This window comes from Azospirillum sp. UFLA03-27 (assembly GCF_059803775.1).
Window position 1 is genome coordinate 1 of sequence record NZ_JAUQTX010000022.1, and the last position, 41,168, is coordinate 41,168.

The 41,168-nt window shown below is 69.7% G+C and carries 37 protein-coding genes and 1 pseudogene; 20 read left to right on the top strand and 18 right to left on the bottom strand.

Annotation, left to right across the window (positions count from 1 at the left end; all coding sequences use genetic code 11):
- Window positions 1-78: 78 nt before the first annotated feature.
- Window positions 79-1,230, bottom strand: coding sequence for a cobalt-precorrin-5B (C(1))-methyltransferase (locus Q4I23_RS05470; protein ID WP_498525530.1), 1,152 nt, complete (start codon window positions 1,228-1,230; stop codon window positions 79-81).
- Here Q4I23_RS05470 and cobA point away from each other — a divergent pair.
- The 3 genes from cobA to bluB are packed head-to-tail and all read left to right on the top strand — an operon-like array spanning window position 1,229 to window position 4,030.
- Entirely contained in the window at window positions 1,229-2,035 is an 807-nt protein-coding gene (cobA, locus tag Q4I23_RS05475) for a uroporphyrinogen-III C-methyltransferase (RefSeq protein WP_454017569.1), read from the top strand. The genes Q4I23_RS05470 and cobA overlap by 2 nt on opposite strands.
- Window positions 2,028-3,374, top strand: coding sequence for a cobyrinic acid a,c-diamide synthase CobB (locus tag Q4I23_RS05480; RefSeq protein WP_498525531.1), 1,347 nt, complete (start codon window positions 2,028-2,030; stop codon window positions 3,372-3,374). Before cobA ends, Q4I23_RS05480 begins: the two co-directional genes overlap by 8 nt.
- Window positions 3,371-4,030 carry a 5,6-dimethylbenzimidazole synthase gene (bluB, locus tag Q4I23_RS05485; protein WP_498525532.1) on the top strand — a complete coding sequence of 220 codons (660 nt, stop codon included), beginning with the start codon at window positions 3,371-3,373 and terminating at the stop codon, window positions 4,028-4,030. The genes Q4I23_RS05480 and bluB overlap by 4 nt, the downstream gene beginning before the upstream one ends.
- Before the next feature lie 10 nt (window positions 4,031-4,040).
- Here the strand turns inward: bluB and bdcA are convergent, their stop codons facing one another.
- Entirely contained in the window at window positions 4,041-4,754 is a 714-nt protein-coding gene (bdcA, locus tag Q4I23_RS05490; protein ID WP_498525533.1) for an SDR family oxidoreductase, read from the bottom strand.
- Between the two features lie 73 nt (window positions 4,755-4,827).
- On the opposite strand from bdcA, the gene Q4I23_RS05495 reads away from it, so the two are divergent.
- Together Q4I23_RS05495 and Q4I23_RS05500 are read left to right on the top strand one after the other, a co-directional pair.
- Complete coding sequence (locus Q4I23_RS05495; protein WP_498525534.1) at window positions 4,828-5,427, top strand: TetR/AcrR family transcriptional regulator; 600 nt, start codon at window positions 4,828-4,830, stop codon at window positions 5,425-5,427.
- A 126-nt stretch (window positions 5,428-5,553) separates the two neighbouring features.
- The gene (locus tag Q4I23_RS05500) at window positions 5,554-6,003 is read left to right on the top strand and encodes a carboxymuconolactone decarboxylase family protein (RefSeq protein ID WP_498525535.1); all 450 of its coding nucleotides are present in this window, start codon (window positions 5,554-5,556) and stop codon (window positions 6,001-6,003) included.
- 16 nt (window positions 6,004-6,019) lie between these two features.
- Here the strand turns inward: Q4I23_RS05500 and pdxR are convergent, their stop codons facing one another.
- On the bottom strand, window positions 6,020-7,465 hold the full coding sequence (pdxR, locus tag Q4I23_RS05505; protein WP_498525536.1) for a MocR-like pyridoxine biosynthesis transcription factor PdxR: 1,446 nt from the start codon (window positions 7,463-7,465) through the stop codon (window positions 6,020-6,022).
- Between the two features lie 444 nt (window positions 7,466-7,909).
- Here pdxR and Q4I23_RS05510 point away from each other — a divergent pair, with 444 nt between their 5' ends.
- Both Q4I23_RS05510 and Q4I23_RS05515 read left to right on the top strand, forming a co-directional pair.
- Complete coding sequence (locus Q4I23_RS05510; protein ID WP_498525537.1) at window positions 7,910-9,445, top strand: bifunctional metallophosphatase/5'-nucleotidase; 1,536 nt, start codon at window positions 7,910-7,912, stop codon at window positions 9,443-9,445.
- Between the two features lie 7 nt (window positions 9,446-9,452).
- Window positions 9,453-11,924, top strand: coding sequence for an ATP-binding protein (locus Q4I23_RS05515; RefSeq protein ID WP_498525538.1), 2,472 nt, complete (start codon window positions 9,453-9,455; stop codon window positions 11,922-11,924).
- 25 nt (window positions 11,925-11,949) lie between these two features.
- Here Q4I23_RS05515 and Q4I23_RS05520 read toward each other — a convergent pair whose 3' ends face one another.
- Window positions 11,950-12,282, bottom strand: coding sequence for a DUF1491 family protein (locus tag Q4I23_RS05520; RefSeq protein WP_014197577.1), 333 nt, complete (start codon window positions 12,280-12,282; stop codon window positions 11,950-11,952).
- Window positions 12,283-12,348: 66 nt separating this feature from the next.
- Between Q4I23_RS05520 and Q4I23_RS05525 the strand changes: the two genes are divergently transcribed.
- Window positions 12,349-13,803: a tetratricopeptide repeat protein gene (locus tag Q4I23_RS05525; RefSeq protein ID WP_498525539.1), complete on the top strand. Its 1,455-nt coding sequence runs from the start codon at window positions 12,349-12,351 to the stop codon at window positions 13,801-13,803.
- Here Q4I23_RS05525 and Q4I23_RS05530 read toward each other — a convergent pair.
- Window positions 13,776-14,006 carry a hypothetical protein gene (locus Q4I23_RS05530; protein WP_454017921.1) on the bottom strand — a complete coding sequence of 77 codons (231 nt, stop codon included), beginning with the start codon at window positions 14,004-14,006 and terminating at the stop codon, window positions 13,776-13,778. The genes Q4I23_RS05525 and Q4I23_RS05530 overlap by 28 nt on opposite strands.
- A 313-nt stretch (window positions 14,007-14,319) precedes the next feature.
- Between Q4I23_RS05530 and Q4I23_RS05535 the strand changes: the two genes are divergently transcribed.
- The 3 genes from Q4I23_RS05535 to Q4I23_RS05545 all read left to right on the top strand — a co-directional run bounded on the left by Q4I23_RS05535 (window position 14,320) and on the right by Q4I23_RS05545 (window position 21,298).
- Window positions 14,320-17,736 carry a flagellar hook-basal body complex protein gene (locus tag Q4I23_RS05535; protein ID WP_498525540.1) on the top strand — a complete coding sequence of 1,139 codons (3,417 nt, stop codon included), beginning with the start codon at window positions 14,320-14,322 and terminating at the stop codon, window positions 17,734-17,736.
- Between the two features lie 92 nt (window positions 17,737-17,828).
- Window positions 17,829-19,235, top strand: a complete 1,407-nt coding sequence (gene flgK / locus Q4I23_RS05540) for a flagellar hook-associated protein FlgK (RefSeq protein WP_498525541.1) — start codon at window positions 17,829-17,831, stop codon at window positions 19,233-19,235.
- Entirely contained in the window at window positions 19,232-21,298 is a 2,067-nt protein-coding gene (locus Q4I23_RS05545; RefSeq protein ID WP_498525542.1) for a flagellin N-terminal helical domain-containing protein, read from the top strand. Before flgK ends, Q4I23_RS05545 begins: the two co-directional genes overlap by 4 nt.
- Window positions 21,299-21,403: 105 nt before the next feature.
- Here Q4I23_RS05545 and Q4I23_RS05550 read toward each other — a convergent pair whose 3' ends face one another.
- From Q4I23_RS05550 to Q4I23_RS05585, 8 genes are all read right to left on the bottom strand, one after another.
- Window positions 21,404-21,883: a flagellar biosynthesis regulator FlaF gene (locus tag Q4I23_RS05550; protein ID WP_498525543.1), complete on the bottom strand. Its 480-nt coding sequence runs from the start codon at window positions 21,881-21,883 to the stop codon at window positions 21,404-21,406.
- A gap of 92 nt (window positions 21,884-21,975) precedes the next feature.
- Entirely contained in the window at window positions 21,976-23,004 is a 1,029-nt protein-coding gene (locus tag Q4I23_RS05555; protein ID WP_498525544.1) for a glycosyltransferase family 9 protein, read from the bottom strand.
- 16 nt (window positions 23,005-23,020) lie between these two features.
- On the bottom strand, window positions 23,021-24,142 hold the full coding sequence (gene lptF / locus Q4I23_RS05560) for an LPS export ABC transporter permease LptF (protein WP_454017555.1): 1,122 nt from the start codon (window positions 24,140-24,142) through the stop codon (window positions 23,021-23,023).
- Between the two features lie 121 nt (window positions 24,143-24,263).
- The gene (locus Q4I23_RS05565; protein WP_454017554.1) at window positions 24,264-25,976 is read right to left on the bottom strand and encodes a methyl-accepting chemotaxis protein; all 1,713 of its coding nucleotides are present in this window, start codon (window positions 25,974-25,976) and stop codon (window positions 24,264-24,266) included.
- 152 nt (window positions 25,977-26,128) lie between these two features.
- Window positions 26,129-26,854, bottom strand: a complete 726-nt coding sequence (locus Q4I23_RS05570; RefSeq protein ID WP_454017553.1) for an ABC transporter ATP-binding protein — start codon at window positions 26,852-26,854, stop codon at window positions 26,129-26,131.
- A complete protein-coding gene (locus Q4I23_RS05575) occupies window positions 26,854-27,843 on the bottom strand; it encodes a branched-chain amino acid ABC transporter permease (RefSeq protein WP_498525545.1) in 990 nt (329 codons plus the stop codon). The genes Q4I23_RS05570 and Q4I23_RS05575 overlap by 1 nt, the downstream gene beginning before the upstream one ends.
- The gene (locus Q4I23_RS05580; RefSeq protein WP_498525546.1) at window positions 27,840-28,709 is read right to left on the bottom strand and encodes a branched-chain amino acid ABC transporter permease; all 870 of its coding nucleotides are present in this window, start codon (window positions 28,707-28,709) and stop codon (window positions 27,840-27,842) included. The genes Q4I23_RS05575 and Q4I23_RS05580 overlap by 4 nt, the downstream gene beginning before the upstream one ends.
- A gap of 98 nt (window positions 28,710-28,807) precedes the next feature.
- Complete coding sequence (locus tag Q4I23_RS05585; protein WP_498525547.1) at window positions 28,808-29,740, bottom strand: L,D-transpeptidase family protein; 933 nt, start codon at window positions 29,738-29,740, stop codon at window positions 28,808-28,810.
- Window positions 29,741-29,835: 95 nt separating this feature from the next.
- Here Q4I23_RS05585 and Q4I23_RS05590 point away from each other — a divergent pair, with 95 nt between their 5' ends.
- On the top strand, window positions 29,836-31,641 hold the full coding sequence (locus tag Q4I23_RS05590; RefSeq protein WP_454017549.1) for a tetratricopeptide repeat protein: 1,806 nt from the start codon (window positions 29,836-29,838) through the stop codon (window positions 31,639-31,641).
- Window positions 31,642-31,703: 62 nt separating this feature from the next.
- On the opposite strand, the gene Q4I23_RS05595 is transcribed toward Q4I23_RS05590, so the two are convergent.
- Window positions 31,704-32,978 (bottom strand): ABC transporter substrate-binding protein, encoded by a 1,275-nt coding sequence (locus Q4I23_RS05595; protein WP_498525548.1) that lies wholly within the window; start codon window positions 32,976-32,978, stop codon window positions 31,704-31,706.
- 114 nt (window positions 32,979-33,092) lie between these two features.
- Between Q4I23_RS05595 and Q4I23_RS05600 the strand changes: the two genes are divergently transcribed.
- Window positions 33,093-34,499: a tetratricopeptide repeat protein gene (locus Q4I23_RS05600; protein WP_498525549.1), complete on the top strand. Its 1,407-nt coding sequence runs from the start codon at window positions 33,093-33,095 to the stop codon at window positions 34,497-34,499.
- A 12-nt stretch (window positions 34,500-34,511) separates the two neighbouring features.
- Here the strand turns inward: Q4I23_RS05600 and Q4I23_RS05605 are convergent, their stop codons facing one another.
- On the bottom strand, window positions 34,512-34,865 hold the full coding sequence (locus Q4I23_RS05605; RefSeq protein ID WP_498525550.1) for a carboxymuconolactone decarboxylase family protein: 354 nt from the start codon (window positions 34,863-34,865) through the stop codon (window positions 34,512-34,514).
- A 133-nt stretch (window positions 34,866-34,998) separates the two neighbouring features.
- Between Q4I23_RS05605 and Q4I23_RS05610 the strand changes: the two genes are divergently transcribed.
- The 3 genes from Q4I23_RS05610 (at window position 34,999) to Q4I23_RS05620 (ending at window position 36,644) form a co-directional block, all read left to right on the top strand.
- Window positions 34,999-35,691 carry an endonuclease III domain-containing protein gene (locus tag Q4I23_RS05610; protein WP_454017545.1) on the top strand — a complete coding sequence of 231 codons (693 nt, stop codon included), beginning with the start codon at window positions 34,999-35,001 and terminating at the stop codon, window positions 35,689-35,691.
- A gap of 142 nt (window positions 35,692-35,833) precedes the next feature.
- The gene (locus Q4I23_RS05615; RefSeq protein WP_454017544.1) at window positions 35,834-36,289 is read left to right on the top strand and encodes a cupin domain-containing protein; all 456 of its coding nucleotides are present in this window, start codon (window positions 35,834-35,836) and stop codon (window positions 36,287-36,289) included.
- Window positions 36,290-36,356: 67 nt separating this feature from the next.
- A complete protein-coding gene (locus Q4I23_RS05620) occupies window positions 36,357-36,644 on the top strand; it encodes a DUF1178 family protein (RefSeq protein WP_498525551.1) in 288 nt (95 codons plus the stop codon).
- Window positions 36,645-36,656: 12 nt separating this feature from the next.
- On the opposite strand, the gene Q4I23_RS05625 is transcribed toward Q4I23_RS05620, so the two are convergent.
- Window positions 36,657-37,556: a peptidoglycan-binding domain-containing protein gene (locus Q4I23_RS05625; protein ID WP_498525552.1), complete on the bottom strand. Its 900-nt coding sequence runs from the start codon at window positions 37,554-37,556 to the stop codon at window positions 36,657-36,659.
- Window positions 37,557-37,809: 253 nt separating this feature from the next.
- On the opposite strand from Q4I23_RS05625, the gene Q4I23_RS05630 reads away from it, so the two are divergent.
- On the top strand, window positions 37,810-38,070 hold the full coding sequence (locus tag Q4I23_RS05630) for a hypothetical protein (RefSeq protein ID WP_035677208.1): 261 nt from the start codon (window positions 37,810-37,812) through the stop codon (window positions 38,068-38,070).
- A 7-nt stretch (window positions 38,071-38,077) separates the two neighbouring features.
- Here Q4I23_RS05630 and Q4I23_RS05635 read toward each other — a convergent pair whose 3' ends face one another.
- Both Q4I23_RS05635 and Q4I23_RS05640 read right to left on the bottom strand, forming a co-directional pair.
- Window positions 38,078-38,515, bottom strand: coding sequence for a hypothetical protein (locus tag Q4I23_RS05635; RefSeq protein WP_454017541.1), 438 nt, complete (start codon window positions 38,513-38,515; stop codon window positions 38,078-38,080).
- A 46-nt stretch (window positions 38,516-38,561) separates the two neighbouring features.
- Complete coding sequence (locus tag Q4I23_RS05640; protein ID WP_498525553.1) at window positions 38,562-40,010, bottom strand: GH1 family beta-glucosidase; 1,449 nt, start codon at window positions 40,008-40,010, stop codon at window positions 38,562-38,564.
- A 143-nt stretch (window positions 40,011-40,153) separates the two neighbouring features.
- Here Q4I23_RS05640 and Q4I23_RS05645 point away from each other — a divergent pair, with 143 nt between their 5' ends.
- The 3 genes and pseudogenes from Q4I23_RS05645 to Q4I23_RS05655 form a co-directional block, all read left to right on the top strand.
- Complete coding sequence (locus Q4I23_RS05645; protein WP_014197605.1) at window positions 40,154-40,348, top strand: twin transmembrane helix small protein; 195 nt, start codon at window positions 40,154-40,156, stop codon at window positions 40,346-40,348.
- 21 nt (window positions 40,349-40,369) lie between these two features.
- Window positions 40,370-40,939, top strand: a complete 570-nt coding sequence (locus tag Q4I23_RS05650; RefSeq protein WP_498525554.1) for a cob(I)yrinic acid a,c-diamide adenosyltransferase — start codon at window positions 40,370-40,372, stop codon at window positions 40,937-40,939.
- A 145-nt stretch (window positions 40,940-41,084) separates the two neighbouring features.
- A pseudogene (locus Q4I23_RS05655) lies at window positions 41,085-41,168 on the top strand (electron transfer flavoprotein subunit beta/FixA family protein); the annotation flags it as partial.

Genomic DNA, 41,168 nt, shown 5'->3' on the forward strand with positions numbered 1-41,168 from the left:
GCGTATAATCGTCGGCAGCGTCAGATGTGTATAAGAGACAGCCCTCACCCTAACCCTCTCCCCAGAGGGGAGAGGGAACTAGGGGGTGCTCCAGCCGGAACCGCCGACGATGTTGCCCTGGCGGTCGGTGACCAGCACCTCGACCGCCACGGGGGCGCCGTCGAGCGTGTCCAGCGCCGTGCGCTGGGCCAGCGCTGCCACGCGGTCGGCCAGCGGCAGGCCGGTCTCCCTGGCGATGCTCAGGACCTGCGCGGCGGTGTTGGCGGCGCGGGCCTCGGCCACGGTGTTGGGGGCAGCGCCCAGCTCGACCATGCGGTCGGCCAGCCAGTCGAGATCGACGCTGCCGCGCTTGGAATGCAGGTCGAGCAGGCCGCGCGCCAGCTTGCCGAACTTGGCGAAGCCGCCGCACAGGGTCAGGCGCGGGATCGGGTGACGCCGCAGGTACTTCAGCGTGCCGCCCGCGAAATCCCCCATGTCGAGCAGCGCGTGCTCGGGCAGGCCGTAGCGCGCGACGACCGCCTTTTCCGAGGTGTCGCCGGTGCAGGCCGCGACGTGGCTCAGCCCCGCCGCCCGCGCCACGTCGACGCCGCGCTGGATCGAGGCGATCCAGGCCGCGCAGGAATAGGGCACGACGATCCCCGTCGTCCCCAGGATCGACAGGCCGCCGAGGATGCCCAGACGCGGGTTCATGGTGCGGCGGGCCAGCGCCTCCCCGTTCTCGACGGAGACTTCGACGACGACGTCGGGAGCCTCGCCGGCCAGCGCCGCGGCCTCCGCGACCGCTTGGCGGATCATCGCGCGGGGCACCGGGTTGATGGCCGGCTCGCCGACGGGGACCGGCAGGCCGGGACGGGTCACCGTGCCCACCCCTTCGCCTGCGCGGAAGACGACGCCCTGGCCCGGTTCGGCGCGGCTGACGCGGGCGCGGATCAACGCGCCGTGGGTGACGTCCGGGTCGTCGCCGGCGTCCTTCACCACCCCCGCCGCCGCCCAGCCGTCGCCGCGCTCCGTCCAGGCAAGCGCGAAGGCTGGCGTCTGGCCGCCGGGCAGGGTTACCGTCACCGGATCGGGGAAGTCGCCGGAGAACAGCGCCCCGCAGGCCGCCCGCGCGGCGGCGGTGGCGCAGGCGCCCGTCGTCCAGCCCCGCCGCAGCGCCTTGCCGTCGCCGCCTCCGTCGCCGTTCCTCTCTCCGCCGTCCACACCGTTTTCCGTCGCTGAGTGCTCGTCCATGACCGCAGAGCCGTCGCCCGACTCCCTTTCTCTTCCTCTGGAACTGGCCGACTTCCGGCCCGGCAGCGTGTGGCTGGCGGGGGCCGGTCCCGGCGATCCCGGCCTGCTGACCCTGCTGGCCCTGCAAGGTCTAAGGCAAGCCGACGTGATCGTCCATGACGCGCTGGTCGGCGAACGGATCATGGCGCTGGCGGCGCCCTCGGCAAGGCTGGAGTTCGCCGGGAAGCGCGGCGGCAAGCCCTCCGCCCACCAGGACGACATCACCAACCGCCTGATCGAGCTGGCGCGCGAGGGTCACCGCGTGCTCCGGCTGAAGGGCGGCGACCCCTTCGTCTTCGGGCGCGGCGGGGAGGAGGCGCAGGCCCTGGCCGAGCGGGGCATCCCCTTCCGCATCATCCCCGGCATCACGGCGGGCCTCGCCGGCCCGGCCTACGCCGGCATCCCGGCCACCCACCGCACGGCCAACCAGGCGGTGATCCTGGCGACCGGCCATTCCTGCGCCGGCGGGCCGGACTGGAAGGCCCTGGCCGCGACGGGCGCGCCGCTGATCCTCTACATGGCCTGGAAGGGCCTGCCCGGCATCGCCGCGGCGCTGATGGAGGGCGGGCGGCCCGCCGACACGCCGGTCGGCGTGGTGACCGACGCGACGACCGAGCGGCAGCGCGTGCTGGTCACCTCGCTCGGCGCCTGCGTCGCCGACCTGGAGGCGAGCGGGATGGAGCCGCCGGCCATCATCGTGATCGGCGAAGTGGTGCGGCTGCGCCCCGTGCTCGACTGGCTGCCCAAGGAGGCTCCCCATGGCTGAGGCCCCCATGTCTGAGGCTGCACCGCGCGGGCTGATCGTCGGGGCGCCGGCCTCGGGCACCGGCAAGACCACCGTCACGCTGGGACTGCTGGTCGCGCTGAAGGCGCGCGGCCTGCGCGTCGGTGCGGTGAAGGCGGGGCCGGACTACATCGACCCGGCCTTCCATCAGGCGGCGACCGGGCGGCCCAGCGTCAACCTCGACAACTGGGCGATGGGGGCGGACCTGCTGGATTCCCTGGCCCGCCGCGCCGGGGACGGCACCGACCTGCTGGTCTGCGAGGCGCTGATGGGCCTGTTCGACGGGGTGGCGGGCGTCGGGGCGACCGGCACCGGCGCCACCTCCGAACTGGCGGCGCGCACCGGCTGGCCGGTGATCCTGGTGGTCAACGCCAAGGGCCAGTCGCAATCCGCCGCCGCCCTGGTCAAGGGCTTCGCCACCTACCGCGACGATGTGCGGATCGGCGGGGTGATCCTGAACAACATCGCCAGCCCGCGCCACCTCGCCTTGGCCGGCGGCGCCATCGAGGCGCTGGGCATCCCCGTCCTCGGCTCCCTGCCCCGCACCCCCGACGTGATCCTGCCCGAACGCCATCTCGGCTTGATCCAGGCGGAGGAGACGGCAGACCTTCAGGAGCGTCTGGCGGCGCTCGGCCGCTTCATCGCGCAGCATGTCGATCTCGACCGGGTGGCCGCTCTGGCGGCCCCTTCCCACGCGCCGGAAGGACGTTATGCGCCTGCCCTGCCACCGCTGGGCCAGCGCATCGCCATCGCGCGGGACGCCGCCTTCACCTTCGTCTACCCGCATCTGCTGGAGGGCTGGCGCGCAGCGGGCGCCGAGGTGACGCATTTCTCTCCGCTGGCCGACGAGGCACCACCCGACGACGCAGACGCCGTCTATCTGCCCGGCGGCTATCCCGAACTGCACGCCGGACAACTCGCCGCCGCCGGACGCTTCCGCGACGGCATGCACCGCGTCGCCGCCCTCGGGCGCCCGGTCTACGGCGAGTGCGGCGGCTACATGACGCTGGGCGAATCGCTGGAGGACGCGGCGGGCACCACCCACCCGATGCTTGGACTGCTCGGTGTGCGGACCTCCTTCGCCAAGCGCAAGCTGCATCTGGGATACCGGCGCGCCGTCCTGCTCGGCGACACGCCGCTGGGCCGGGCGGGCACCTCGCTGCGCGGGCACGAGTTCCACTACGCCTCGATCCTCGACCGCGGAGCCGACGAACCGCTGGTCACCGCCACGGCGGCGGACGGGTCGGACCTCGGGTCGCTCGGCGGACGGCGCGGCAGCGTCTTCGCCTCGTTCTTCCACGTCATCGCGGCAGACCAATGAGCGATCACGCCTTCGCACCGGAGGAGCGGGACGCGCTCTACAAGGCGATCTTCTCGCGCCGCGACGTGCGCGGGCAGTTCGCCCCCGACCCGGTGCCGGAGGAGGTGCTGACCCGCGTGCTGACCGCCGCGCACCACGCGCCGTCGGTCGGCTTCATGCAGCCGTGGAACTTCATCGTCGTCCAGGATCCGGCGGTGAAGGCGCAGATCCACGCCGACTTCTCCCAGGCCAACGAGGAGGCCGCCGCCCTCTTCACCGGAGAGCGCAAGGCGCTCTACAGCCGCCTGAAGCTGGAAGGCATCCGCGAGGCTCCGGTCAACCTGTGCATCACCTGCGACCGCGAACGCTCCGGCCCGGTGGTGCTGGGGCGCACGCACATCCCGACCATGGACCTCTACTCCTGCGTCTGCGCGGTGCAAAATCTCTGGCTGGCCGCGCGGGCGGAAGGGCTGGGCGTCGGCTGGGTCAGCATCCTGCACGAGGACAAGCTGCGCGAGGCGCTGGGCATCCCGGAGCGGATCGTCCCGGTGGCCTATCTCTGCCTCGGCTACGTCTCCCATTTCCACGATACGCCGGAACTGGAGAAAGCCGGCTGGCGCAGCCGGCTTCCCCTTGAGGACCTCGTCTTCCGCGACCGCTGGGGCGGGACGACGTGACCGGCGGCCGTCAGGCCCCGAAGCCGCCGTCGATGGTCTGGAACGAGCCGGTGATCATGGCGCCGTGCGGGCCGGCGACGAAAGCGGTCAGTTCGGCGACCTCGCTGGCGTGGGCGTGGCGCTTGATCGCCATGAAGCCGTGCATGGCGGCGGCCATCGGGCCGTCGGCCGGATTCATGTCGCTGTGGGTCGGCCCCGGCTGGATGGCGTTGACGGTGATCCCGCGGTCCCCGAAGTCGCGCGCCAGACCGCGCACCATGCCTTGGACCGCCGCCTTGGTGAGCGCGTAGGCGGCACCACCCGCGAAGGGCATGCGGTCGCCGTTCACCGACCCGATGACGATGATGCGCCCCGGCCCGGTCATGTGGCGCGCCGCCTCGACCGCGGCGTGGTAGGGGCCGCGCACGTTGATGTCGATCATGCGGTCCACCTCGTCGGGGTCGAAGGTCAGCGGATCGCCGATCATGGCGACCCCGGCGTTGACGACCAGCACGTCCAGCGCGCCCCGCCCGGCCACCGTGGCGATCACCGCGTCGCGGTCGGCGCTGTCGGTGCGGATCGCCTCGGACCCGGTCTCGGTGGCCAGCGCCGCGGCGGCGTCCGCCGAGCCGGCGTAGGTGAAGGCGACCTGCCCGCCGCCCGCCGCGAAACGCTGGACGATGGCCTTGCCGATGCCCCGGCTGCCGCCCAGCACCAGGATGTTCTTGCCCGCGAAGTCGCTCATGATCGGTTCCTTGAATTAATGTAGTGACCGCTATATAAAATCACCAAAGGGCATCGCGCAAGGATTTTTTATAGTGGTCGCTACAAAAAAATCGGAGCCGCGCGGACGGCGGCGTTCCTTCGACGTGGACGAGGCGGTGGAAACGGCGATGCGGCTGTTCCACGCCCGCGGTTACGACGCGGTCGGTGTGGCCGAGTTGGGCGCCGAGCTGGGCATCAAGCCGCCGAGCTTCTACGCCGCCTTCGGCAGCAAGGCCGGGCTGTTCGAGCGGGCGCTGCGGCGCTACGCGGCGGGCGAGGCGAACATCTTTGCGCGGGCTCTGGCGGCGGGTGGCGACGTGGCGACGGTGATCGGGCGGACGCTGGCGCTCGCCGCGCAGCTGTATCCCGGCCAGGGTGGGACGGCGGGGTGCCTCGTGCTCGACGGGGCGCGCAACAGCGCCGACCCGGAGGCTCAGGCCCTGGCCGACGCGGCCAAGCGGGAAGGCCGCGCCGCAGTCCGCGACTTCATCGCCACCGAAGCGCCGGACCGCGCCGACGCGCTGGCCGATCTGGTGGTGGTCGCGATGATGGGGATGTCGGCCGCCGCCCGCGACGGCGCGGACCGGGAAAGGCTGGAGCGGGTGGCCGCCATGATGGACCGCGCCTTCCGCCGGGAGCTGTCGGGCGCCTGACGGGTCCTCCCTGCGGAGGATGGTACAGGATTTCCGTCACGTCTTGGTCCTTACGACTGACCGGCGGGCGGTGCAGGATCAGCGGCAGCCGGGAACCTCCCGCATCCCCACTGAGGACCAACCGCCATGTCCCCGCGTCTCGACTACCACGCAACCGCCCCTGCCGGCATGAAGGCCCTCGCCGGCGCGCATGGCTACATCGCCCAGTGCGGGCTTCCGGTCACGCTGATCGATCTCGTGTACCTGCGTGTGTCGCAAATCAACGGCTGCGCCTATTGCATCGACCTGCACAGCCGCGATCTGCTGAAGAACGGCGTCACCATGGACAAGCTGGTGCTGGTGCCGGTCTGGCATGAGGCCGAAACGCTGTTCACCGACCGCGAGCGCGCCGCGCTGCGCTGGGCGGAGACGGTGACGCGGGTGGCCGACACCGCCGTCCCGGATGCGGAGTTCCAGGCGGTGTCGGCCCAGTTCTCCGAGAAGGAGGTGGCCGACCTGACGATCGCCATCGGCCTGATGAACCTCTACAACCGCCTCGCCATCAGCTTCCGCACGGTTCCCGCCGCCGCCCGTTGAGCGCGTTCTTGCAGAGTCAGCCGTGCCGCTTCACCAAGTCGATCAACCGGCGGCAGTCGTCGGACAGGCGCCGTTCCTGCAGATTGGTGATGCCCAGCAGCAGGCCCCGGGGGCGAGCGGCCTCCGGGCCATCGGCGTACCAGGGCGACAGCGGCACCGGAGCGAGGCCGTCCGCCTGCGCCGCCGCGGCGATGGCGATGTCGCGGCTGCCCGGTGGCAAGACCAGCCGGACCGACAGGCTTCCCGACGCCTCCACCGCCATCGGTGACTCCGCCCCCGCGGCGTCGCCCATGGCCGCCAGAAGTGCCTGCTGGCGGACGGCGTAGAGCCGCTTCATCCGGCGCAGATGCCGGAAATAATGCCCGCTCGCCATGAAGTCGGCCACCGCCCGCTGCATCGCCGCCGCCGGGGCCGGGGACAGGCAGGCGGCGGCCTCGCCGAAGAGACCGGCCAGCCCCGGCGGCACCATCAGGAAGCCGAGCCGCAGCGCCGGGCTGATCGTCTTGCTGAAGGTGCCGGCGTGCAGCACCCGCCCATCCCGGTCGAGGGAGGCCAGCGCCGGAGCGGCCCGTCCCTTCAACTGCAGTTCGCTGAGATAGTCGTCCTCGACGATCCATGCCCCGGCTCGCGAGGCCCATTCCAGCAGGGCGAGGCGGCGCTGCAACGTCATGGTCACGCCGAGCGGCGCCTGCTGGCCGGGCGTCACCACGGCCAAGCCCGCCGTCGGCGCTCGTGCGAGTCCCGCATCCACGTCGATCCCGGCGGCGTCCGTCGGCACGGGCACCACGGTCATGCCGGCGAGGTGAAGGGCGCGGCGGGTCAGGGGAAAGCCGGGCTCCTCCATCCAGACGGTGCCGCCGTCCAGCCGCAAGGCCCGAATCACCAGGCCGAGCGCGCCGGAATAGCCCGCCGTGATGCAAATTTGCTCCGGCGTGCAGCGGATGCCGCGGGCGATGGCCAGCACGGCGGCGATCTCGCGCCGCAGATCCGGATGGCCGCGCGGATCGGGATAGCTGACCGGGGTCGCCGCCGCGGCCCGCGCCGCCCGCCCGACGATCCGGGACCACAGCGTGAAGGGAAAGGCGTCCTGCGCCGGCACACCCATCTGGAAGGGCAGCGGCGCCCGCTCGAAATTGGAAAACAGCTCCGGGAAGGACGGGTCCTGGACCGGCCCGCCGGGGGACGGCCCCGCCATGGCCCCCTCGGCCACCCGCGTCCCCGCGGCGCCCAAACCGACCGCAAGCTGTTCGTCGATCAGCCGCTCATAGGCGTCGCGCACCGTCCCACGGGACACCCCGAGCTGCACCGCCAGATCCCGCCAGGACGGCAACCGCGCCCCTCCGGCCAGCCGGCCATTGCGGATGGCGTCGCGCAAGGCGGCGTGGATTTGAGCGGACAGCGGAACCTTCGCGGTTCGGCTGAGGGCGATATCCAGAGTTTCCGGCGGCGGCAGGGCGGGCATGGGCCGCAGGATAGCGCAAGCTTGCCCATCCGCAATCCACCGCAAGCTTCCTGAATTGCCCGCCGGCAGGCACCCGGGTGTCCGGCGCGTCGTGGACAAAAAAAGGCCGGAGCAAGCGCTCCGGCCTTGAGTCTAGGGAGGAAACGCCCCGAGAATGGGCTGGCGGAGAATAGGGGCACCCCTTTCAAACTGGTATTACCAATCCGGAATGGGTGCGGTGCAGCATCCGCATAGGCCAATAATTCCCTGTGAATAGTATGGTTTTTTTTGGCCTTTCCGCTTTCCCCTATGGTGTCAGTGTGCTGTCCCGTCGTGGAACGGGGCGATTTGTCATCCTCGGTACAGCTTCACCACCGACGCGCGAACGCGCATAATCCGGCGCGGAACCGGGGGTGCGGCCCGCAGCGGCGATGGCCGTGCGGGCGCTGTATGGGGAACGACGGCATGGGATTCGGCAGGGGCGTGTGGCTGCGCCCGGTGGTCGCGCTGCTTCTCGGGATTCTGACCAACGGGATTTCGGCCGGCGAACCCGCGTGGGCGGACCCCACCCGCTTCACCATCCTCTACGCCCACAGCACGACCGAGCTGGAGGACGTGCAGGGACGCGGCGGCATTGCCCGGCTCGCCACGCTGGTCCACCAGGAACGGGCGGCAGGCGCCACCGTGCTGGTCCTGCATGGCGGGCAGGCGCTCGCCCCTTCCGTCCTGTCCTTCTACGACCAGGGGGCGCACGTCATCGACCTGCTGAACGGGGTCGGCATCGACGCCATGGCGGCGCTGAACCGGGAATTCCATCACGGTGACGATGTGCTGATGACACGCGCCTTCGAAGCGAACTTCCCCATGGTCGTCTCCAACGCGGTGGACCGCCAGACCGGCAAGCCGCTGGACGGGCTGGAGGACCGCGCGATGCTGAACGCCGGGCCGGTGCGCGTCGGGGTGCTGGCCGCGGCACCGGCGCGGACGGGAGAGATCACCCGCTCGCCGCGCACCGACTTCCTGCCGCCGGGTCCGGTGCTGGCCCGGAAGGCGAAGGACCTGCGCAACGCCGGGGCCGATCTGGTGGTGGCGCTGACCGGCGATTCCGGCGGCACCCACCGCGACGTGATCGCCTCCGGCGCCGCCGACATCGTGCTCTACCAGGACCGCGGGCGGGTGGTCGCCGTGGAATACGACGGCAAGACCCTGAACGCGACGGTCGAGCCGCAGGCCGCCTGGGTGCTGGCCCTGGACATCACCGCCGAGAAGGTGACCAAGGGCGACGCCACGCGCACGGTGTGGAGCAGCGGCGTGCGCGCCATCGACACCGCCACCGTGGCGCCGGACCCGGCGCTGGACGCGCAGGCCAAGGCCTATCGCGCGCGGCTGGACAGCATGCTGGGCATGCAGGTAGGCCGTCTGGACGCCCCCATCGACACGCGGCGCGAAGCGGTCCGCGCCAGCGAGAACGCCTTCGCCAACACCGTCGCCGATTCGCTGCGCGAGGCGATGGAGGCCGACGTGGCGCTGATCAACGGCGGCTCCTTCCGCGGCGACCGCGCCTATGCGGCGGGCACGGTGTGGACGCGCCGGGACATCCAGACCGAATTTCCCTTCCACGACACCGCCGTGCTGATCGAGGTCACCGGGCAGCAGTTGCGCGACGCGCTGGAGTTCGGCTTCTCCGGAATCGAGCAGTTGCAGGGCCGTTTCCCGCACCTGTCCAACGCCCGCGTCATCGTCGACCCGTCGCGCCCGCCCGGCCAGCGGGTGATGGCGCTGACGGTGGGCAGCAAGCCGGTGGAGCCGACGGCCCGCTTCCGGCTGGCCACCGGCAGCTACCTCGCCAACGGCGGGGACGGCTATGCGATGCTGACCACCGCCCCGCGGCTGGTGGACGACCGGGACGCCGATTTCGTCTCGACCATCCTGGCCAGCCGGATCGCCCGCACGGGCAGCTTCGCGCCGCGGCTCGACGGTCGCCTGACGGTTCAGCGGTAGCCGCGGAATGGACGCCACGCCGCCCTCCGCCGACCGCACCGATGCCACCGCGCCCCTGCGCCGGCGCCGTGGTGCGCGCGCGGGCATCGTGCTGCGCATCTCCATCGGCCTGACCATCATGACGATGCTGGTCCTGCTGGTCGGCGTCGTGTCGCTGTCCTCCTTCCAGCAGTTCCGGGGGGAGGTGTCGGTGCTGTCCACCACCACCCTGCCGAAGGTCATCACCAGCGCGGAGCTGCGCGGCTCGCTCCAGAAGCTGGTCGCCCGCCTGCCCGTCCTGGCCGGCGCGGCCACCACCCCGCAGCGCCGGGCCATCTACGACGAACTCATCAGCGAACTGGAGTTCCTGAGGAAGCTGGTGGAGCGCATGCGGGACCTCCACCAGCAAGGCGAGCCGGGCGGCGACGGCGAAAGCGACGAGTTGCGGCTTCTGGAACAGGCCCAGTCCACCCTGCTGATCCTGGCGGCGACGGTGGCCGACCTGAACGCCGAGGTCGGACGGCAGATCGAGGCCGGTGCCCGCCAAGCGGAGGCGATCCGCGCCCTGGCCCAGCTCGCCGACGCGCTGGAGCGATTGCCGGGCGCTGAACCTGGAACCGGACCGGCCACGGCGGCGCCCGGCGGGGGCGGAACGCTGGGGGCCTGGGCGGTTCGGGCGGGCGCGCTGATGGCCCGGGCCGCCGGGGCGATGCAGACGGACCACCTCAACCGGCTGCGGGTGGAGCGCCGCAACGCGGAGCACACGCTGGCCGAGCTGGGCCGCCTGGCGGCCGCCACGCCCGAGCCGGAGGGCTCCGCCATGGAGCGCATCCGGGCCGACCTCGCCGCGATCCTGGTGGCGCCGGAGGGACTGTTCGACAGCTCCGCCGAACGGCTCCAGGCGCGCAACCGCGCCCAGGCGCTGTCCGGCCAGTCGCGCGTCCTAGTGGAGACGGTGGACCGCTTCACGCTGGCCCTGTTCGACGCCATCCACGACCAATCCACCGACCGCACCGGCGATCTGGCGGCGATGATCCAGGAGCGCTCGCGCATGGTGATGGTGCTGGGCGGCGCCTCCATCCTGCTGGCCATCCTCGTCCATCTCTTCTTCCGGCGCTTCCTGACCTCGCGGCTGGTCGCGCTGAACGGCGCGGTGCTGGCCCGGCTGTCCGGCAGCGACGCGACGGTGCCGGTGGAGGGCAACGACGAGATCACCGACATCGCCGCCTCCATCCGCTACTTCATCGACGAGATCGACCGGCGCCAGATGGATCTGGCCGACAACGAGCGGCGGTTCCGCGACCTCGTCGAAGGCTCCATCCAGGGCATCATCATCCACCGCGATTTCCGTCCGCTCTACGCCAACGAGGCGTTCCTGCAGATGCTGGGGAGCAGCCTGGACCGGGCGTTGCGGGTGCGGTCGGTGCTCGACTTCATCGCGGAGGACAGCCGGCCGCTGGTCGAGGACAACTACCGGCACATCGTCGCCACCGGCCTGCCCAGCGAGCGGCGGCGGCTGCGCGCCCGCCGGCTCGACGGGTCGGAGCGCTGGATCGAGCTGACCAGCCGCCGCATCGATTGGAAGGGGGAGACCGCCGTCCAGTCCATCGTCGTGGACGTGACCCGCGAGGTCGAGGCCGAAGCGGCGCTCCGCCGGTCCCGCGATTCGGCCGAACAGGCGCTGCGCGAGTTGAAGGAGACCCAGGCCAGCCTGATCCAGGCGGAGAAGATGGCGTCGCTCGGCCAGCTCGTCGCCGGGGTGGCGCACGAGGTGAACACGCCCATCGGCATCACCATCACCGGCGCCTCGCAGCTTGCCCTGCAGTTCGAGGAGCTGACCCGGCAGCTCGCCGCCGGGGCCATCAAGAAGTCGGAGTTCCAGCGCTTCCTGGCCGACGGCGGCGAGATGGCCCGCCTGATCCTGTCCAACAGCACGCGCGCCGCCGATCTGGTGCAGAGCTTCAAGATGGTCGCGGTGGACCAGTCCAGCGACGAGCGGCGGCGGTTCGAGCTGAAAACCTACATCGGCGAGCTGTTGCGCAGCCTGCGCCCGACCTACAAGGACGTCGGCGGGCTGGACATCGTCGTGGACAGCCCCGACGAGCTGGAACTGGACGGCTATCCCGGTGCCCTGTCGCAGATTTTGACCAACCTCGTCCTCAACGCGCTGGCTCACGCCTTCACGCCGCACCATCCGGGCCGGCTGACCATTGCCGCCCGCCTGCTGCCGCAGGATCAGGTGGAGCTGACGGTGGCCGACGACGGGCTGGGCATCCCGTCGGACATCCTGCCGAAGATCTTCGACCCCTTCTTCACCACCCGCCGCGGCAACGGGGGCAGCGGGCTGGGGCTGCACATCGTCTACAACCTCGTCACCGGCACCTTGCGCGGAACCATCACCGTGCAGAGCATCCCCGGCGAAGGCGCCCGCTTCACCCTGCGCTTCCCGCGCGTCACCCCGACGGCGGGGACAAGCGTGGGAAAGGCGGAATTGGTGTGATCCGGCGTCGCTCCGGAGATCGGGGTCAGCGCACCTCGCCCTCGAACCAGTGTCGGCCCTTGCGGTCCTCGACCTCGATCACCCACACGTCGGGGTCGTAGCGGGTCTGGCGGGCGATGTAGGCGTCCGCCGTCGCCTCGTCCACCGGTTCGGCACCGGTGCCGCGCGACCAGCGCAGCCGCTCCTCGTCGCGCACCTGGACCAGCACGCTGAAGGTCCGGTCCAGCCGGTTCAGTTTCAGGATGACCGTGCCTCGGCTGGGGTCCCCCTTGCGCAGAACCATCATCGTGACGCCCTCGGCATCGGCGGCGCGGATATGCGCCATCACCCAGAGGTGAGTCGGCAGACGGTCGTCCATGGAAATCCTCGCTCCGGGAAGGTCCGGGGGCTCGCCTTCGGCAAGGCCCCGGTGTAGACAACGGGCATGGCGACACTCCTGGACGTTCTCGACGCCGCCGTCAACCACCACATGGCCGGGCGCCTCGCCGAGGCGGCGCAGGATTACCGCGTCGTGCTGGCGGTGGAGCCGGCGCAGCCGGACGCCCTGCATCTGCTCGGCGTGGCGGAGGCCCAGCGCGGCGTCCACGCCGCCGCTGCGGCGCTGATCGCCCGCTCGTTGCGGCTCCGCCCCGACGCGGCGGCTCCCTGGGGCAACCTCGGCGGCGCCCTGCGTGCGCTCGGCGCGGCGGAGCGGGCCGACGCCGCGCTGGCCCGCGCCCTGGTCCTCGACCCGGCTTCGCCCGATGCCCTGACGAACCTGGGTTCGGTGCGCCACGCCCTGGCCGACCATCCCGCCGCGCTGGCGTGGCTGGAGCGCGCCGAACGGCTGCGCCCCGGCCATCCGGACACCGCGCTCAACCGCGGCGTCGTGCTGCGCGACGCGCGACGCTTCGCGGAGTCCGACGCCTGCCTGGACGCCCTGCTGGCCTCCCGGCCCGACCACGCCGACGCGCATCTGGCGCGCGCGGTCAGCCGGCTGGTGCGGGGCGACCTGCGCGCCGGATGGGACGAATTCGAGTGGCGCCCGCGTCGCCTGCCCGCCCCGCCCTGGGCCGGAGAGCCGCTGGAGGGTCGGCGCATCCTGCTGCACGCCGAGCAGGGATTCGGTGACACCATCCAGTTCGCCCGCTACGCCCCGCTGGTGGCGCGCGCCGGCGGCCGGGTGGTCCTGGACGTGCATCCGTTGCAGTTCCGTCTGCTGCGCTCGCTGGGACCGGAGATCCAGGTGCTGGTGCGCGGCCCCGCCCCAGCGCCACACGACCTGCACTGCCCACTGATGAGCCTGCCGCGCGCCTTCGGCACCGATCTGGCGAGCGTCCCCGCCCCTCCCGCCTACCTCGCCGCCGAGGCGGACGAAGTGGCGCGCTGGGGCCGCCGGATCGCCGAAGTTGATACGGGGGCGGGGTCCGGACCACGCGTCGGCCTCGTCTGGGCGGGCAACCCGAACCACCGCAACGACCGCAACCGCTCCATCCCCGTCGAGCGGCTGGCCCCGCTGCTCGACGCGCCGGGCCTCCGTCTGTTCAGCCTGCAGACCGGCGATGCCAAAGCGGCCCGCCCCGTCGCCCTGCCCGACCTGACCGCGGGCATCCGCGACTTCGCCGACAGCGCGGCCATCCTGGCCAATCTGGACCTCGTCATCGCGGTCGACACGGCGACCATCCATCTGGCGGGCGCGCTCGGCGTGCCGGCGTGGCTGCTGCTGCCCTACGCGCCGGATTGGCGCTGGCTGCTCGACCGCGCGGACAGCCCCTGGTACCCCTCGCTGCGCCTGTTCCGCCAGCCCAGCCCCGGCGACTGGGACAGTGTCCTGCGCGCCGTCGCCGCGGCGTTGGAGCGGTTCACCGCCGCTCAGTTGGCGCCGCAGAAGCAGTTGTAGGGATCGTCCCCGCTCCAGGCCGGACGGGTGGACGAGAGAGGGCTTGCAACGGGCAACGCCGGCATCTCCGCCGCCAGCAGGGTGGCGTTGAAGGTGGCCACATCGAAGGACTGCGGGTCCGGAAGATCGAAGCGGAGCGGCGCGCCGCTCAGCGCGTGCCCCAGAAGGGCAGCCCCCAGCAACGGTATCAGAAATTGCTCCACACGGTCCAAGCCGCCCTCCCCCGGCGGCCTCACCGCCGGCGTGTGTCCCGTTTGCTCTCCTCCCTTCTACCGCAGCCCCGGTCCGGCCACGCCCTGTCCTTAGGTCATATCGATCGGACGGGAGCTTTCTTCCCTCCCCCGCACAGGCAGCTAGGCCAATTTTTCCCAGCGCGCGGCAAAAAGGGGTCCGGCATGGTCGCTCCGGAGGCTTGTTCATACAAATCAGTGCGTTAGGGAAGAGCCGGAAGTTGGCATCGTCCTTGCTTACCCGAATGGCAACGATTTTTGCCCTTCCGTTTGGAGATCCCTGGCCATGAGCATCTTCGGTTCGATGACCACCGCCGTCCTCGGCCTGAGCGCGCAGTCGAAGGCCCTCGGTCACATCTCTGACAACATCGCCAACGCCTCGACGGTCGGCTACAAGCGGGTCAACACGGCGTTCGAAACACTGGTGCTCCAGTCCAACGAGCGGTTGCACGCGCCGGGCGGCGTGACGGCGGCGCCGGTCTTCATGAACAACATCCAGGGCAACCTGACCCAGGTGCAGAGCCCGACCAACGCCGCCATCCAGGGCCAGGGCTTCTTCAGCGTGTCCAAGCTCAGCCGCGGCCTGACCGGCCCCGGCCAGCAGGGCGAGACGGTGCAGACCCAGACCGGCACGCTGAACGCCGACAACGTCTATTACACCCGCGTCGGCGACTTCGAACTGGACAAGAACCGCTATCTGGTGAACAGCGCCGGCTTCGCGCTGAACGGCTGGATCGTCGACGACGTGACCGGCCAGTTGAAGAAGGACGTGGTGCAGCCGCTCCAGGTCAACACCCTGACCGACAAGCCGCAGTCGACCAACAGCATCACGTTGGGCGCCAACCTGCCGGCCACCCCGACGCCGGGCGTGCCGATCCCGTCCTCCAGCATCCAGGTCTACGACACCCAGGGCAACGCCCGGACCATCCAGTTCAACTGGCGCCAGGACGCCGCCAACGCGTGGCGCCTGGGCATCGACGCGCCGGGAAGCTCGTCGCAGCCGGTCGCCGGCTCCTTCACCGGCGGCGCCGCCTCCATGGCGGCGGGCAGCCAAGTGTCCGGCGTGACCCCGGTGGCCCAGGTCAGCCAGGTGCTGGTCAACGGCACGATCTCCGTCCCGTCCTCGTCGGTCACGGTCAGTGGCCGCACCAACTATTATCCGGACGGCACGTCGCAGGACAACATCCGGGTCGGCGACACCTACAGCCTGACCATCAACGGCTCGACCGTCACGGTCGCGGTGACCGCCGCGAACATCGCTAGCTTCCCGAACTTCTCGGACGTGGCGAACGCACTGGCCAGCGCGGTCAACGGAATGGTGCCGGCCCCCTACAACGCCGAGATCGACAGCAGCGACCCGCGCAAGATCCTGGTGAAAAAGCTGGACGGTTCTCCAGTTGAGGTCAGCGGCAGCTTCTCGAACGCAGCGCCGCAGCTCAGCACGGTCAGCGGTCCCTCGACCAACCTGACAGGCTCGGTCAGCGGCGACCAACGCAGCACCTTCACCTTCTCCACCGCCGCGATCGACGTGGGCGACGAGTTCCGCATCACCGTGGCGGGCAAGGAGTTCAAGACGCGCGTCACCTCGGCCAACATCGGCGCGCTGGGCAACATCAACGGCGTAGTCGCCGATCTGGCAAGCCAGATCAACGGCGCCGTACCGCCGCTGGGCATCAACGCCCTGATCGGCACGGCCACAGTCCCGGCAGGCACGGCCAACCAGCTCGTGCTGGACGGCACGGTCGCAACGCAGACCTTCACGGCCACCTATGGCGTGACCAACGCGGACAGCCGCAAGAACAACATCACGACCTCCAGCCCGGTGGACTACACGGCGGCCACGATGACCCCCATCCAGGTCGCCACCGCCGCTCTGCCCGAGATCACCCAGGTTACCTTTCCCACGGCGGCGACCCTGAAAGTGCCGGACCAGTACATCGTCAACGTGCTGGGCACCGAGTTCAAGACCACGGTCTCCTACTCCAACATCAACGCGCTGAGCGACATGAAGGGCGTCGTCAACGATCTGATGACGCAGATCAACAACGCCGGCCTTGCCGTGGGCGCCACGGTCAACGCCGCAGGTGATCTGGTCCTGACCGGTACGACGAACGGCACGGCCCTGAACGTCAGCGGCAACAAGCTGGACGTCACCGCCACCGACAACGTGCGGGTGGGCGACAGCTACACCGTGCGGGTGGACGGCGTACCCTACGCGGTCTCGGTGACCGCCGACAACATCCTGACCATGGGGACCTACGGCGGCATCGCCAACGCGCTGGCCGCCCAGATCAACTCCGCCCGGCCGCAGGCGCCGGTCATCGCGTCGGTGGTGAATTCGCAGCTTCAGGTCACCGCCCGCAACCCCGGCACGCCCTTCAAGATCGACCAGGAATACACCTCGGGCGCGGCCTCCAACAATCAGGTGAACGGCCCGACGATCAGCGCGCCGACGGACTCGCGCGGCCAGCGCCAGGAATTCTCCTACCCGCAGACGCAGATCGACATCGGCGACGTCTATTCGGTGTCGATCGACGGCACGCCGATCTCGGTGAAGGTGGACAAGTCCAACTACGGCAACTTCCAGGACATCAACGGCGTCCTTCAGGAATTGGCCAACCGCGTCAACGCCGCCAACCTGAACGTCGTCGCCACCTCGACCGGCGGCCGGCTGACCCTCACCCACAACACCTCGACCACCGGCAAGTTCGAGGCGAAGGCGAGCATCCAGAACGCCACCGGCAGCTCCGGCACGCTGACCGCCTCGACCACCACCTCCAACGTGGCGGGGGTGCGGCAGTCGGAATCGGTGACCCTGACCGGCACGCCGGGCGACAAGGACGCCGAATACACGGTCATCGTCAACGGCTCGCCGATCACCTACCGGACGACGGGCGAGGAAACCTCGATGGAGACCATCGCGGCCAGCCTCGCCAATCTGGTGAACAAGAACACCTCCCTGCCGGTGACCGCCAGCGCCGAGGGCAGCGTGCTGAAGCTCGTCGCCAAGTCGGCGAGCGGCACCGCCGCCGACCAGTTCACGCTGGAAACCGCCGCCCAGGCCGGCACCACCCCCGCGCACGTCCTGCTGAACTTCGGCACCGATCCCGGCAACGTCGGCACCATCACCAGCGTCAGCACGGCCAAGGTCGGCACCGGCACGGCGGTGACCTCCGCCAACCAGGGGTTGGGGGCGGACGCCAACGTGACCTTCACGGTGGATTACGGCTTCGGCCCGCAGCAGATCACGCTGAACCTCGGCCAGATCGGCAAGTCCGGCGGCGTCACCCAGTTCGCCGGCAGCGAGATCAACGTGCGCGAGCTGGTGCAGGACGGCGCCTCGCGCGGGCAGTACAAGGAGGTGGTCTACGGCGACAACGGCGACGTGATCGTGAATTACGACAACGGCCGCAGCCGCACCATCGGGCGCATCCCGGTGGTCACCTTCAACAGCCCCAACGCGCTGCAGCGCGAGGCGGGCGGCGTCTACATCGAGACGGACGAAGGCGGCCGGCCGAACTTCAACGACCCCGACACCAACGGCGCCGGGGCGGTGGTCGCGAACAGCGTGGAATCCTCCAACGTGGACATCGCGGACGAGTTCACCAAGCTGATCGTCACCCAGCGCACCTACTCCGCCAACACCAAGATCGTCACGACCTCCGACGAGATGCTTCAGGAAGTCCTCGGGCTGAAGCGCTAGGCGCGGTCCCGATCCGGCGGGCGGCCGCGTGACCCGCGGCCCGCCCGGCCAACAGAAGACCGCTTTCCCCGTAGACGAAAGGTCCAACGGCCATGTCCCTCTTCGGCGCCCTCGGCAGCGCGACGGCCAGCCTCCGTGCGGTCCAGGCCCAGGTGAAGCTGGTCTCGGACAACGTCGCCCGCGCCGACGATCCCACCCGCACCCGGCACACCGTGTCGAACGTGCTGGATTCCAACGGGTTCGTCCTCACCTCCCAATACCGCCGCGAGGTCGATTCCGCCCTGCTCAGCCAGGTGCAGGACCTGACCGCGCGCGAGGGCTCCTCGTCCACCAAATCGTCCTACATGCAGCAGCTGGGCGACCTGCTGCGCACGACCAGCGGCAAGCCGCAGTTGAACCAGTACGCCGAGGCCTTCCAGACCGCCTGGAAGGCGGTGGAGACCTCCCCGGAAAGCGAAGTCGCGCAGTACCAGCTCATCCAGGCGGCCGACACCTTCGCGCGCGAGATCAATCGCGTGTCCCAGGGCGTGGAGGACATGGACCGCGAGATCCAGGGCGACCTCGGCCAGTCGGTCGGCGAGGTGAACCGGCTGCTGAAGGAAATCGAAAGCATCAACAACAACATCGTGTCGCTTCAGGGCTACGGCTCGGCCGGCAACGAGGTGGCCGACAAGCGCGACGGGCTGATCCGCGAGCTGAGCACCTATGTCGGCGTGCGCACGATGAACCGCCCGGACGGCCGCATCGCCGTCTTCACCCCGACGGGGCTGGCCCTGGTCGACAGCCAGGCGGCAAATCTTTCCTATGAGGGCGGCAATATCAACCTGACGGTGGGCAATCAAGTCACCAACGTCAACCAGCACCTGAAGGAGGGCAAGGTCGCCGCACTGATGAACCTGCGCGCCGACGGCTCCACCGCCAACCCGCCGCAGCCCGCCAGCGCCGACCCGACCACCGAGGTGATCCGCAAGCTGCGCTCGCAGCTCGACTCCTACGCGCAGATGTTCACCGGTTCGACCAAGCCGGGCGAGCCCACCAGCTTCCGCGACGCCTACGACCAGGCGAAGACGGTGCCGGGCGAGGAGGGCACGCAGTTCTTCATGGGCAACGACCGCTTCACCATCCACGTGAACGAGAACCTGCTGAACAACACGAAGAAACTGAAGAGCGCGGCCGTCAAGGACGTGGTGACGGCGCTGAGCGCGACGGGTCGCAGCTTCCAGTCCGACGGGCTGAAGCTGGAGGGCGCGTCCTTCAGCTCGATCACCAGCAACATCACCGGCGGCTGGATGTCCGCGGCCAAGACCGCGATGGACAAGTCCTCGTTGGACAAGGACTCCCGCCAGATCCTGGAGGAGCGCTACCACGCGACGACCGGCGTCAACATCGACGAGGAAATCGCGAATCTGCAGCAGCTCCAGACCTCCTACGCCGCGTCGGCACGGGTCATGCAAGTGGCCAACACGATGTTTGACGCGCTGGAGGCGATTGTCCGATGAGCTCCGTCACTCAAGTCAGCAGCTACGCCAAGTATCTTGGCCTGGTTCGCAACCTGACCAACGGCCAGAACAAGGTGGACACGCTCTCGGAGCAGTTGACCACCGGGAAGAAATCCACCGACCTGAACGCCTACGGGGCCGAGACGCAGAAGCTGCTCGCCCTGCGCGCCGAGCTGACCCAGCGCGAGTCCTACGTCCAGAACATCAACACCGCGTCGCCACGCGTCAAGGCGACCGACACGGTGCTGAACAGCCTGGAGAAGCTGGCCACGGATTGGCAGAGCAGCAACCTGATGCCGTTCCAGCCGGGGCCGGCCACCGTCACCTCCCCCTTCAACAGCAATCCCGACGCGCTGAAGCTGACGGTCAACGGCGACAAGTCCACCTTCACCCAGAACGCCCGCTACACCGTGACCTCCATCCCCTCGAAGGATGGCGTCAACGGCTCGTTCGACGTGACGGTGACCGACGGGCTGGGCGGCAAGACCACCCGCACCATCAATCTGAAGACCGTGCCCCCCAGCGACGGTGGCGGCTACAACTTCAAGATTGATGGCGGCCCGGGCGAAGGCGCGGTCCTGAACCTCAGCTTCGACCAGCTCACCGCGGCGTCGAGCAGCACCTTCAACGTGAGCTGGCCGCAGGCCAACGACATGCGCGACCGGGTTGAGGGCGCGCTGCGCGACATCCAGCAGCTTCTGAACGAGCAGTTCGGCGACCGCTACCTGTTCGCCGGCTCGCGCTACGGCACGGAGCCGGTCGGCGACCTGCTGGCCCAGCCGCAGTCCACCCGCGTGACGCTGAACGGGTCGATGGTCAACGCCGACGATTACTTCGAGGTGTCGATCGACGGCAAGCCCTTCGGCTATCAGGTCCAGCCGGGCGATCCGAAGACCGTCACCTTCGTGGCCAGCACGCTCAACAGCCTGATCCAGTCGGCCAACCCGAAGCTGCCGATCATCGCTGCCGCCGCCAACGGCGTCATCTCGCTGATCAGCGAGGACCCGAGCCAGAAGTTCGACGTGAAGGCGCGCGTCCAGAACTCGATGAGCGTCGACAATTCGATGACGGCGCCGACCACCACCCAGGCGGCCACCCTGCCGGCGCCCGCCGGCACCGGGCTGAAGCAGATCGACAGCTTCGCGCTGACCGGCGATGGCGTGGACATCGGCGACACCTACGAGATCAACGTCACCGTCGGCGACCCGGACGATCCCTTCAACCGGAAATACTACTCGGAACATCCGGACGAGCCCGAGGACCTGCCGCCCTATCAGCAATACACGGTCCGTTACACGGTCACGGAGAAGGACTACAACAACGGCGTCACCGACGTGTCGAAGGTGGCCGACATGCTGCGCGCCGAGTTCGGGAAGACCAGCCCGGTGCCGCCGGTGACCATCGACGCCGCCGGCAACGGATCGACCGTCCAGTTGACCAGCAACACCACGATGGACCCCAATCATCCGTCGCGCGTGCAGCAGTTCACCACCTCGGTGAGGGCGGTCAATGGCCAGATCGACAACACCATCTCGGTCGCCACCCTGCCGTCGCAGGCCGACGCCCTGACCGACCTGCCCTATGTGGACCCGCCGGACCTGCCCTTCTACGATTCGGAATACATGTCGAACCGGAAGAACAGCAAGGCGTGGGACAAGGCGGCGGTCACCATCGACGACGGCCAGACTCTGACCTACGGCGTCACCAGCGACGACCGCGCCTTCCAGAAGCTGGTCGCCGCCTTCCGCATGGCCCACGTCGCCGCGTCCAACCCCGGCAAGTACGAGGAGTACATCACCAAGTCCCGGGAACTGATGGCCCAGGCCAAGGACGAGGTGCGGTCGGTCCACTCCAAGGTGGCGTCCGACCTCGCGACGCTGGAGGAGAAGAAGACCGCCCACACCACCGCGTCGGCCACGGTGGTCGAGCGCATCGCCGGCATCGAAGGCATCGATGAGACCGAGGTGGCGGCCCGCCTGCGCACCTCCATGAACGCCCTGGAGGCCGCCTACACGGTCGCCGGTCAGCGCCAGAAGCTGTCATTGCTGAACTACATCGCCTGAGGCGGTGATGGCTCCCTCCCCTGCGACGAGGGGAGGGTACGGCCGCCAATTAAAAAAAACGGCGCCCCTCGGGGCGCCGGTTTTTTCATTTGAAGCGCGTGGATCTCAGATCGAGATCCGCAGCGACTGGCGCGGCGGCTGGCCGTCCGGAGCGGAAACCGGCGGAGCCATCGGCGCGCGCGCCGCCTGCGGAGCCGGAGCCGGAGCCGGCTGGCCTTGGGCGGGCGTGTCGGGGCGGGCGGTCAGGCCGCTGGCCACCGAACGGTTGATGCTGATGAGGGTCTCCAGCTTCGACACGTCCAGGTCGATCAGCCGGGCCATGGTCTCGCGGTCGACCAGCAGCGACAGAGCGGCGATGTTGGTCCGCACCTCCGGCGGGTGGCCGCAATCGTCCTCGGTCATCGCGGCCTGGAAAATCGTCCACAGTCGCTGGTTCAATTGCAGGGCACCGCGGAGCGTCTCTTCGTTCACGGGGCTGCGCCCGGCATCGATCAGGCGTCGCGACGCCTCCGCCAAAGCCCAGGCCTCGACATCGCGGGGATTGTCGGAGGTCGGCTTGTTCGCGTATGTCGGTGTCGGCTTCATTCCAAACCCTCGGGACAGGCCGCCGGACAGAGCAATGCTGAATCAGGTCCGGGCCAAATGGATTGTCAGCGATCCTTCAATCCTTGTCAACTTTAGGGACCTGTCTCCGGTGATTTGCAAGGATTTGTCACGACTTCGCGGCAGTCCGGCATTAGAGGGACCGGCATTGTCGTGTTCGGCGTCGCCGCTTCCAGCAGTTCTCCCGCCGCCAGTTCGACCGCTTCCACGGAAATGCCGTCCATCAGGCCGGTGGCCTGCGGATCGGCCTTCTGACGGGCCAGGAGCTCGGACCGCGGAACCCGGCTGATCACGGTGCGCGCCGCCACGCCCCAAGGGCCGTAGGTCTCGGGAAAACCCGGCCCGAAGAGGCCGACGGTCGGCGTGCCGGCGGCGGCGGCGATGTGCATCAGCCCGGAATCGTTGCCGATGTAGAGCGCCGCCCGGCGCACGCAGGCCGCCGCGGCCATCGGGTCGGTGCGCCCGGTCAGGTCGATGGCCCGTTCGCCCAGCGCCTCCAGGACCGGTCGGGCGCGTTCGCGTTCCGGACCGGCGGCGAGGACGGCGACGCGCCGGCCGGACAGCCGGCCGCCGGGTCCGGTCAGCCGCGTTGCAAGTTCGGCGAAGCGGTCCGCCGGCCATTCCTTGCCGGTCCAGTTCGCGGTCGGGCCGATCGCCAGGAACGGCTCCGCGCCGCCGGGAAGCAGCCGGTCGGCCTCCGCCTCCGCCGCCGCGTCGATCCACAGGCGGGGCGACGGCGGCGGCGACAGGCTCAACACCTGCCCGATCTCCTCCACCTTGTGGAAATGCGGGGCGCGGGCGTGGAAGAACCGGCGTTTCGCCAGCACCAGACGGCCGACCGCAGAGTTGCGCAGATCCACCACCAGATCCCAGCGCGTGCCGACGCAGGCCCGCCACAGGTCGACCCAATGCCGCGCCCAGGCCCGCTTCGGCATGGGGATCAGCCGCTCCAGCCCCGGAACGGAACGGAACAGCGGTGCCGGCAGCGGGCCGCAGGCGATGGTCAGCGCGGCGTCCGGATGCCGTTCGCTCAGATGGGCCAGCAGGCCGGTGGAGAGGACAGCATCGCCCAGCCGGTTGGAGGTGATGAACAGGATGCGCAAGAGCCGCCCCGCCTCCTCAGCCCGCCGCCGCTTCGCTGCCGGGCGGCACGCGCCGCCGCAGGTTGCGCGACAGGATCCAGGCCGCCGGCGCCAGGGCCGCCACCGGCAGAACATACATCAGCGGCACCAGCACGGTCACCTTGGCGGCGAGGCTGGACAGGCCGAGGACGGCGGACTGGATCGCCATCACGACCAGAACCGCGGTGGTCACGCGCACTGACTGGCCACGGCGGTTGAATTCGCCCGACAGCAGGCAGGCCAGCGCCACCATGGTGTAGGCCAGCGCCAGCAGGGGCGAGGACAGGCGGTGGTGCAGTTCCGCCAGCAGGTCCCGCATCATCTTCGGGTCCTCCGCCATCTGGGGCGACGGGTGCAGCAACTCGTCGGTGGAGCGTTCGCGGGCGTCCGGATAACGCTCGGCATTTGCGCTGCTCAGCACCTTCAGGTCCACGGCGTAGCGTTCGAAGAAAAGCTGGGACAGCCGGTTGGTCTTGCGGTCCAGCTCCTGCCGGTTGCCGTTGAAGACGACGAAGCGCGCGCCCTCCGACCCGGTCAGCATCACCGCCCGCTCGCCCATGATCGTCACCGGCTTCTCCGGGACCCGCCCGTCATGGATGATCACGTTGTGCAGATTGGCGTCGCTGTCGCGCTCGCGCACGAAGACGCTGAAGCGGTCGCCCACCTCGTTGAAGACGCCTTCGCGCAGGAACAGCTGCGAATAGTCGCTGCGCACGGCGTATTCCATGCGCACCAACTCCTGGTGGGCAGCGGGCGTCAGCCACAGGTTCAGCACATAGACGACCACCGTCACACCGAAGGCCAGCAGCATCGCCGGCGCCGCCAGGGCGAAGGGGCCGACGCCGGCGGCGCGCATCACCACCAGTTCGCTGTCGGTCGCCAAGCGGTTGTAGGTGAACAGCACCGCCCCGACCAGCGCCAGCGGCAGCACGATGCCGAGGAAGGTCGGCACCGTCAGGACGAGCAGCCACAGGAACACCCGCATCGGCGCCCCGGCTTCCACCACCATCTCGATCAGCCGCAAGGACTGGCTCAGCCAGATCGTCAGGGTCAGGCCGGCCGTGGAATAGAGAAGGGCGATCAGAAGATTGCGGAAGAGATAGCGTTGCAGTCGGTTCATGTGCATGCATCACGGGGGAGCCCGGCGAGAAGCTGACGGGCTCGGGCGTCCGGGTCAAGTCCTGATCTGGAAACAGACCCGGCGCACCGAACTTTTGCTCCCCGACACGCCGTCCGCCGCGTCAGGCGGTGCGCACCGCCGACAGGAACACCTCCACCTTGCTGCGCAGCCCGTCCGCCTGATCGGACAGCGATCCGGCGGCCTCCAGCACGTTGCGGGCGGCACTGCCGGTCTCGCTGGCCGCCCGGTTCACGTCGGCGATGTTGGAGGTGACGTCCTGGGTGCCGACCGCCGCCTGCTGGATGTTCCGGGCGATCTCCCGCGTCGCCGCCTGCTGCTGCTCCACCGCCGCGGCGATGGTCGAGGCGACCTCGCTGATTCGCCCGATGGTGCCCATCACGTCGCCGATCGAGGCCACCGCCCCCTCGGTCTCGCTGCGGACGGAGACGATCTTCGCGGCGATCTCGTCGGTGGCGCGGGTGGTCTGGTCGGCCAGCGCCTTCACCTCCGCCGCCACGACGGCGAAGCCTTTGCCCATCTCGCCGGCCCGCGCCGCCTCGATGGTGGCGTTCAGCGCCAGCAGCCGGGTCTGCGAGGCCACTTGGGTGATCAGGTCGATCACTGCGACGATCTCCGCCGAGGCGGAGGCGAGGCTGCGCATCGCCTGATCGGCGCGCTCGGCCTTGTGCACCGCCTCGTCGGCGATGGCCGTGCTGCTGGCGACCTGCCGCCCGATCTCCTGCACCGAGGCGGCCAGCTCCTCCGTGGCGGTGGCGACGGTCTGCACGTTGGCGCTCGCCTGCTCCGACGCGCCGGCCACGGTCACCGACTGGCGGGTGGTCTGCTCGGCCGTGGCGGCGAGCTGGCTGGCCGTCGCCTTCATCTGCACCGCGGCGGCGGAAACGGAGCCGAGCACGGCCGCCGCCTCGCGGTCGAAACGGCCGGTCAGCTCCTCGATGGCGCGGGCGCGCCGGGCGCGGACGTCCTGCTCCGCATGCTCGCGCGCGGCGGCCTCCCGCGCGGCGATCATGTTGTCCTTGAAGACCAGCACGGCCTTGGCCATCTGGCCGATCTCGTCACCCCGCCCGGTGGCCGGCACAGGGGTCGCGGAGTCGCCATCGGCCAGCCGGCGCATCGCCTCGGTCATGGCGCCCAGCGGCCGCACGATGGAGCGCGAGGTCAGCAGGATCGCCGCCGCAGCGATCAGCAGCCCCAGGGTCAGCAGAACCGCCTGGATCATCACCAGACGGTCGGCGCCCTGGATCATCCCCTCCGTGTCGGCCTGCAGCAGGGCGCGCTGGCGCGGGATCAGGCCGCTGGCGTCGTTGGAGCGGGCGTCGCCGACCAGCAGGCTCATCACCTGGTTGGCGCGCGGGATCGCGTCGTCGTTCAGCGAGTTCAGCGCCCCCATCTGGTCGCCGATGGTGCCCAGCGATTCCGCCATGTCCTGATCGCGGCGCAGATGGTCGAGCAGCGGCTTCACCGCGTCCCAGGTGGCCCGCACCTGCGGGTCGGTCCAGCGCGGCGACAGGCCGTCCATCTCCTGGCGCAGGGCGTCGATGCGGTCCCAGGCGACGTTGCGCTCCTGCTTCAGGTCCTCGCGGTTGGTCAGCAGATAGCCCTGCATGGCCGCGTTGGTCGCGGTGACGGACGCGACGATGCCCTGCCCGGCCAGCGCCGTCGGCATGCGGACATCGGCCACCAGACGGCTGAGCGTCTTCCCGTTGTCGGTCAGCAGCAGGCCGGTGCCGACCGTCACCACCAGCACCGCGATCACCGCCGCGAAGCCGATGGACAGCCGCTGGCCAATCCGCAGATTGCCGAGTGCCTTCATTCGTTCCTCCCGTGCAGCACCCTTTTCGGACGCTTGTTTTCTCGACCAGACGTTGCCGTGTCGGTCGTTGCCCTTATCTAGGAACGAATGATGGGCCAACAAACATTAAAGGAGTGTTTCCAGCAGCGAGGCCGCCTGTTGCGAACACCCGGTCAAATATCCTCGGCACCCAGGTAGGATTCGATCACCTTGGGGTTCTCTACAATTTCCGAGGGCAATCCGTCGGCGATCTTCTCTCCGTGGTCCAGAACGACCACCTGGTCGGACAGGGCCATCACGGCCCGCATCACATGCTCGATCATCAGGATCGTCATGCCCTCGCGCCGGTTCAGGTCGCGCAGCACCTCAACCATGCGGTCGACCTCGGTCGGGCGCAGGCCGGCCAGCACCTCGTCCAGCAGCAGAAGGATCGGGCGGGTGGCGAGCGCGCGGGCGACCTCCAGCCGCTTGCGGTCCGGCAGGGTCAGGCTGCGCGCCGGGCGGTTGGCCTGATCGGCCAGCCCCAGCCGGTCCAGCACCCGCCGGGCCTGGTCGCGCGCCGCCGCGACCGACCGTTCGCGGGCCAGCGCGCCGACGATCACGTTCTCCTCGACCGACAGCTGCCCGAAGGGCTTGACGATCTGGAAGGTCCGGCCGATGCCCGCCGTACAGATCTGGTTGGGCTTCAGCCCGGTGATCGGTGCGCCCTTCAGATGCACCCGCCCCTCGTCGGGCGGGAAGACCCCGGCGATCAGGTTGAAGGTGGTCGTCTTGCCGGCGCCGTTCGGGCCGATCAGCGCGACGATCCGGCCCTCCGGCACGGAGAAGCCGACGTTGGAAACGGCCTTCAGCCCGCGGAACCGCTTGGACAGGCCCTCCACCTCCAGAAGTCCCGCCATCACGCGTCCTCCCCAGGGCGGCGGACGAGGCCAAGCCGGGCGGCCAGCCACGGCCACACCCCGTCCGGGCGGTAGACGACGATCACCACCAGCGCCACCCCGTAGAACAGCTGCTTCAGGCCCGGCAGGTCGAAGCCGGTCACCTCGATCAGGAAGGTCAGCAGCTCGCCCAGCGGGGTCAGGATGAAGGCCCCGAGGATCGGCCCGATCAGCGTGCCGATGCCGCCGACGATGGCCGGCAGGATGATCTCGATGGAGCGGCCCATGGAGAAGACCTGCTCGGGGAACAGGTTGTTGAAGTAGAAGGCCTGGAACACCCCGCCCAGCGCCGTCAGGGCGGAGGACACGGCCACCGCCGCGATGCGGGCGCGGAACAGGTCGACGCCGACCGCCTCCGCCGCCTCCGGCTCCTCGCGCACGGCCAGCCACTGGTAGCCGAGGCGGCTGTGCAGCAGGACCCGCGACAGGGCCAGCGCCACCAGCACCAGCGCCAGGATCACGTAGTAGAACAGCTCCGGCGAGCCGCGCAGGTTCAGCAGGTCGTTGCCGGCATCGCCGGCCACCGGGATGAAGAAGCCGCCCGAGCCGCCGAACCACTGCAGATGGTCGAAGCCGATGCGCGCGACCTCGGCGAAGGCGATGGTCAGCAGCGCGAAATGCACGCCGCGCACGCCGAAGCGGAAGCCCAGGAAACCGATGAAGCAACCGGCGGCTGTCGCCGCCAGCATGGCCACCCACATGCCCGCCCAGGGACCGATCCCGAAATGCACGAACAGCGCCGCGCTGGCGTAGGCCCCCAGCCCGACATAGAGCGCGTGGCCCAGCGACAGCAGGCCGGAGAAGCCCATCATCACGTTCCACGCCTGCCCGACATAGGCGAACCACAGCACCGTGGTCAGCACCGACAGGACGTAACGGTCGGCGATCATCGGCGCGCCCAGCAGCAGCGCGCCGCACAGCGCCAGAAGGACGATCCCGCGCCCGGTCACGACCGTTTCCCCAGCAGGCCCTGCGGGCGCAGCAGCAACACCACGATCAGCACACCATAGCTGAAGAGGGATTTGAGCGAGGGGTCCAGCAGGAAGCCGGCCATCGCCTCCGAAAAGCCGATCAGCATGCCGCCCAGCAGAGCGCCCGGCAGGCTGCCCAGCCCGCCGACGATGACGATGATGAAGCTCAGCAGCGTGTATTCCGGCGCAAGTTGCGGCCGGGAGTCGACCAGCAGAGTCATCAGCGCCCCGGCGATGCCCACCACCCCGGCGCCGATGCCGAAGGTGAGCGCGTAGAGCCCGTCGATGTTCAGCCCGACGACGCGGGCGCCCAGCGGGTTGTCGGCGCAGGCGCGGATGGCCTTGCCGGTGCGGCTGAAGCGGAAGAAGGCGAACAGCGCCACCGTCACCACGATCGCACCGGCCCCGGCGCGCAGCCGCACCGCGTCGAGCAGCAGCGGCCCGATCTCCACCGTGTCGAAGCTGTAGGGCACCATGACGTTGCGCGAATCCGGCCCGAACAGCATCAGCATGGCGTTCAGGATGATCGTCGCAATGCCCAGCAGCAGGATGAACTGCATGTGCTCAGGCCGCTCCACGAAGCGGTTGACCAGCCCGCGCTGGAGCAGCCAGCCGAAGGCGAACAGCACCGCCGCGACGACCGGCGCCGCCAGGATCGGGTCAAGCCCGAGAACGCCGGCCAGCAGCACGGCGCCATACATGCCAGCGACCATCATCTCGCCATGCGCGAAATTGACCACGCGCACGACGCCGAAGATGACCGACAGGCCAAGCGCCGCCAGCCCGTAGACCAGTCCGGTCAGCAGGCCCGATGCGGCGATGTTCAGGTAATAGTCAAACGGCATGCATCATTCGCCCTTGGGAGAGCCCCGGATGGCCAAGCCTGAGCGGCGTAGCAGTCCTTCGTAGTCGTGACAAGTTTCCTGTGCGGATCAGGCCGCGCTCAGCGGCGCTTTGCCTCCTCCAGACGGGCGCTCAGGGCGTCGCGCAGGCAGGCCTCCGCGGCGGCGGCGACCGCCGGGTCCTCCTCCATGCCGCGGCGGACCCAGCAGCGGGCGGTGATGCGGTCGTCGAAGCGGCGCTCCTCCTGGAGCAGCGCGTAGGCCGCAGCGTCGCGGCGCTCCGCCGGCAGGGCGGCGAGGTGGCGCTGGTGCAGCGCGCGCGCTCTCCCGTCCAGCGCGGCGAGGTCCGGCACCGTGCAGATCATCCGGCGCAGCGGCGCGCCGGCCGTGGCGCAGCGCGGATCGGCCAGGATGGGGAGCGGCGGAGGCGCAACCTTCGGAAGCGGGGACGGTGGCGGGGTGGGTGTTGGGACAGCCGCCGGAACGGTAACCGCAGTTTTGGGTTGCGGTGTTGGGACGACGGCGGGCCCGGAGACGACTCGGACGGGGGTTCCGACCGGCACCATCTCGAACAGGGCGGCGATGTCGGCGGGCAGCATGCGGAAGCAGCCGCCGCTGGCCCGGCGGCCCACCGAATCCGGCTCGTTGGTGCCGTGGATAGCGATGGCCGTCCAGCCGAGGTCGAGCGCGAACTTGCCCAGCGGGTTGGACGGCCCCGGCGGCACCGACACCGGCAACGCCGGATTCTCCCGGCGCTGGTTGGCGGTGGGGTGCCAGGTCGGGTTCCGCCGCTTGCGCAGGACCCGGCTGACGCCCAGCGGAATCGTCACGCCGGGCCGTCCGATGGCAACCGGGAAGGAGCGCGGCGGGCGGCCCTCCTCCAGCAGATGAAGCCGGCGCTCGCTCAGGCTGATGATGATTTGCCGCGCCGAAAGGGTTCCGGCGGTGGTGTCGGCATCCTGCGCGCGAACGCCGCCAGGCGAAGCGAGCGCGAGGGCAATCGCCAGGGTTGCCGTTGGGACAAGATGCCACAAGAATGTCGCGGTGCGCTGCATGGGAAAAGTTCAGCGCATCCGCCCTAAAAGCGCGTAAACATGCCGTCAGGGACCAAGCAGCAGGAACGCCGACCATGGACACCATCGAACAGACGCTGGCCGTTGCGACCGAACACCACCGCGCCGGCCGCACCACGGAGGCGGAACGCCTGTACCGCGAGGTGCTGGCGGCGTCGCCCGGCCATCCGGACGCGTTGCACCTGCTCGGCGTCGTCGCTCTGCAAGGCGGTCGTCCGGCGGAGGCGGTGGACCTGATCGGACAGGCGGTGGCCGGCGACCCGACCTCGCCCCTGCTGCACGCCAATCTCGGCCACGCCCTGCACGCCACCGGCCAGACCCGCGATGCGGCGTTGAGCTTCGCCCGCGCCCTGACCCTGCTGACCAACGAGGGCGAAGGCTGGGGCAACGTCAGCGCGCTGGCCGGGCTGATCCGTCGCTACGACGACGAGACCCGCCGCGCCGCGGCCGCCGAGGTCGACGCGGCGTACGCCATGGGCGACGTGATGCGCCGCCATTCGCTGCTGTTCCTGCTCGACGGCGACGTCGCTCATTACGAGGCGCTGACGGACGCCGTCCTGGAAGACCCGATGCGCTTCACCGTGCCATCGATCCATTACGCCTTCTGGGGCATGGCGATGCAGCTGTTCCAGGGCGCGGCTCGGTCCGGCGATGCCGGTGCCTTCCACACCGGGAACCTCACCGACTACTACCGCCTGATGGTGGACGAGACGGCGCTGCGTTTTCACCTGCGCCGCCGCATGAAGCGCGCCACGCCGCGTGGAGAGGTCAGGCGGATCGCCCTGATCACCAACCAGATGCTCGGCGCCGGGCACCAGCCCACCGCGGACGCCTTCGACTTCGCCCGCCGCCTGCAGGACGAGTTCGGGCGCGAGGTGGTCATCATCAACCCGAACGCCATGGCGATCACCGGCGAGAACGGCTTCGTCCCTGAATACGCCTACAACATCACCGAGGAGTATGAGGGGGAGCAGGTCATCGCCGCCTTCGGCGCGCAGGTCCGCATGATGTCCTTCCCACAGAAGCGCTTCGACGAGGAGAAGGTGAACGCCATCGTCGATTATGTGGACGGCTTCGATCCCGACGTCATCGTCGCCTTCGGCGGGTCCAACGTGGTGGCCGACCTGTTCTCCGGCGCGCGCCCGGTGATCTGCCTGCCGACCTCCTCCGGCCTGCCGCTGTCCATGGCCCGGCTGGTCCTGGGCTATGGCGAGGCCGACACCACCCAAGGCTGGCCGGCGGACATGGCGGAGCGTTTCCGCCCCTTCTCCTTCGGCTGGACCCTGCCGCCCACCGGGCCGGAGCGCAGCCGCGCCGATTTCGGCCTTCCCGAAGCCGGGCCGGATGGCGGACCGCTGTTCCTCGTGGTCGGCAACCGCCTGGACCAGGAGGCCGGGCCGGAGTTCCTGGCGCTGGCCGACTCGCTGCTCGACCGCCTGCCGGAGGCCCGCATCGCCGTCGCCGGCGGCGTGGAATCGCTGCCGCAGCGGATCGCCGCCCTGCGCAACGCCGACCGCGTCCACACGTTGGGCGACGTCGAGGATGTGCGGGCGCTGCACCGCCTCGCCACCGCCTATCTGAACCCGCGCCGTCAGGGCGGCGGCGGCAGCGCGGCCTTCGCGCTGGCCGACGGGGTTCCGGTGGTGACCATCGCGGCGGGTGACGTGGCGACCGTGGCCGGACCGGCCTTCACGGTGGCCGACGAGGCGGCCTTCCTGGAGCGCGCCGCCGCGCTGGCGAGCGACGCGGCCTTCCGCGACCGGCAGTCCGCCGAGGCCCGCGCCCGCTTCGCCGCGGCCGGCGACCGCCGCGCGTCGGTGGAACGGCTGCTGGCCTACGGGCTCGAAGCCCAGACGGCATAACGGCAAAGGGAGGAGACGCGGCCCCTTGTGACCGCATCTCCTCCCGCCTCACGCTCTCTCGATCAGGCGCGCTTGCCCCAGCCCGGCATCGGGAACACCGGATCCATCTCCGCCGAGCCCTTGGGCAGGACCACGGTCGGACGCAGGTTGCGGTTCTGCAGGCAGGCGGACACGAGCTGGGTGTTCTGCCCCTTCTCGTCGAAGGTGATGGCCGGGCCGACCATCATCTTGTCCTTCAGGTTGGTCTGGCGCAGCGCCTCCAGCAGGGTGGCCGGCTCCGCGGTGCCGGCGCGCTTGAAGGCGTCGGCGGCGACCAGGATCGCTTCCAGCGTGAAGGCGACGTTGAAGGCGTAGCCCTCGAAGCGGTCGTTCGGATACTGCTTCTTGAAGGCCGCCTCGACGCGCTTGGTCAGCTCCGCCTTGGGGTCGTACCAGGGCAGGTTGGTGATGGCGTAGTCGGCGTACTTGCCCAACACCTTGTAGAACTGCTCGTCATACAGGCCGGGCGAGCCGGGGGAGACGATGCCCTTTGGCTCCCAGCGCTGCTTGACCATCTCGCGCACCAGCATGATGGCGTCGTTGGCGCGGGTGGTGACGATGGCGAGTTCGGCGCCGGTCGCCTTGGCCTTGGCCACCTCGACCGCGAGGTCCTGGGCCTTCGGGTCGTAGGAGATGCTGTCGACGATGCCGAAGGGCATGTCCAGCTTGGGGAACAGGGCGTCCATCGCCTGCTTGTTCGCCATGCCGAAGGTGTCGTTGGCGTGCAGGAACACCGCCGTCTTCGGGGTGACGCCGCTGACCGCGAACAGGTCCTTCATCAGCGCCAGCCCATTGGTGACCAGCATGGTCGAGGTCGGGAAGTTGCGGAAGACGGTCTTGTAGCCCTGCTCGGTCAGGCGATCGGCGGCGGCGATGTTCATCACCAGAGGCACGCCGCGCTGTTCGCAGACCTGGGCGGCGGCGGCGGTCTGGCCGCTGTCGAAGGCGCCGACGATCACGTTGGCGCCATCGTTGATCAGCTTCTCGGCGCGCGAGCGGGCGACGTCCACGTTCGATTCGGTGTCGGCGGACAGGATCTCGACCTTGTAGCCGAGTTCAGCGAGGATGGCCGGCGCGATCTCGGCGCCGCGCTGACAGGCCTGGCCCGCCTGGGCGAGCAGGCCGGAGCGGGGCAGCAGCACGCCCACCTTCAGCGCGGCGCCCTGCGCGAAGGCCGGCGCCCGGCCGAAGGCGGCGAGCGCGCCGGCCGAGAGGGCGACCGAGGCCGCGGCGGTGCCGAACTGACGGCGGGTGAGTCCTCCCGTGGACCCATTCTTGCTGATGCGATGATCGTTCATTATCGGGTGTTTCCCTGAGGCGTGGTCCCTGAGCGGATGATTTCCCCGCAATTGCCTTTGTGTCAAAGTGGAATCCACCGGAAGGCGACACACGGACGAAACGGACCCCACCGAATGGCGACCATCGAGGAGGCGCTCGGCATCGCGCTCGACCATCTGAAGGCCGGGCGGCAGGCCGAGGCGATGGACCTGTACGGGCGAATCCTGGACGCCGATCCCGACAACCCGGACGCACTGCACCGGCTGGGCCTGCTCGCCGCGCTGGGCGGCGACCGGGAGCGCGGCATGGCGATGATCGCGCGTTCGGTGGAGCGGGACGGTGGGGACGCCGACGCGCACTTCAATCTCGGCGCCCTGCTCCATGTCGCCTGGCGGACGGAGGAGGCGATCGCCGCCTACCGCCGGGCGCTGGCGCTGCGCCCCGATTTTCCGGACGCCGAATATCACCTGAGCGAGGCCCTGCAGGCCATCGGCCGCATCGGAGAGGCGCTGGAGGTGCTGGACGCGCTGCTGGCCCGCCACCCGCATTTCGTCCCCGGCTGGCGGCAGAAGGGCGACATCGAGGCCGATCTCGGCCGCCCCGGCGCCGCGGTGTCCTTCTACGAGATGGCGCTTGCCATCGACCCGCGGGACGAAGGGGCGCGGGAGCGACTGGCCGCGCAGGCCGCTGCCTACCGCGCCCGCCGGGCGATCCTCGACGGGGCCGGGCCGGACGGGCGCCTGGACCTGCGCGACGTCACCGTCCTGGTCCCCTTCCGTGCCGACAGCGCCGACCGCAAGCGCAACCTGCGCTGGATCGTCTCCTTCCTCCTCAAGCACGCCGACACCACCGTCCTGATCGGCGAGGACAAGGCCGGGCCGAGCGACGTCGCCGACGCGCTGGGGCCGGAATTGGCCGCCCGCTGCCGGCACCTGCATCTGACCGGCAACGACTCACCCTTCACCCACAAGGCCCACCTGCTCAACCGCATGGTCGAGGCGGCGGAGACCCCCATCGTCGCCCTGCACGACACCGACGTCGTGGTCGATCCCGTGCAATACGCGCTGGCCCGCGACGCGGTGCGCGGCGGGGCGGTCATGGCCTTTCCCTACAACGGGCTGTTCTTCTGGATTCTGGGGCGGGAGGTCCACCGCTTCGGCCACACGCTATCGGCCGCGCCGCTGAACGCGGTCTGCCCGCGCTTCCCGCTGATGCACCGCGATTCGCCGGGCGGCGGCGCCTTCTTCGACCGGTCGGCGCTGCTGGCGGCGGGCGGCTACAACGAACGCTTCGTCTCCTGGGGCTATGAGGACGACGAGATCGTGGTGCGGCTGCGCCGGCTGGGCCTGCGGGTCGAGCGGGTGCCCGGGCCGCTCTACCATCTGGAGCACGCGCGGCCCGAGAACTCCACCGACCGGAACCCCTTCATCGACGCCAACAAGGCCGAGCTGGAGCGCATCCAGGCCATGGACGCCGCCGCGCTGCGCGCCGACATCGCCGCCGGCCGCCTGCGCCGGCCGCTGTTCTCCAGCGCCGGGTAGGAAGGGAGCCGGTCAGCCGGCCTTGTCCGCAGCGAACTGGTCGAACGCCTCCGTCGCCATGGCGGCGTACATCACCGACGGGCCGGCCCCCATGTAGATCGCCATGCCCAGGGTCTCCATCACCTCCTCCCGGCTGGCGCCCTGCTGGACGGCGGCCTGGGCGTGGAAGGCGACGCAAGCGTCGCAGCGCGTCGCCACGCCGATGGCCAGCGCGATCAGCTCCTTCGTCTTGGTGTCCAGCGCCTTGGCTTCCAGCGCCGCCCTGGCGATGGCGGAGAAGCCCTTCATCACCTCGGGAGCGCCGCCGCGCAGCTCCCGCACCGCGCCGGACATGTCCCTCGCCATCTGCGGCCAATCCTTCACCATGGCTCCGACTCCCTTTCTAATTTAGATATTTCTAATGTATGGAAATCACGTTGTGCCGCAAAGGGAAATGGGGAGCAACCCTGCCCTGCCCGCTGTTTCGGTGTGGCTCCCCTCACCATGCCAGCGACCGATCATGCCTCTGCGCTCCGCGCCCCCTCTCGCCGACAAGGACCCCTTCGACATCGACGAGGCGTTCCGGCGCCTGCGTCAGGCCGTGGCCGGACGCCCGAAGGCCGCGATGTTCGCGCTGCGCGACCGCGGCTACGGCAGCCCCTTCGAGCAGCTGGTCGGCAGCCTGATCTCCGCGCGGACGCGCGACGAGACGACCATCGTGGTGTGCGAGCGGCTGTTCGCGGTGGCGCGCACGCCGCAGCAGATGGTCGCCCTGACGCCGGAGGAGCTGACCCGCCTGCTTGATGGCGCGACCTTCCCCGAGCCGAAGGCCCGCGACATCCGGGCGCTGTCCCGCCGCATCATCACGGAGCACGACGGCGAGGTTCCCGATACGCCGGACGCCCTGATGGCCTTCCACGGAGTCGGCCCGAAGATCGCGGCGCTGACCCTGGCGGTCGGCTTCGGCATTCCGGCGGTGGCGGTGGACGTGCATGTGCACCGGATCGTCAACCGCTGGGGCTTCGTCGCCGCCCCGACGCCGGAGCGCACCATGGTCGCGCTGATGGAGCTGCTGCCCCGCCATTACTGGGTGGAGATCAACGAGCGGCTGGTGCCCTTCGGCAAGTGGATCTGCACCGGCGACCGCCCGCGCTGCTCGACCTGCGCCATGCTGTCCATGTGCCGGCAGGTGGGGGTGACGACCCATCGCTGAGGCGGCGCAGCCCCCAGCTGCCACACTTCGCCGCAGGTCGCGACAATCGGTTGCGATTCATCGCGATTTTTCTCCATTTTCGACACACCGCCACAGATATGCAGCCAAAGTCTTTTCAAGACCACGGCATGGAGCGCACGCGATGATCGTGAGAAACCGTTTGCCAACGGTGGCCATCCTTCGCACCGCCCTGGCCGCCGCCGCGCTCCTCGCCCTGGCCGGCGGGGCCTCCGCGCAGGACAAGCCAGCGGCGCCGGGGCCGATCGTCAAGACCCTGCTTCAGGCCACGACCACCGCGGACGGCAAGGCCTTCGCCTACCCGGACGGGAAACCTCTGGTGACGGCGCGACTGGTCGAACTGCCGCCCGGCGGTGAGATCATCCGCCACCGGCACGCTGTTTCGCCGTTCATCCACATCCTGGAGGGCGAGTTGACCATCGCCAGCGACAGCATGCCGACGCAGGTCTACAAGGCCGGCGATTCCTACATCGAGCAGGCGGCGTGGCACAGCGGCCGCAACCTGAGCGACAAGCCGGTGCGGCTGCTGTCGGTCTATCCCAGCGCGGAGGGCGTCGCCCTGTCCGAACGCCCGCAATAGACCCGTTCCCCAGGCCGGAGCGCGGCGGTTTGATTCACGTCATCGCGGGGAGCGGCGAAGCTCGGCCATGGTCGCCGCCCGCCCGTCGCCCATTCCATCAAGAGACACCGCGATGATCCTGTACGCCCTGCGCTGCGCCTGCGGCCACGAATTCGAACAGTGGTTCAAGAACATGGCCGATTACGACACCCGCAAGGCCGATGGCCTGTCCTGCCCGTCCTGCGGCGGGACCGAGGTGTCGAAGGCGATCATGGCGCCGCGCGTCGGCGCGTCCAAGCCGTCGCCCGCGCCGATGCCCGCCTGCAACCCGTCCGGCTGTGGCAACGCCATGTGTCCGATGTCGCAGATGGCCTGAGAAGACGGTGTCCTACCGCCGTCCGCGTCCGCCGCTGCTGAGCGGCGGCAGGGCGCCAGTGGTCAGCTCCTCCCGACGGCGGCCGCTGCCGAAGCTCGGCTCGCGGCGCTGGTCGCGCGGGCCGTCGTTGCGCGGCGCCGGCCGCGAGGCGTTGGCCCGCCCGCTGCGCCACCACGCGAAGCCGATGCCGAGCACCGTCGCCCCGATCACCCCCATCACCCCATAGCGGGCGCCGTTGGCGGCCCAGCCCGGCAGCATCGATCCACTGTCCGGCGCCGCCTCGACCACCGGCACCGGCTGACCGGACGGCGTGGTCGCGGTGACGCTGGCCCGCGGCGCGGCTTGCGGCACAGGCCCCTGTGAAGACGCCGTGGCGGAGGTGGCGGGGACCGACGACGCGGGGGCGCCAGACGGGCCGCCCGACGAAGAACTGCTGCTGGTCACGGGTGGGCCGGCGCTGAACTGCGCGCCGCCGCCGACGCTGCCCGTCCCGCTGTCGATCCGCTGGGTGGGAGCGGCGCGGGGCACCACCTCGCGCTGCGGCTCGCGCGGCGCTTGGCCGGGACCGCCGCCGCCGACCTTCTGCTGGGCGAGGTTCCCGACCGTCGCGGGGGCCTTGCCCTCTCGCTCGCCCATCATCTTGGCGATGGTCGCCTTGTCGAGCTGGTTGGTCACCGGCAGACCATGGGCGGCCTGATACTTGCCGAGCGCCGCCTTCGTCTCGGCGTGCATCTGGCCGTTGGCCCGCCCGCCGATGTTGTAGCCCTTGTCCTTCAGGATGGTCTGGGCCCATTGGATGTCCGCCGTCGATTGCGCCCGGACCGGAGCGCCCGCCAGCAGACCCGCCGCCAGAACCGGCACCACCACAGCCAACGCGACCGCGCGGCGCGCGCGGTGCGAACCACCCGTCATGACCATCCTCCGTCCGAAACGCCAACCGACCGTCGCCCGTCCACTATCGTGGATGCGCGATCGTGTTACCAGATTGCGGCGGATTTCCGGGCGCGATTTTTGTGCGCCTGCGTTGCGGCGGCATCAGGTCCCCTCCCCCTTGACGCCCCCGGAAGGACCGGCCCATTCCCCATCCGTTAACCGATGCGTACGCAAAAACGTGGTATAGATCCACACATGGCGCCTTGCGGGGCGCTTTGCGGGAGGCCATGGCATGGCGACCTTGAGACACGCGATCCTGGCGGGCGGCACGCTGATGCTGGCGGCTTGCGGCAGCACCCCGGCCTACCGGGAATGGACGGCAACGGAGACCACGGCGACCGCCGCCTATGATGAATGCATCGAGCAGGTGGACAACACCATGCGCCTGCGCGGCTATCCCTACCGCCCGCTGCCGGAAACGCCGCAATTCCGCTACCGCAAGGAAATCTTCGCCCTGTGCATGCGGCGCAAGGGCTACACGGCGGACGATTGAACCCCCGTCACGGCCCCGGCAGTCCGTAGCGCAGATACAGCACCCCGCCGATCAGCAGCCCGGCCAGCACGACCGCGGCGTAGAATTTTAGGGGCAGCGGCACCTTCTCCCGCCGCCGCGGCCTCTTGGCCGCGGTCCTGGCCGTGGCGGAACGGGGCGCCGCCCTCGCCGGACCGGCTTGCCGGCCCGCCCCGGCCGCTCCCCCCTGGTTCGGGTCGTGCAACTCGATGAGCTTCCAGTTAAACTCGATCCCGTCGCCGCCGGCCCCGGCGTTGTGGTCGAGCTGGATCAGGCGGAAATAGGCGCGCGGGTTCACCCGCACCATCAGGTTGAAGCGGGCGCGGGCGTGGTCGAGATCCTCCCCGACTTCCAGCGTCTTCCAGCCCTTGCCGCGCGCCTTCTGGATGGCGAAGCGCGTCGGCTGGCCGGCGGCGACAGGCGCCATGATCGCAACCTCATCCTCTTACGCCGGGTCCTTTACGCCGGGTCTCTTAAGCTGAGGTCGGAACGCCCTTCCTGCGGATCACGTCGGCGTACCAGTGGTAGCTGGCCTTGGGACGGCGCTCCAGAGTCTGGCGGTCCACCTCGATCAGGCCGAAGCGGCGCTGGTACCCCTCCGCCCACTCGAAATTGTCTAGCAGGCTCCACACGAACCAGCCCCGTAGGTCGACGCCCTCCTCCAACGCCTGATGACCGGCCAGGATGTGGCGGCGCAGGTAGCTGATGCGGTCGTTGTCCTGGACGAAGCCCTTCGGCCCGGTCTGGTCGGGATAAGCCGCCCCGTTCTCCATCACGTAGACCGGCGGGTTGCCGTACTCCTGCTTCAGCTCGATCAGGATCTCGGCGATGCCGTCGGGCTCCACCGGCCAGCCCATCCCGGTCGTCGGCGTGCCCTCCGGCGGGGAGCCGTAGCCGGTGCCGAACAGGCCCGCCGGGTCCGGCTGCTGGTGCATCCGGCTGTAGTAGTTGATTCCCAGGAAGTCGATGGGCTGGCGGATCACCTCCAGATCGCCGGCTTTGACCAGCGGGGCGAAGCCGTCGCGCAGCAGTTCCGGATACTCCCCGCGCAGCAGCGGGTCGAGGCAAGCACGGTTCCACACGGCGTCCCACATCAGCGAGGCCGCGTAATTGGCGTCCAGCCCGCCGACCGGCCAGACCGGCTGGAGCGACAGCACGGTGCCGAGCTGCCAGCCCTTGGCCCCGCCCGCCGCCCGCAGCGCCTTCAGCGCCATGCCCTGGGCGAGATTCTGGTGGTGGATCGCCTTGAAGTAATTGCCCTTGCCGATCAGTCCCGGCGCGTGCCCGCCCAGCCCGTGGCCGAAGATGGCGTGGACGGACGGCTCGTTCAGCATGGTCCAGTGCTTGGCCCGGTCGCCGATCCGCGCGGCGACGAGCTGGGCGTAGTCGGTGAACCAGCCGGCGATGTCCCGGTTCGTCCAGCCACCGCGGTCCTGAAGCGCCTGGGGCAGGTCCCAATGGTACAGGCAGGGCCAGGGCGCGATGCCCTTGGCCAGCAGCGCGTCGGTCAGCCGGTCGTAGAAGTCCAGCCCCTCGGCGTTGGCCGGGCCGGTGCCGGTCGGCTGGACGCGCGGCCAGGCGACGGAGAAGCGGTAGGCGTTCATCCCCGCCTTCGCCATCAGGTCCACATCCTCGGCGTAGCGGTTGTAATGGTCGCAGGCCACGTCGCCGGTGTCGCCGTTCGCCACCTTACCGAAAGAATGGCTGAAGCTGTCCCACACGCTGGGGCCGCGCCCGCCGGCGGTGACCGCCCCCTCGATCTGGTAGGAGGAGGTCGAGGCGCCCCAGACGAACCGGTCGGGGAAGGCGGCCAGCACTTCCGACGGCTGGGCCACCGCGGCGCGGCGCGTGGTCAGAAAGGCCCCGGCCGAGGCCGCCAGGCCGGTGGCCGCCGCCACCTTCAGGAAACTCCGCCGCCGCATACCGAATTCCTCTCGCCGTCCGGGTCGTCCGCGACAATGTAAGAAGACCGGGCGTCAGCGCAACAGGCGCCTCGCGTCGGAATGCCCGTGCAACCGGATTGGCCGGTGTAGGCGTAACCTGGACCGTGGGGTATTATGACGCCATGAACGGACTCGTCATGTTTCTGCTGATCGTGGCGCTCGGCCTCGTCGTGGCGTCGCTGTTCTCCGGGCTGTTTTTCATGGCGCGCGGCGGGCAGGGCGATTCGCGCAAATCGAACCGGGCGATGCGGATGCGCGTGGCGCTCCAGGGGGTGGCGCTGGTGCTGTTCCTGCTCGCCATCCTGACCCACGGCTGATTGAGGACACCCACAGGAATCATGGTCAAGCTGACCCGCATCTACACCCGCGGCGGGGACCGCGGCCAGACCTCGCTCGGCGACGGGCGCCGCGTGCCCAAGCACGACCCGCGCGTCACCGCCTACGGCACGGTGGACGAGGCGAACGCCGTCATCGGGCTGGTCCGCCTGCACACTGCGGACCAGCCGGAGACCGACGCCATGCTGGCGCGAATCCAGAACGACCTGTTCGATCTGGGCGCCGACCTCTGCACGCCGGAGGCGGAGAACCCGGCCTACCCGCCGCTGCGCATCCTGGAATCGCAGGTGGAACGGCTGGAGGCCGAGATCGACGCGATGAACGCCGATCTCGCCCCGCTCAACTCCTTCATCCTGCCCGGCGGCTCGCCGGCGGCGGCCCATCTGCATCTAGCCCGTACGGTCGTGCGCCGGGCCGAGCGGCTGATGACCGAGCTGGCGGACATGGAGCCGGTCAACCCGGCTGCGGTGAAATACGCCAACCGCCTGTCCGACCACCTGTTCGTGCTGAGCCGGAAACTGAACGCCAACGGAGCGTCCGACGTGCTGTGGGTTCCGGGCGCAAACCGTTGATGCAATTCCGCCTCCTTCGCGCTTGCGGCGTAGGCGGCGTTGACAGCCAAAACGTCAACTCCTATGGTCGCAGCGCTGTCACAAGCTGCCCGATTCGGCGCCAGCGGCGAAGGTGCGCCTGCATAATTCAAGAAAAGGGTGGGATATGAAGGTCCTCGTCCCGGTCAAGCGGGTGGTCGATTACAACGTCAAGATCCGCGTCAAGGCGGACGGCTCCGGCGTTGAGACC

Excerpts from the sequence above, each read along its gene's own strand:
- Q4I23_RS05525 (WP_498525539.1), top strand. The coding sequence starts at position 12,349 with ATGGCGACACTCCTGGACGTTCTCGACGCCGCCGTCAACCACCACATG.
- Q4I23_RS05570 (WP_454017553.1), bottom strand. The coding sequence starts at position 26,854 with ATGGCGGGACTTCTGGAGGTGGAGGGCCTGTCCAAGCGGTTCCGCGGG.
- Q4I23_RS05605 (WP_498525550.1), bottom strand. The coding sequence starts at position 34,865 with ATGGTGAAGGATTGGCCGCAGATGGCGAGGGACATGTCCGGCGCGGTG.
- lptF (WP_454017555.1), bottom strand. The coding sequence starts at position 24,142 with ATGAACCGACTGCAACGCTATCTCTTCCGCAATCTTCTGATCGCCCTT.
- bluB (WP_498525532.1), top strand. The coding sequence starts at position 3,371 with ATGAGCGATCACGCCTTCGCACCGGAGGAGCGGGACGCGCTCTACAAG.
- Q4I23_RS05600 (WP_498525549.1), top strand. The coding sequence starts at position 33,093 with ATGGCGACCATCGAGGAGGCGCTCGGCATCGCGCTCGACCATCTGAAG.
- Q4I23_RS05510 (WP_498525537.1), top strand. The coding sequence starts at position 7,910 with ATGGGATTCGGCAGGGGCGTGTGGCTGCGCCCGGTGGTCGCGCTGCTT.
- bdcA (WP_498525533.1), bottom strand. The coding sequence starts at position 4,754 with ATGAGCGACTTCGCGGGCAAGAACATCCTGGTGCTGGGCGGCAGCCGG.
- Q4I23_RS05535 (WP_498525540.1), top strand. The coding sequence starts at position 14,320 with ATGAGCATCTTCGGTTCGATGACCACCGCCGTCCTCGGCCTGAGCGCG.
- Q4I23_RS05645 (WP_014197605.1), top strand. The coding sequence starts at position 40,154 with ATGAACGGACTCGTCATGTTTCTGCTGATCGTGGCGCTCGGCCTCGTC.
- Q4I23_RS05620 (WP_498525551.1), top strand. The coding sequence starts at position 36,357 with ATGGTCGCCGCCCGCCCGTCGCCCATTCCATCAAGAGACACCGCGATG.
- Q4I23_RS05635 (WP_454017541.1), bottom strand. The coding sequence starts at position 38,515 with ATGGCGCCTGTCGCCGCCGGCCAGCCGACGCGCTTCGCCATCCAGAAG.
- Q4I23_RS05550 (WP_498525543.1), bottom strand. The coding sequence starts at position 21,883 with ATGAAGCCGACACCGACATACGCGAACAAGCCGACCTCCGACAATCCC.
- Q4I23_RS05625 (WP_498525552.1), bottom strand. The coding sequence starts at position 37,556 with ATGACGGGTGGTTCGCACCGCGCGCGCCGCGCGGTCGCGTTGGCTGTG.
- Q4I23_RS05520 (WP_014197577.1), bottom strand. The coding sequence starts at position 12,282 with ATGGACGACCGTCTGCCGACTCACCTCTGGGTGATGGCGCATATCCGC.
- Q4I23_RS05610 (WP_454017545.1), top strand. The coding sequence starts at position 34,999 with ATGCCTCTGCGCTCCGCGCCCCCTCTCGCCGACAAGGACCCCTTCGAC.
- Q4I23_RS05580 (WP_498525546.1), bottom strand. The coding sequence starts at position 28,709 with ATGCCGTTTGACTATTACCTGAACATCGCCGCATCGGGCCTGCTGACC.
- cobA (WP_454017569.1), top strand. The coding sequence starts at position 1,229 with ATGACCGCAGAGCCGTCGCCCGACTCCCTTTCTCTTCCTCTGGAACTG.
- flgK (WP_498525541.1), top strand. The coding sequence starts at position 17,829 with ATGTCCCTCTTCGGCGCCCTCGGCAGCGCGACGGCCAGCCTCCGTGCG.
- Q4I23_RS05630 (WP_035677208.1), top strand. The coding sequence starts at position 37,810 with ATGGCGACCTTGAGACACGCGATCCTGGCGGGCGGCACGCTGATGCTG.
- Q4I23_RS05650 (WP_498525554.1), top strand. The coding sequence starts at position 40,370 with ATGGTCAAGCTGACCCGCATCTACACCCGCGGCGGGGACCGCGGCCAG.
- Q4I23_RS05480 (WP_498525531.1), top strand. The coding sequence starts at position 2,028 with ATGGCTGAGGCCCCCATGTCTGAGGCTGCACCGCGCGGGCTGATCGTC.
- Q4I23_RS05515 (WP_498525538.1), top strand. The coding sequence starts at position 9,453 with ATGGACGCCACGCCGCCCTCCGCCGACCGCACCGATGCCACCGCGCCC.
- pdxR (WP_498525536.1), bottom strand. The coding sequence starts at position 7,465 with ATGCCCGCCCTGCCGCCGCCGGAAACTCTGGATATCGCCCTCAGCCGA.
- Q4I23_RS05590 (WP_454017549.1), top strand. The coding sequence starts at position 29,836 with ATGGACACCATCGAACAGACGCTGGCCGTTGCGACCGAACACCACCGC.
- Q4I23_RS05640 (WP_498525553.1), bottom strand. The coding sequence starts at position 40,010 with ATGCGGCGGCGGAGTTTCCTGAAGGTGGCGGCGGCCACCGGCCTGGCG.
- Q4I23_RS05615 (WP_454017544.1), top strand. The coding sequence starts at position 35,834 with ATGATCGTGAGAAACCGTTTGCCAACGGTGGCCATCCTTCGCACCGCC.
- Q4I23_RS05500 (WP_498525535.1), top strand. The coding sequence starts at position 5,554 with ATGTCCCCGCGTCTCGACTACCACGCAACCGCCCCTGCCGGCATGAAG.
- Q4I23_RS05470 (WP_498525530.1), bottom strand. The coding sequence starts at position 1,230 with ATGGACGAGCACTCAGCGACGGAAAACGGTGTGGACGGCGGAGAGAGG.
- Q4I23_RS05595 (WP_498525548.1), bottom strand. The coding sequence starts at position 32,978 with ATGAACGATCATCGCATCAGCAAGAATGGGTCCACGGGAGGACTCACC.
- Q4I23_RS05545 (WP_498525542.1), top strand. The coding sequence starts at position 19,232 with ATGAGCTCCGTCACTCAAGTCAGCAGCTACGCCAAGTATCTTGGCCTG.
- Q4I23_RS05565 (WP_454017554.1), bottom strand. The coding sequence starts at position 25,976 with ATGAAGGCACTCGGCAATCTGCGGATTGGCCAGCGGCTGTCCATCGGC.